General features: G+C 66.6%; 54 protein-coding genes (1 of these 54 cut by a window edge). 32 read left to right on the top strand and 22 right to left on the bottom strand.

What is annotated here, in order from left to right; translation table 11 throughout:
- From V5F68_RS03185 to V5F68_RS03145, 9 genes are all read left to right on the top strand, one after another.
- Nucleotides 1–352, top strand: partial view of an FAD binding domain-containing protein gene (locus V5F68_RS03185; RefSeq protein ID WP_394014497.1) — the 3' portion only. 512 nt of this gene lie to the left of the window's left edge; the window shows 352 of its 864 coding nt (coding positions 513–864); its start codon lies beyond the left edge, outside the window; it ends in the stop codon at nt 350–352.
- Nucleotides 349–840, top strand: a complete 492-nt coding sequence (locus tag V5F68_RS03180; RefSeq protein WP_348847079.1) for a (2Fe-2S)-binding protein — start codon at nt 349–351, stop codon at nt 838–840. Before V5F68_RS03185 ends, V5F68_RS03180 begins: the two co-directional genes overlap by 4 nt.
- Nucleotides 837–3,209: a xanthine dehydrogenase family protein molybdopterin-binding subunit gene (locus tag V5F68_RS03175; RefSeq protein ID WP_394014498.1), complete on the top strand. Its 2,373-nt coding sequence runs from the start codon at nt 837–839 to the stop codon at nt 3,207–3,209. Before V5F68_RS03180 ends, V5F68_RS03175 begins: the two co-directional genes overlap by 4 nt.
- A 30-nt stretch (nt 3,210–3,239) precedes the next feature.
- Nucleotides 3,240–4,487 carry an ABC transporter substrate-binding protein gene (locus V5F68_RS03170; protein ID WP_394014499.1) on the top strand — a complete coding sequence of 416 codons (1,248 nt, stop codon included), beginning with the start codon at nt 3,240–3,242 and terminating at the stop codon, nt 4,485–4,487.
- A 141-nt stretch (nt 4,488–4,628) separates the two neighbouring features.
- A complete protein-coding gene (locus V5F68_RS03165) occupies nt 4,629–5,501 on the top strand; it encodes a branched-chain amino acid ABC transporter permease (RefSeq protein WP_394014500.1) in 873 nt (290 codons plus the stop codon).
- A 14-nt stretch (nt 5,502–5,515) separates the two neighbouring features.
- Entirely contained in the window at nt 5,516–6,523 is a 1,008-nt protein-coding gene (locus V5F68_RS03160) for a branched-chain amino acid ABC transporter permease (RefSeq protein ID WP_394014501.1), read from the top strand.
- On the top strand, nt 6,520–7,275 hold the full coding sequence (locus V5F68_RS03155) for an ABC transporter ATP-binding protein (RefSeq protein WP_394014502.1): 756 nt from the start codon (nt 6,520–6,522) through the stop codon (nt 7,273–7,275). The genes V5F68_RS03160 and V5F68_RS03155 overlap by 4 nt, the downstream gene beginning before the upstream one ends.
- Nucleotides 7,268–7,972, top strand: a complete 705-nt coding sequence (locus tag V5F68_RS03150) for an ABC transporter ATP-binding protein (RefSeq protein ID WP_394014503.1) — start codon at nt 7,268–7,270, stop codon at nt 7,970–7,972. Before V5F68_RS03155 ends, V5F68_RS03150 begins: the two co-directional genes overlap by 8 nt.
- Nucleotides 7,973–7,993: 21 nt before the next feature.
- Nucleotides 7,994–8,461 (top strand): SRPBCC family protein, encoded by a 468-nt coding sequence (locus tag V5F68_RS03145; protein ID WP_394014504.1) that lies wholly within the window; start codon nt 7,994–7,996, stop codon nt 8,459–8,461.
- A gap of 9 nt (nt 8,462–8,470) precedes the next feature.
- On the opposite strand, the gene V5F68_RS03140 is transcribed toward V5F68_RS03145, so the two are convergent.
- A complete protein-coding gene (locus V5F68_RS03140; protein WP_394014505.1) occupies nt 8,471–9,367 on the bottom strand; it encodes a LysR family transcriptional regulator in 897 nt (298 codons plus the stop codon).
- Between the two features lie 116 nt (nt 9,368–9,483).
- Between V5F68_RS03140 and V5F68_RS03135 the strand changes: the two genes are divergently transcribed.
- From V5F68_RS03135 to V5F68_RS03125, 3 genes are all read left to right on the top strand, one after another.
- Nucleotides 9,484–10,974 (top strand): CoA-acylating methylmalonate-semialdehyde dehydrogenase, encoded by a 1,491-nt coding sequence (locus tag V5F68_RS03135; protein ID WP_394014506.1) that lies wholly within the window; start codon nt 9,484–9,486, stop codon nt 10,972–10,974.
- Between the two features lie 261 nt (nt 10,975–11,235).
- Nucleotides 11,236–12,465: a hypothetical protein gene (locus tag V5F68_RS03130; RefSeq protein ID WP_394104112.1), complete on the top strand. Its 1,230-nt coding sequence runs from the start codon at nt 11,236–11,238 to the stop codon at nt 12,463–12,465.
- Nucleotides 12,466–12,752: 287 nt separating this feature from the next.
- Nucleotides 12,753–13,979: an MFS transporter gene (locus V5F68_RS03125; RefSeq protein ID WP_394014508.1), complete on the top strand. Its 1,227-nt coding sequence runs from the start codon at nt 12,753–12,755 to the stop codon at nt 13,977–13,979.
- A 19-nt stretch (nt 13,980–13,998) separates the two neighbouring features.
- Here V5F68_RS03125 and V5F68_RS03120 read toward each other — a convergent pair whose 3' ends face one another.
- The 5 genes from V5F68_RS03120 to dapF form a co-directional block, all read right to left on the bottom strand.
- Nucleotides 13,999–14,571, bottom strand: coding sequence for an adenine phosphoribosyltransferase (locus V5F68_RS03120; RefSeq protein ID WP_394014509.1), 573 nt, complete (start codon nt 14,569–14,571; stop codon nt 13,999–14,001).
- Nucleotides 14,572–14,709: 138 nt separating this feature from the next.
- Nucleotides 14,710–15,453, bottom strand: a complete 744-nt coding sequence (locus tag V5F68_RS03115) for a hypothetical protein (RefSeq protein ID WP_394014510.1) — start codon at nt 15,451–15,453, stop codon at nt 14,710–14,712.
- 94 nt (nt 15,454–15,547) lie between these two features.
- Nucleotides 15,548–16,867 carry a signal recognition particle-docking protein FtsY gene (ftsY, locus tag V5F68_RS03110; protein WP_394014511.1) on the bottom strand — a complete coding sequence of 440 codons (1,320 nt, stop codon included), beginning with the start codon at nt 16,865–16,867 and terminating at the stop codon, nt 15,548–15,550.
- A 4-nt stretch (nt 16,868–16,871) separates the two neighbouring features.
- On the bottom strand, nt 16,872–18,158 hold the full coding sequence (mtaB, locus tag V5F68_RS03105) for a tRNA (N(6)-L-threonylcarbamoyladenosine(37)-C(2))-methylthiotransferase MtaB (protein ID WP_394014512.1): 1,287 nt from the start codon (nt 18,156–18,158) through the stop codon (nt 16,872–16,874).
- Nucleotides 18,155–19,012 carry a diaminopimelate epimerase gene (gene dapF, locus V5F68_RS03100; RefSeq protein WP_394014513.1) on the bottom strand — a complete coding sequence of 286 codons (858 nt, stop codon included), beginning with the start codon at nt 19,010–19,012 and terminating at the stop codon, nt 18,155–18,157. Before dapF ends, mtaB begins: the two co-directional genes overlap by 4 nt.
- Nucleotides 19,013–19,428: 416 nt before the next feature.
- Here dapF and V5F68_RS03095 point away from each other — a divergent pair, with 416 nt between their 5' ends.
- The 3 genes from V5F68_RS03095 (at nt 19,429) to V5F68_RS03085 (ending at nt 21,325) form a co-directional block, all read left to right on the top strand.
- Nucleotides 19,429–20,187: a GyrI-like domain-containing protein gene (locus V5F68_RS03095; protein WP_394014514.1), complete on the top strand. Its 759-nt coding sequence runs from the start codon at nt 19,429–19,431 to the stop codon at nt 20,185–20,187.
- Nucleotides 20,188–20,291: 104 nt separating this feature from the next.
- Nucleotides 20,292–20,876, top strand: a complete 585-nt coding sequence (thpR, locus tag V5F68_RS03090) for an RNA 2',3'-cyclic phosphodiesterase (RefSeq protein WP_394014515.1) — start codon at nt 20,292–20,294, stop codon at nt 20,874–20,876.
- Nucleotides 20,873–21,325 carry a YkvA family protein gene (locus tag V5F68_RS03085; protein ID WP_394014516.1) on the top strand — a complete coding sequence of 151 codons (453 nt, stop codon included), beginning with the start codon at nt 20,873–20,875 and terminating at the stop codon, nt 21,323–21,325. Before thpR ends, V5F68_RS03085 begins: the two co-directional genes overlap by 4 nt.
- A gap of 120 nt (nt 21,326–21,445) precedes the next feature.
- Here the strand turns inward: V5F68_RS03085 and V5F68_RS03080 are convergent, their stop codons facing one another.
- Nucleotides 21,446–22,432: an NADPH:quinone oxidoreductase family protein gene (locus tag V5F68_RS03080; RefSeq protein WP_394014517.1), complete on the bottom strand. Its 987-nt coding sequence runs from the start codon at nt 22,430–22,432 to the stop codon at nt 21,446–21,448.
- A 270-nt stretch (nt 22,433–22,702) separates the two neighbouring features.
- Between V5F68_RS03080 and V5F68_RS03075 the strand changes: the two genes are divergently transcribed.
- The 3 genes from V5F68_RS03075 (at nt 22,703) to V5F68_RS03065 (ending at nt 25,121) form a co-directional block, all read left to right on the top strand.
- Nucleotides 22,703–23,224 carry an invasion associated locus B family protein gene (locus V5F68_RS03075; RefSeq protein ID WP_394014518.1) on the top strand — a complete coding sequence of 174 codons (522 nt, stop codon included), beginning with the start codon at nt 22,703–22,705 and terminating at the stop codon, nt 23,222–23,224.
- A 133-nt stretch (nt 23,225–23,357) separates the two neighbouring features.
- A complete protein-coding gene (gene rlmN / locus V5F68_RS03070; RefSeq protein ID WP_394014519.1) occupies nt 23,358–24,572 on the top strand; it encodes a dual-specificity RNA methyltransferase RlmN in 1,215 nt (404 codons plus the stop codon).
- A gap of 33 nt (nt 24,573–24,605) precedes the next feature.
- The gene (locus V5F68_RS03065; RefSeq protein WP_394014520.1) at nt 24,606–25,121 is read left to right on the top strand and encodes a hypothetical protein; all 516 of its coding nucleotides are present in this window, start codon (nt 24,606–24,608) and stop codon (nt 25,119–25,121) included.
- A gap of 12 nt (nt 25,122–25,133) precedes the next feature.
- On the opposite strand, the gene V5F68_RS03060 is transcribed toward V5F68_RS03065, so the two are convergent.
- Nucleotides 25,134–25,763, bottom strand: a complete 630-nt coding sequence (locus tag V5F68_RS03060) for a 2-hydroxychromene-2-carboxylate isomerase (protein WP_394014521.1) — start codon at nt 25,761–25,763, stop codon at nt 25,134–25,136.
- 145 nt (nt 25,764–25,908) lie between these two features.
- On the opposite strand from V5F68_RS03060, the gene V5F68_RS03055 reads away from it, so the two are divergent.
- From V5F68_RS03055 to V5F68_RS03045, 3 genes are all read left to right on the top strand, one after another.
- Entirely contained in the window at nt 25,909–26,730 is an 822-nt protein-coding gene (locus V5F68_RS03055; protein ID WP_394014799.1) for a phosphatase PAP2 family protein, read from the top strand.
- A gap of 39 nt (nt 26,731–26,769) precedes the next feature.
- Nucleotides 26,770–27,996: an argininosuccinate synthase gene (locus V5F68_RS03050; protein WP_394014522.1), complete on the top strand. Its 1,227-nt coding sequence runs from the start codon at nt 26,770–26,772 to the stop codon at nt 27,994–27,996.
- A gap of 65 nt (nt 27,997–28,061) precedes the next feature.
- Nucleotides 28,062–28,700 carry an MBL fold metallo-hydrolase gene (locus tag V5F68_RS03045; RefSeq protein WP_394014523.1) on the top strand — a complete coding sequence of 213 codons (639 nt, stop codon included), beginning with the start codon at nt 28,062–28,064 and terminating at the stop codon, nt 28,698–28,700.
- Between the two features lie 18 nt (nt 28,701–28,718).
- On the opposite strand, the gene V5F68_RS03040 is transcribed toward V5F68_RS03045, so the two are convergent.
- On the bottom strand, nt 28,719–30,419 hold the full coding sequence (locus V5F68_RS03040; RefSeq protein ID WP_394014524.1) for a sensor domain-containing diguanylate cyclase: 1,701 nt from the start codon (nt 30,417–30,419) through the stop codon (nt 28,719–28,721).
- Between the two features lie 169 nt (nt 30,420–30,588).
- Between V5F68_RS03040 and V5F68_RS03035 the strand changes: the two genes are divergently transcribed.
- Together V5F68_RS03035 and V5F68_RS03030 are read left to right on the top strand one after the other, a co-directional pair.
- Nucleotides 30,589–31,035 (top strand): MarR family winged helix-turn-helix transcriptional regulator, encoded by a 447-nt coding sequence (locus V5F68_RS03035; RefSeq protein WP_394014525.1) that lies wholly within the window; start codon nt 30,589–30,591, stop codon nt 31,033–31,035.
- Complete coding sequence (locus tag V5F68_RS03030; protein ID WP_394014526.1) at nt 31,032–32,342, top strand: multidrug effflux MFS transporter; 1,311 nt, start codon at nt 31,032–31,034, stop codon at nt 32,340–32,342. Before V5F68_RS03035 ends, V5F68_RS03030 begins: the two co-directional genes overlap by 4 nt.
- Nucleotides 32,343–32,382: 40 nt before the next feature.
- Here V5F68_RS03030 and V5F68_RS03025 read toward each other — a convergent pair whose 3' ends face one another.
- Complete coding sequence (locus tag V5F68_RS03025) at nt 32,383–33,717, bottom strand: DUF3422 family protein (RefSeq protein ID WP_394014527.1); 1,335 nt, start codon at nt 33,715–33,717, stop codon at nt 32,383–32,385.
- A 377-nt stretch (nt 33,718–34,094) separates the two neighbouring features.
- Between V5F68_RS03025 and V5F68_RS03020 the strand changes: the two genes are divergently transcribed.
- Nucleotides 34,095–34,916 (top strand): sulfotransferase family protein, encoded by an 822-nt coding sequence (locus V5F68_RS03020; protein ID WP_394014528.1) that lies wholly within the window; start codon nt 34,095–34,097, stop codon nt 34,914–34,916.
- Nucleotides 34,917–35,031: 115 nt separating this feature from the next.
- On the opposite strand, the gene V5F68_RS03015 is transcribed toward V5F68_RS03020, so the two are convergent.
- The 6 genes from V5F68_RS03015 to V5F68_RS02990 form a co-directional block, all read right to left on the bottom strand.
- Nucleotides 35,032–36,939: a hypothetical protein gene (locus V5F68_RS03015; protein ID WP_394014529.1), complete on the bottom strand. Its 1,908-nt coding sequence runs from the start codon at nt 36,937–36,939 to the stop codon at nt 35,032–35,034.
- Nucleotides 36,940–37,168: 229 nt separating this feature from the next.
- Nucleotides 37,169–37,537 (bottom strand): DUF2019 domain-containing protein, encoded by a 369-nt coding sequence (locus tag V5F68_RS03010; RefSeq protein ID WP_394014530.1) that lies wholly within the window; start codon nt 37,535–37,537, stop codon nt 37,169–37,171.
- Nucleotides 37,538–37,788: 251 nt separating this feature from the next.
- Complete coding sequence (locus tag V5F68_RS03005; RefSeq protein WP_394014531.1) at nt 37,789–38,136, bottom strand: DUF2019 domain-containing protein; 348 nt, start codon at nt 38,134–38,136, stop codon at nt 37,789–37,791.
- Between the two features lie 146 nt (nt 38,137–38,282).
- Nucleotides 38,283–39,008: a hypothetical protein gene (locus tag V5F68_RS03000; protein ID WP_394014532.1), complete on the bottom strand. Its 726-nt coding sequence runs from the start codon at nt 39,006–39,008 to the stop codon at nt 38,283–38,285.
- Between the two features lie 217 nt (nt 39,009–39,225).
- Nucleotides 39,226–41,775 carry an ABC transporter permease gene (locus tag V5F68_RS02995; RefSeq protein ID WP_394014533.1) on the bottom strand — a complete coding sequence of 850 codons (2,550 nt, stop codon included), beginning with the start codon at nt 41,773–41,775 and terminating at the stop codon, nt 39,226–39,228.
- Between the two features lie 8 nt (nt 41,776–41,783).
- Complete coding sequence (locus V5F68_RS02990; RefSeq protein ID WP_394014534.1) at nt 41,784–42,497, bottom strand: ABC transporter ATP-binding protein; 714 nt, start codon at nt 42,495–42,497, stop codon at nt 41,784–41,786.
- 145 nt (nt 42,498–42,642) lie between these two features.
- Here V5F68_RS02990 and V5F68_RS02985 point away from each other — a divergent pair, with 145 nt between their 5' ends.
- Nucleotides 42,643–43,290, top strand: a complete 648-nt coding sequence (locus V5F68_RS02985; RefSeq protein ID WP_394014535.1) for an arylesterase — start codon at nt 42,643–42,645, stop codon at nt 43,288–43,290.
- Here V5F68_RS02985 and V5F68_RS02980 read toward each other — a convergent pair.
- On the bottom strand, nt 43,284–44,111 hold the full coding sequence (locus tag V5F68_RS02980) for a hypothetical protein (RefSeq protein WP_394014536.1): 828 nt from the start codon (nt 44,109–44,111) through the stop codon (nt 43,284–43,286). The genes V5F68_RS02985 and V5F68_RS02980 overlap by 7 nt on opposite strands.
- A gap of 223 nt (nt 44,112–44,334) precedes the next feature.
- Between V5F68_RS02980 and V5F68_RS02975 the strand changes: the two genes are divergently transcribed.
- Nucleotides 44,335–45,123, top strand: a complete 789-nt coding sequence (locus V5F68_RS02975) for a Bax inhibitor-1/YccA family protein (RefSeq protein WP_394014537.1) — start codon at nt 44,335–44,337, stop codon at nt 45,121–45,123.
- Between the two features lie 85 nt (nt 45,124–45,208).
- Here V5F68_RS02975 and V5F68_RS02970 read toward each other — a convergent pair whose 3' ends face one another.
- Nucleotides 45,209–46,552, bottom strand: coding sequence for an APC family permease (locus tag V5F68_RS02970; RefSeq protein WP_394014538.1), 1,344 nt, complete (start codon nt 46,550–46,552; stop codon nt 45,209–45,211).
- 190 nt (nt 46,553–46,742) lie between these two features.
- Here V5F68_RS02970 and V5F68_RS02965 point away from each other — a divergent pair, with 190 nt between their 5' ends.
- A complete protein-coding gene (locus V5F68_RS02965; protein WP_394014800.1) occupies nt 46,743–47,282 on the top strand; it encodes a GNAT family N-acetyltransferase in 540 nt (179 codons plus the stop codon).
- A gap of 157 nt (nt 47,283–47,439) precedes the next feature.
- Here V5F68_RS02965 and V5F68_RS02960 read toward each other — a convergent pair whose 3' ends face one another.
- The 3 genes from V5F68_RS02960 to V5F68_RS02950 are packed head-to-tail and all read right to left on the bottom strand — an operon-like array spanning nt 47,440 to nt 48,907.
- The gene (locus tag V5F68_RS02960) at nt 47,440–47,802 is read right to left on the bottom strand and encodes a lysozyme inhibitor LprI family protein (protein WP_394014539.1); all 363 of its coding nucleotides are present in this window, start codon (nt 47,800–47,802) and stop codon (nt 47,440–47,442) included.
- 26 nt (nt 47,803–47,828) lie between these two features.
- Nucleotides 47,829–48,581, bottom strand: a complete 753-nt coding sequence (gene queC, locus V5F68_RS02955) for a 7-cyano-7-deazaguanine synthase QueC (protein ID WP_394014540.1) — start codon at nt 48,579–48,581, stop codon at nt 47,829–47,831.
- Nucleotides 48,582–48,583: 2 nt separating this feature from the next.
- The gene (locus tag V5F68_RS02950; RefSeq protein ID WP_394014541.1) at nt 48,584–48,907 is read right to left on the bottom strand and encodes a BolA family protein; all 324 of its coding nucleotides are present in this window, start codon (nt 48,905–48,907) and stop codon (nt 48,584–48,586) included.
- 233 nt (nt 48,908–49,140) lie between these two features.
- On the opposite strand from V5F68_RS02950, the gene V5F68_RS02945 reads away from it, so the two are divergent.
- From V5F68_RS02945 to V5F68_RS02930, 4 genes are all read left to right on the top strand, one after another.
- Nucleotides 49,141–49,734 (top strand): J domain-containing protein, encoded by a 594-nt coding sequence (locus V5F68_RS02945; protein WP_394014542.1) that lies wholly within the window; start codon nt 49,141–49,143, stop codon nt 49,732–49,734.
- A 133-nt stretch (nt 49,735–49,867) separates the two neighbouring features.
- Nucleotides 49,868–50,851, top strand: a complete 984-nt coding sequence (gene cobS, locus V5F68_RS02940; RefSeq protein ID WP_348847127.1) for a cobaltochelatase subunit CobS — start codon at nt 49,868–49,870, stop codon at nt 50,849–50,851.
- A gap of 158 nt (nt 50,852–51,009) precedes the next feature.
- Nucleotides 51,010–52,908, top strand: a complete 1,899-nt coding sequence (gene cobT / locus V5F68_RS02935) for a cobaltochelatase subunit CobT (protein WP_394014543.1) — start codon at nt 51,010–51,012, stop codon at nt 52,906–52,908.
- 28 nt (nt 52,909–52,936) lie between these two features.
- A complete protein-coding gene (locus tag V5F68_RS02930) occupies nt 52,937–53,983 on the top strand; it encodes an esterase-like activity of phytase family protein (protein ID WP_394014544.1) in 1,047 nt (348 codons plus the stop codon).
- 27 nt (nt 53,984–54,010) lie between these two features.
- Here the strand turns inward: V5F68_RS02930 and V5F68_RS02925 are convergent, their stop codons facing one another.
- Nucleotides 54,011–55,606, bottom strand: coding sequence for a gamma-glutamyltransferase family protein (locus V5F68_RS02925; protein ID WP_394014545.1), 1,596 nt, complete (start codon nt 55,604–55,606; stop codon nt 54,011–54,013).
- Between the two features lie 215 nt (nt 55,607–55,821).
- Between V5F68_RS02925 and V5F68_RS02920 the strand changes: the two genes are divergently transcribed.
- Nucleotides 55,822–56,055: a hypothetical protein gene (locus V5F68_RS02920; RefSeq protein WP_394014546.1), complete on the top strand. Its 234-nt coding sequence runs from the start codon at nt 55,822–55,824 to the stop codon at nt 56,053–56,055.
- Nucleotides 56,056–56,088: the final 33 nt, after the last annotated feature.

The following is a 56,088-nucleotide window of genomic DNA, read 5'->3' as shown; positions in this document are numbered from 1 at the left end:
TGTGCCGAGCGTCGGCCCGCGCCATCGCTGGGCGTTCGACGAATTGACCCGCCGCCGGGGCGACTACGCCATGGTCGGCGCCGGCATCCAGGGCACGTTCGAGGAGGATGGACGCGTCGGCGACATCCGCATCGCCTTCTTCTCCGTCGCCGCGACGCCGGTGCGGGTTAAAAGCGTGGAAGCCGCGCTCGCCGGACAGGTCATCGACGCGCCGCTGATCGCCCAGGTCCAGGGCCTGATCGAAGCCGAGCTGGACCCCGCCGAGGACGAGCACCTGCCCCCCGCCATGCGGCTTCATCTGGCGCGCGTGCTGCTGGGCCGGCTGCTGCAAACCGTGAGTTCCCCCACATGAGCGCCCCCGTTCCCCTCGCTCTCACCGTCAATGGCGTAGAGGTGGCGCGCGCCGTCGCGCCGCGCACCACGCTCGCCGATTTCCTGCGGCTGGATCTCGAACTCACCGGCACCCATACGGGCTGTGAGATGGGCGCGTGCGGCGCCTGCCTGGTGATGATGGACGGCGTTCCCGTGCATTCCTGCCTCGTCCTCGCCGTGCAGGCCGAGGGCGCGGTGATCGAGACGGTGGAAGGCCTGTCCGAGCGCGGCGCCATCGCCGAGCTGCAGCAGGCCTTCCACCAGCGCAACGCCCTGCAATGCGGCTTCTGCACGCCCGGCGTTCTGGTGAATGCCCATGCCCTGCTGGAACAGGGCGGGATCCCCACGCGGGAGGAAATCCGCGACGCCCTTTCCGGCAATTATTGCCGCTGCACCGGCTATGAGGCGATCGTCGACGCCATCGAGACCACCGCGCGCCGCTGCGCCGCCGGCGAGGTGCGCCCATGAACGCGCCGACCAAGACGTTCGACCGGCCCGCCCATGTGGGCCAGCCCCTGTCGCGGCCCAATGCCAAGCGCCTGCTGGCGGGGCGCGGGCGCTATGTCACCGACATTACCCTGCCGCGCATGCTGCATGCCGCCTTCGTGCGCAGCCCCTATGCCCATGCCCGCATCGTGGATGTGGACATCGCCGCAGCGCAGGCCATGCCGGGCGTGCGCCTCGTCGCCACCGGCGCGGACCTCGCCCGCCTTTGCACGCCGTGGGTGGGAACGCTCGACCATTTCAAGGGCATGAAATCCCCGCCCCAATTGCCGCTGCCTTTGGAGCGCGCCGTGTGGGCCGGGCAGGCGGTGGTGGCCGTGGTGGCTGACACCCGCGCGCTCGCCGAGGATGCGGCGGAAATGGTCGCCATCACCTTCGAGGAACTGCCGCCGGTCACCGACCTCGACATGGCGCAGGCCGAGGGCGCGCCGCGCGTCTCCCCCGAGCTTGCCGACAATATGTGTTTTCGCGCCGGCCTCGACACCGGCGGCGTGGACGACATCTTCGCCACCGCCGCCCATGTGGTGGAAGGCGAATTCCGCTTCGGCCGCCACACCGGCGTGACGCTGGAGCCGCGCGCCATCATCGCCGATTACGATCCGAGCGAGGAGCGCCTGACCGTCCATCACGCGACGCAGACGCCCTATCAGTTCCAGGATCTCTACGCCCGCCATTACGGCATCGCCGAATCCCGCGTGCGGGTGATCGCGCCGGATGTGGGCGGCTCGTTCGGCGTGAAGCTGCATGTCTATCACGAGGACATGGCGGTGGTCGGGCTCTCCATGATGCTCGGACGGCCGGTGAAGTTCGTCGCCGACCGCACGGAAGCCTTCGTCTCCGACATCCACGCCCGCGACCACCGGGTGAAGGCGCGCGCCGCCGTGGCGGCGGACGGCACCATCCTCGCCATGGATGTGGAGGACGAGACCGCCGTCGGCGCTTTCTCCACCTATCCCCGCACCAGCGCGGTGGAGGGCAACCAGGTGATCCGCCTGATCGGCGCGCCCTATACGCTCGCCGGCTATCGCGCGGACCTCAAAGTGCTGTTCCAGAACAAGGTGCAGACCAGCCAGTATCGCGCGGTCGGCCATCCCATCGCCTGCGCGGTCACCGAGCGGCTGGTGGATCTGGCCGGGCAGAAGGCCGGGCTCGATCCCTTCGCGGTCCGCGCCCGGAACATGATCGCGGACGACGCCTATCCCTGCGCCTCGGCCACCGGCTACAAGTTCGAGGCGCTCTCCCACCAGGCCTGCCTCGCCAAGCTGCATACGCTGATGGAGTACGAGCGCCTGCGCGCCGATCAGGCCGAGGCCCGCGCGCGCGGCATCCATCGCGGCATCGGCATCGCCGCCTTCGTGGAAATCACCAATCCGAGCCCGGCCTTCTACGGCATCGGCGGCGCGCGCATCTCGGCGCAGGACGGCGCCATCGTGAAGATCACGCCCTCCGGCGAGGTGCGCTGCCTGATTTCGGTGACCGAGCAAGGCCAGGGCACCGAAACCATCATGGGCCAGATCGTCGCCGATCATCTCGGCGTCTCGCGCGACATCGTGCGGGTGATCACCGGCGATACCGAGGTGACGCCCCATGGCGGGGCCACCTGGGCCTGCCGGGGTGCCGGCATCGGCGGGGAAACCGCGCTGCAGGCGGCGCGCAAGCTCAAGGGCAATGTGCTCGCCGTCGCCGCCGCCATTCTCCAGGCCCAGCCCGACGCGCTGGACCTCGTGAACGGCGAGATCGTCGAGCGCGCCACCGGGCAGGCGCGCATCAGCCTCGCGGAGGTGGCGCGCATCGCCTATTTCCGCTCCGATACGCTGCCCGCCGGCACCAATGCCCAGCTCTCGGCGGTCCATCATTACGCGCCGCAGGGCTATCCCTTCGCCTTCACCAACGGCATCCACGGCTGCCATGTGGAGGTGGATGTCGAGACCGGCCTCGTGAAGATCCTCAAGCATTTCGTGGTGGAGGATTGCGGCCGCATCATCAATCCGCTGTTGGTGGAAGAGCAGGTGCGCGGCGGCGTGGTGCAAGGGCTGGGCGCGGCCTTCTACGAGGAATGCCTCTATGACGAGAGCGGCCAGCTCACCAATGGCTCGCTGGCCGATTACCTCGTGCCCATGTCGTGCGAGATGCCCGACATTCTGATCGACCACATGGAAACACCCACCAAGGACACCGAGCTCGGCGCCAAGGGCTGCGGTGAAGCCGGCACGGCGGCGGCCTCCGCCGCGGCGCTGAATGCGGTGAACGACGCCATCGCCCCGTTCAACGCCACGATCTCGCAGATTCCCATGACCCCCGCGCGGCTGCTGAAGGCGCTCGGGACCTACTGACTCATAAAAAACGACCCCTGGGAGGGACCTATGGCCAATTTTCTAAATCCGCCGATATCCGGCGTATCGCGCCGCGCCGTCCTGGCGGGCATGGGCGCCGGCATCGGCCTCATGGCGGCGCCCGCGATCCTGCGGGCGCAGACCGAGACCATCCGCATCGGCTTTCCCACCCCGCTCACCGGCCCGTTCGGCGCCGAGGCGAAGGACCAGGTGAAGAGCGCCGAGCTGGCGGTCAAGCTGGTCAATGACAAGGGCGGCATCGGCGGCCGCAAGGTCGAATTGCTGGTGCGCGACGACAAGCTGAATGCCGGCGAGGCCGCCACCCGCACCCTCGAACTGATCGAGAAGGACAAGGTGCACGCGATCGTCGGCGCGCTCTCCAGCGCCGTCCAGCTGGCGGTGAACGAAGTGACCCGTGCGCGCGGCGTGCTCTATGTTTCGATCAGCCAGTCCGACACCATCAACGAGGTGAAGGACTTCTCGCGCTTCACCTTCCATGAGGCGCTGAACCCGCACATGACCACCGCCGCGGTGGCGCGGAAGACTTTCAAGAAGGGCTCGAAGATCGCCTATCTCGTGGCGGACTACGCTTACGGCCATGAGATGCTGCGCGGCTTCAAGCGCGCCGCCGCCGCCATCGGCGCGGAGAATGTGGGCGAGATCCTGCACCCGTTCGGCGCCGCCGATTATTCGACCCTGATGCCGCGCATCCGCTCCATGAAGCCGGACATCCTGGCGATCTGCAACTTCGGCCGCGACCAGGCGAATTCCATCAAGCAGGCCAATGATTTCGGCCTGAAGCAGCAGATGCAGATCGTGGTTCCGGTGCTGCTCCACAACCAGCGGCTCGCGGTCGGCCCCGACGTGTTCGCGGGCGTGATCGGCGGCGCCAACTATTACTGGGGCCTGGAGAGCACCGTCCCCACGGCAAAGACGTTCAACGATGCCTTCAAGGCGGCCAATAACGGGGCCTACCCCACCGACTACGGCGCCTATGGCTTCACCGGCGTCGCCTCGCTCCTGCTCGCCATCGAGAAGGCGGGCAGCACCGACACGGACAAGATGGTCGAGGCGCTGCAGAACCTGAAATACGACGTCGCCAAGGGTCCGCAGCATTATCGCGCCTGCGACCACCAATCGGTGCAGGCGGTGCTGGTGCTGGAATCCAAGAAGAAGGCGGACATGGCGAACGAGCAGGATCTGTTCGCCATCATCGCCAACGATCCCGGCTCGGAAGACATGCTGCGCTCCTGCGCGGAGCTGGGCTTCCCGACCTGAGCTGCCGCTCACCCCAACCCTCTCCCCGACGGGGGGAGGGGGCGCACCCGGATTTCTCCCTTGAGGGGAGAGGGAAAGCGAAAGTTCACCTCACCTGACAGGGGGAGGAGACGACACAGAAAGCCGGAGCCGGACACCGACATGGATCTCGAACTCATCCTCATGCAGCTGTTTTCCGGCGTCGCGCTGGGCGCGGTGCTGATCATGGCGGCGCTCGGCCTCACCATCATCTTCGGCATGCTGGGCATCGTGAACTTCGCCCATGGGGCGCTGTTCATGGTGGGTGCCTATGCCGGCGTGTGGGTGGCCGAGCAGACCGGCAATTTCTGGTGGGCGCTGCTGCTCGCGCCGTTGGCGGTGGGCGCGTTCGGCATGCTGATCGAGCGCTTCCTCATCCGCCCGCTCTACAAGCGCTCGGTGGATGATCCGCTGCTGCTCACCTTCGGCCTCGGCTATGTGCTGGTGGAAGCGGTGCGCATCGTGTTCGGCACCGATGGCGTGCCGTTCGCCACCCCCGAGGCGCTGACCGGCGTGGTGGATCTCGGCGTCGGTTATTTCCCGCTCTACCGCCTGTTCGTGGTCGGCCTCGTGGCGGTGGTGCTGCTGGCGCTCTGGTTCGCGCTGGAGAAAACCAGGTTCGGCCTGATCGTGCGGGCCGGCGCCAAGGACCCGCTGATGATGCGGGTGCTCGGGGTGGATATCAGCGCTTTGTGGCTGGCGGTCTTCGGCCTCGGCGTGGCGCTCACCGCGCTCGGCGGCGTGCTGGCCGCGCCCATGCGCAACGTGACGCCGGAAATGGGCACGCTGGTGCTGGCCGAAGCGTTCGTCGTCACGGTCATCGGCGGCATGGGGTCCCTGCTCGGCGCCGTGATCGCCGGGCTGGTGGTGGGCGTGGCGGTCTCCATGACCGCCCTGTTCGCCCCGGAGATGGCGACCATCGTCATGTTCGCGCTGATGGCGCTCGTCCTTCTGTTCCGCCCGCAAGGCCTGTTCGGCCAAAGCGCGCGCGCATGAGCGGAGATCCTTCCATGCCCCCTTCCCCGGCTTCCGCCGCCGCCCCGCCGCTGGCCGCGCGGACGGGCGTGAAAACCACCGGCCTCGCCGCCGCGCTCCAGCGCTGGCGGGTCGCGCTGTCGATCCTCGCCCTCTGCCTGCTGCCCTGGGTGCTGCCCTCGCAGGCGCTGGCGGTGAACGTGCTGGTCTTCGGCCTGTTCGCGGTCGGCTACAATCTGCTGTTCGGCTACACCGGCCTGCTCTCCTTCGGGCACGCGGCGTTCTTCGGCGGCGGCGCCTATCTCACCGGCATCGCCATCGCCCATTTCGGCCTCGGCTGGTTTCCCGCCATGCTGGTGGGCGTGCTGGGCGCGGGGGTGCTCGCCGCGATCATGGGCGCGCTGTCGATCCGCACCCGCGGCATCTATTTCTCCATGGTGACGCTGGCGCTCTCCCAACTCGTCTATTACGTGGCGCTCCAGGCGAGTTCCTGGACCGGCGGCGAGAACGGCCTGCGCGGCTTCACCGTCTCGACCATCAATCTGTTCGGCTTCACCGTGGATTTCCTCGACCCGGTGAAGAAATACTATGTGCTGATGGTATTCGCGGCGCTGGCGCTGTGGTTCGTCTCGCGGCTGCTGAATTCGCCCTTCGGCGCAGTGATCGAGGCGATCCGCGAGAACGAGACGCGGGCGCGCGCCTGCGGCTATGACGTGGAGCGCACCAAGCTCATCGTCTTCATCCTCTCCGGCCTTATCTGCGGGCTCGCGGGATCGCTCTCCGCCCTGCATCTCGCCATCGTGCCGCTGGATACGCTGCACTACCAGACCTCGGGCCTGGTGGTGATGATGACCCTGCTCGGCGGCGCCGGCAGCTTCTTCGGGCCGTTCGTGGGCGCCCTGGTGTTCCTGCTGATTGAGGACGTGGCCTCGCTCTGGACCTCCCACTGGCAGCTCATCGTCGGGCTGATCTTCATCGTCTTCGTGCTGTTCCTGCCGAAGGGCATCTGGGGCACCCTCATTTCCCGGAGGTCGCAGGGATGACGACGCCGCTTCTCTCCGTCGAGAACATCGGCCGCAGCTTCGGCGGGTTCGTCGCGCTCGCCGATATCAGCGCCAGCTTCGCGCCGCGCAAGGTCACCGCCATCATCGGCCCGAACGGTGCCGGCAAGAGCACCTTCTTCAACGTGCTGTCCGGCGTGCTGCCGCCCTCCACCGGGGCGATCCGTTTCAAGGGCAAGGATCTGACCGGGCTGCGCCAGCACAAGTTCGTACACCTCGGCATCGCCCGCTCCTACCAGATCACCAACATCTTCCCCGAGCTGACGGTGCACGAGAACGTGCGCGTGGCGGCGCAGGCCTTCGTCGCGCGTTACGACGTCTTCTCCAATCGCGACCGCTACGGGGAACTCGACGAGAAGGCCCACGCGGCGCTCGCCGCCGTCGGGCTTCACGCCAAGGCGCATCGCACCGCCAAGGCGCTCGCCCATGGCGAGCAACGGGCGCTGGAGATCGCCATCGCGCTCGCAGCCGATCCTGAGCTGCTGCTGCTCGACGAGCCAACCGCCGGCATGGGCCCGGAGGAGACCAAGGAGATGGTCGCGCTCATCGAAAAGCTCGCCGCCGAGCGCACGATCCTGCTCGTCGAGCACAAGATGAAGATGATCCTCGGCCTCAGCGATCGCATCCTGGTGCTGCATCACGGCCGGCTGATCGCCGACGGCACGCCCCAATCCATCCAGACGGACAAGGAAGTCCGTCGCGTCTATCTGGGTCAGAACGATGGCTATGCTTGAGATCGAAGGCCTGGATGCCTGGTACGGCGCAAGCCACATTCTCCACAAGGTGAGCCTGAAGGTGGAGAAAGGCGAGATCGTCGCCCTGGTCGGCCGCAACGGCGCGGGCAAGACCTCCACCTTGCGCGCGGTGATGGGGCTGATGCCGCGCGCCACCGGGCGGGTGCGCTTCGACGGCACCGAGCTTCTGCCGCGCGCCGCGCATGAGCGCTTCAAGCTCGGCCTCGCCTATGTGCCGGAGGAACGGCGCATCGTGCAGGGGCTGACCGTGCGGGAAAACCTGCAGCTCGGCCTCGTCGCGTCGGCCAAGAAGATCGACGAGCGCACGGCCATCGACGAGATCGCCGAGAGCTTCCCGCGCCTGAAGGAGCGCCTGCACCAGCAGGGCACCACCATGTCGGGCGGCGAGCAGCAGATGCTGGCCATCGCCCGCGCCATGATCGCGAAACCCTCCATGATCCTGCTGGACGAACCCTCCGAGGGCATCATGCCGGTGCTGGTGGAGGAGATGGGCGTGCTGTTCCGCAAGATGCGCGACCAGGGCATGACCCTGGTGCTGGTGGAGCAGAATGTCGAATGGGCATTGAAGCTGGCGGACCGGGCGGTCATCATCGACCAGGGTGAAATCGTCCACGAAAGCAGCGCCGCCGCGCTTCTGGCCGACAAGGACATTCAGGATCGCTATTGCGCCGTGTGAGCGCTCGAAAGGACTTTCGTCATGGAAATCGTCGGCGAATATCGCATCGCCGCGCCGCGCGAGACGGTGTGGAAGGCCATCCTCGATCCGCAAATGCTGCGCGCCTGCATCCCCGGCTGCCAGGAGTTGACCGAAACCGGCCCCAACGCCTTCGCCGCCAAGGTGCAGATCAAGGTGGGCCCGGTCTCCGCCAATTTCGCCGGCACGGTGGAATTACAGGACATCACGCCCCCGGAAGGCTGCCGCATCGTCGGCCAGGGCAGCGGCGGGGTGGCCGGCTTCGCGAAGGGCGATGCCGTGGTGACGCTGGCCGAGGACGGTGAGGAAACCGTGCTCACCTACAAGGCCGACGCGCAGATCGGCGGCAAGCTCGCCTCCCTCGGCGGCCGGCTGATCCAGGCCACGGCGCGCAAGCTGGCGGACCAATTCTTCTCCACCTTCACCAAGGCGCTGAACGGCGAGGGCGAGGCGGAGAAGGCGGCGTCCTAGCGCGCCGTCTCAACGTCCCGACCCCACCACGAACGCGCCTCGGCTGGCGCGCACCTCGTCGACGATGAAGCGCTCGGTCTCGGCGATGCGGCGCAGGTCGCGCAAATCCGCGTGCACCACCAGCCAATAGGTGCGCGAGAAGGTGACGGCGGGGAGGATGCGCACCAGCTCCGGGCAGGCGGCGGCGGCATAATCGTGCAGGATGCCGAGCCCCGCCCCGGCCCGGATCGCCTCCAGCTGGCCCACCACGCTCGCGCATTCGAACCGCCGCGCGGTCAGCTCGATCAGCGCGCCCATATAGTCGAGGCCCGAGCTGTAGGTGAGATCCTGCACATAGGTCACGAGCGTGCGGTCGGCGAGGTTCGCCTCATGCTCCACCGGCCCGGTCCGGTCGAGATAGGACCGGGCGGCATAGACCCCGAGCGAATAGTCCGTGAGCTTGCGCCCGAACAGCCGCCCTTCCTGCGGCCGCTCCAGGATGATGGCGATGTCCGCCTCGCGCTTGGAGAGCGAAAACGTGCGCGGCAGCGGCACCAATTGCACCACCAGGTCGGGATGCTGACCGGCGAACCGCGCCAGCCGGGAGGCGAGGAAATAGGTGCCGAACCCATCCGGCGCGCCGATGCGCACCGTGCCTTCCAGCTTGAGATCGGCATTGCCCAGCAGGGCGCGGGCGCGCAGCATCTCGCTTTCCACCCGCTCGGCCATGGGCAGGAATTGCTCGCCGATGGCGGTGAGCGTGCAGCCGCTCGGCCGGCGCTCGAACACCTTCGCCCCGAGATCGGCCTCCAAGGCGGTGAGCCGGCGCGTGACGGTGGCGTGGTCCAGCCCGAGCTTGCGGGCGGCGGAGAGCATCTGCCCGGCGCGCGCCACGGCCAGAAACACGCGGGCATGGTCCCAATTCATCGCGGAGAAATCCCGGCATACGCCAAAAAACGCGGAATGAGTCCGAGATCTTAGGCGTTGCTCCGCGCGGATACCAGAGATCAAGTGCGGCAGGATTTCGCGCGGGAGCACACCTCATGCACACCATCGGCCATTACATTCACGGGCGCCATATCACGGGCGAGGACCGCTCGGCCCCCACCTTCGAGCCTGCAACGGGCGAGCAGATCGGCACCGTGCTGCTGGCCTCCACCGCGCGCGTCGACGAGGCCGTGCAAGCAGCGGCTGCCGCCCTGCCGGCCTGGGCGACGCTGCCGGCGCCGGCCCGCGCCCGCGTCATGTTTCGCTTCAAGGACCTTTTGGAGCGCAATATCGACGATCTCGCCGCCCTCATCAGCCGCGAGCACGGCAAGACGGTGGAAGACGCCAAGGGCGAGCTGGTGCGCGGCATCGAGGTGGTGGAATTCGCCTGCGGCATCCCGCATTTGCTGAAGGGCGAATTCTCCGATCAGGTCGGGCGCGGCATCGATACTTTCTCTCAGCGCCACCCGGTCGGCGTGTGCGCGGGCATCACCCCGTTCAACTTCCCGGCCATGGTGCCCATGTGGATGTTCCCGGTGGCGATTGCCTGCGGCAACACCTTCGTGCTCAAGCCCTCCGAGAAGGACCCGAGCCTCTCCCTGCGCCTTGCCGATCTGCTGGCCGAATCCGGCCTCCCGGCCGGCGTGTTCAACGTGGTCAACGGCGACAAGGAGGCGGTGGACGCGCTGCTGAGCCATCCCAAGGTGGCGGCGGTGAGCTTCGTCGGCTCCACGGCGGTGGGCGAATATGTCTATAAGACCGCCGCCGCCAACGGAAAGCGCGCCCAGGCCCTGTGCGGCGCCAAGAACCATCTGGTGGTGATGCCCGACGCCGACCTGGACAAGACCGTCGATGCCCTCATGGGCGCCGGCTACGGCTCGGCCGGCGAGCGCTGCATGGCCGTCTCGGTTGCGGTGGCGGTGGGTGGCGTCGGCGACGCGCTCATGGAGCGGCTGGAGCCGCGCGTACGCGCGCTGAAGGTCGGTCCGGGCAATGATCCGGCGAGCGAGATGGGGCCCCTCGTCACCAAGGAGCATCTCGCCAAGGTGCGCGGCTATGTGGACCTCGGCGTTTCCGAGGGCGCGAAGCTGACGGTGGACGGGCGCGGCCTCAAGCTGCAGGGCTATGAGAACGGCTATTACATCGGCGGCTGCCTGTTCGACGACGTCACCCCCGACATGCGCATCTACAAGGAGGAGATCTTCGGCCCCGTGCTCTCCGTGGTGCGCGTGCCGAGCTTCGACGAGGCGCTTCAGCTCGTGAACGACCACGAATACGGCAATGGCGCCGCCATTTTCACCCGCGACGGCGATGCCGCCCGCGCGTTCGACTATGGCGTGCTGGCCGGCATGGTGGGCATCAACGTGCCGATCCCGGTTCCCATCGCCTATCACTCCTTCGGCGGCTGGAAGCGGTCGATCTTCGGGGATCGCAACGTCTATGGCCTGGAGGGCGTGGGCTTCTACACCCGCCTGAAGACCACCACCTCGCGCTGGCCGGCGGGCATCCGCACCGGCGCCGAGTTCGTCATGCCCGTTCTGGGCTGAGCGCGGTTGCGCATTGGCCGGGATTGCGCCCTCCCCAGGCGGGGACAGGGACGATCCCGGCCGCAGCCGTCTGGCGCAGCCGGTTCATGTCCGGTTGAGGCAGCACTCTACCGTGTGCACGTGCGTATTCGCGAAAATACACCCTCACGACCTGCATAAATAAACGCAGGCTCCGCATAAGTTGTATTTGTCGCGGTTGTAATAATTTCATGACGAACCGGGCTCTATGGTCAAGGTGACGCTGACCTGGAGCTTCGACCCATGCCCGAACTTCCCCCAAACTGGGAATCCGATGCGAGATTTCGCTATCGGACCGTCGACGGCACGCTGAACCTCCCGCAAATGTCGGATGCGGAATGCACGGTTCTGATCTGGAACACGGGCCGCAATCCCCTGAGCCACCCCGGCCATGCAGCGGTGCTGATGCGGCGCCAACGCGCCGAGGATTACACCACCGCGATCTGGGAGAACGCGGACCTGACGCGCTATTTCAGTTTCTGGCCCGGGGCGAACGCGGAGAAGGGCAATAAAGATTCCAACGGCATGGTCGCTGGGCATTTCATGAACAACTTTGCGCATGACCTCATTGCCGAGACCCCAAGCTCGACCAACGATCTTCTAGCCGACAAGCCCCATCTGGCCCGGCCGAACCAGAAGATGATCATGTTGAACCGGGTTCACGCAATAGAAAAGCCGCAGTCCAGCGACCCATCGCGAAAGTCATACGATCTCAAGGAAATTCCGAACGCGGGACGCTGGTCCAATTTCCCGGAAGATTATTATCACATCCCGGCCCTTCGGCATGATAACCCGAAGCGTCTCGGCCTCGACCTGGAGCGCATCGCCCACTGGACGGAAACCATAACCAAAGACGAAAATTTCAAGTACAAATTGATTTCAAAGAAAAGCAATTGCGCAGGCGCCGCCATGCGAGCCATCGACGAAGGCGGCGCGAAGGCTTTCGCCAAAGCCCTGAACGACACGTACGACGTGTATTCTCCCAATGCCCAGATCGCCTACATGACGCCGAGCGATTGCAAGTCCTATGTTAATCTCGTCTGCTCGGGCATCTTCATAACCAACAACATGCTTCAGGAAATCGAGAATTACGTCGCGCGCCAAAACGCCGAGGCGCTTATGAGGGACCGCATGACGGCGGATATTTTCACCTTGGCGGACTGGAACACGGTGAGCCATCGCAAAGGCTTCTTCAGCGGCATGCGCGGCTTCACCTTGCGCGCGCTCGACAAGCAGATCGAGCGGTACCACAAGTATGATTGGGGCATGAACTACAACAATAAACTGGCCGCCTTCATCGGCATCATCAAGGCCACCCATACGCACAATCTGAAAAGCACGAGCGGGCAGCGCGACATGGCGTTCACGCTGCTGAGCGTGCAGATCCTGCGGGTGTGCGAACACCTGGCGAGCGGGCAGACGGTGTTCAAGGTGCCAAGCTCGGTCGCCCTCGACGCCCCATTCTACGTCTAGCCTTCTACGTCTGGCCCTGCCCCGTCGGCGCCCCGCGTTCAGAAGGAAGGGCAAGGCCGCTCTGCACCTCCCGCATGGCACCGGCGGCAGCTCTGCCGCCAGGGCCTTGACGCTCCTAGGGAACATCCGTCTCCTTGGCGCGCCGGCGCCGCGAGCGAAGGCGTCCTGGATTCGCCGATGGTCATGCCTTGCCCACGTGTCCCGCGCCCCGCGCGGTGCCCTTGCCCCTCCCTTGCGTCCAACCGTGGCCTCTTTCGCGGCGGGCCCGGCGCGCGGCGGAGGAGGCCGTGAACGCCGAACCCGGCTCCCGCCCGCAGGCCGCGGAACCGCACATCGGCCTCTTGCCCCTGCTCGCCGAGACGATCTCTGTGCAGGCGCTGGGCACCATGGCGGTGCTGATGGTGCCGGCCCTGGCCCCGGCCATCGCGCGCGACCTCGGCGTGCCGACCGCGAGCGTGGGCTATCAGATTTCCCTGGTCTATTTCGCCGCCATGAGCGCATCGCTCATCGCCGGCACGCTCGTCGCCTGGTACGGCCCGTGCCGCACCGGGCAGAGCGCCATGCTGCTGCATGCCTGCGGCTGCTTGCTGGCGAGCATCCCCACCCTTCCCACCATGGCGCTCGGCGCCTTCGTGACCGGGCTCGGCTATGGCCTTATCAATCCGGCGGCCTCCGAACTGCTGATGCGCCACGCGCCGGCGAACCGCCGCAACCTGATCTTCTCCCTGAAACAGACGGGTGTGCCGCTGGGCGGCATGGCGGCCGGCCTGTTCGGGCCGCAGATCGCGCTGACGCTGGGCTGGCACGCGGCGCTGATCTGCGTCGCCGGCCTGTGCGTGCTGGTGGCCGCCCTCTCCCAGCTCGGCCGGGCCGAACTCGACCGGCACCGCAGCCGCGCGGGCAGCAGCCGGCTGCTGTCGTTCACGGCCATCAAGCTGGTCCTGCGGGAACCCCGCCTGCGCTGGCTCGCGCTCTCCTCCTTCTGCTTCTCGGCGGTGCAGCTGTGCCTCATCACCTTCCTGGTGGCGCTGCTGGTGGAGGATCTTGGCTTCTCCCTGGTCCAGGCGGGCGCGATCCTGGCGGCGGTTCAGGTCTCGGGGGCGGTCGGCCGCGTGCTGTGGGGCCAGGTGGCGGACATGGCCCATGATGGCCTGGGCGTGTTGGTGTTCCTCGCTTTGCTCATGGGCGGCGCCGCGGCGCTGGTCATGATCGCCGCGCCGGACTGGCCGCTGCCGGCCATCGTCGCCCTGCTGCTGACGCTTGGCGTTTCCGCCGTGGGCTGGAACGGCGTCTATCTCTCGGAAGTGGCGCGCAACAGCCCGGCGCGGGCGGTGGGCACCACCACCGGCGCGGCCATGTTCTTCACCTTCACCGGCGTGGTGTTCGGGCCCGTGATCTTCTCGCAGATCCATGACCGGGTGGGCAGCTACATGGGCAGTTACGGCCTGCTGGTGGCGCTTTCAGCGGCCGGCGGCGCGATGATCCTCGCCGCCCGCCTGCGCGGCGCCCGCTGAGGCGTGCGACCGGCGCTGCTCAGTGCCCGTCGAAGGCCATGAGCGTGCGCACCGGCACGCCCATGGCGCGCAGCTTGGCCGCGCCGCCGAGGTCCGGCAGATCGATGATGAAGCAGGCGGCCTCCACCTGCACGCCCATGTTGCGCAACAGCTTCACCGCGCCCTCGGCAGTGCCGCCGGTGGCGATGAGATCGTCCACCAGCACCACCTTCTCGCCGGCGCTCACCGCGTCCACGTGCATCTCCATCTCGTCCTGGCCATATTCCAGGGCATAGGCCATGCGCACGGTCTGATGGGGCAGCTTGCCCTTCTTGCGGATCGGCACGAAGCCGGCGCACAGCTGGTGCGCCACCGCCCCGCCGATGATGAAGCCGCGCGCCTCGATGCCCGCCACCTTGTCGATCTTCGCGCCGGCCCAAGGCTGCACCAGTTCGTCCACCGCGCGGCGGAACGCACGGGCATTGCCGAGCAAGGTGGTGATGTCGCGGAACAGGATGCCGGGCTTGGGATAATCCACGATGGTGCGGATCGCGGCGCGCAGGTCGGTCGCCTCGGCGGGCGCGGACGGCAGGGGAGAGGTGGCGATCGTCATGGGACACCCTGGTTCGGCCGGCGGGGCGCAGCATGGCCCGCTCCGCACGTGAGGATTTTGCCGGGCTTAACACTGTTGCCGGCCCATTGTCTGCCCGCAAGCGGCCGCACACCTCGGTGTGAAGACGCCCGGCGCGTCTCAGTCGGCGCCCTCGCATTCCAGCTTCTGGCGCGGAAAGGCTTCGGCGAGCGATTGAATCAGCACCGCGCGCGCCGCTTCGCCTGCGGGATCGTTCACCTTGAGCGTGGGCACGGCGCAGTTGTTCCAGGCGTGGGTGATGAGATAGAGCCGCATCCAGCCGGCGGAATCCGGCACCGCGGCGTGGCGCAGCTCGCGCGCGGCGCAGGCCTGGGGATTGACGTTCTTGGTGCAGGAGGCGGCGATGCTCTCGCGCCACACGGCGGAAAGGTCGCCCTTGCCTTCCAGCGCATCCACATAGACGCCGCAGGCCGCGGGCGCGGGGGTGAAATCGCGCAGCGCGGCGGGGGTGGTGAATGCCTTCAGCTTGGCGATGTTGAAGCTGCAGAAATCGGCAACGGCCGCCTTGACCTTGGCGTGGAAATCCTGCGCCCCCGGCAGATCCAGCGGCTTTAGCGCGGCGGCGGCCGCCTCGATGCGCGCGCACTTGGCGGCATAGGCGGCGGCGTTCACGCGCCCCATGTCGGCCGGCTTGTTCGGAAAGCTGGGCGAGGGCGCGGCGGAGAGCGTGTAGTCATAGACCAGGGCCAGGGTATCGCGCAGGCCCTTTTCGTCGGTCTTGGCGGGGTCGAACCACACCCGCCCGGAACAGGCGCCGTCCGCGAAGGACACGGACTTCTGCGCCGCGCCGGCCGCCCCGCTCCACAGGCAGGCCAAGAGAACAATCCACACCCGCGACGCCATCGCATGCCCCCATCGGCCGCACCCGGCCGTCATGGAAAAGCATAGCCATGCCCCGCGCAAGAATCTGCATCCCCCACGCGCCCGACGCGCGATTTTAGCGCGCGTCCGTCTCGATGCCGGCGATGGCGCGGGCGAAATCGGCGGCTGCGAAGGGCTGGAGGTCCTCCGCCCCCTCCCCGACGCCGATCAGATGCACCGGCAGGGCGAACTTCGCGGCGATGGCCACAAGGATGCCGCCGCGCGCGGTGCCGTCCAGCTTGGTCATGACAAGCCCGGTGACACCGGCGATCTTGGTGAACACCTCCACCTGGGAGAGCGCGTTCTGGCCGACGGTGGCATCCAGCACCAGCAGCACCGCATGCGGCGCCCCAGGCTCCAGCTTCTTCACCACGCGCACCACCTTTTCCAGCTCGGCCATCAGTTCGGTGCGGTTCTGCAGGCGCCCGGCGGTGTCGATGAGCAGGATGTCGGCGCCCTCGGCGCGTGCCTGGGTGATGGCGTCATGGGCGACGCCGGCCGCGTCCGCCCCCGGCTCGCGGGCGACCACGCTGGCGCCGGTGCGCGCGCCCCACACCTTCAATTGCTCGATGGCGGCAGCGCGGAAGGTATCGCCCGCCGCCAGCATCACCTTGCGGCCTTCGCTCTTCCATTGCGCGGCGAGCTTGCCGATGGTGGTGGTCTTGCCCGAGCCGTTCACCCCCACCATGAGGATGATGAAGGGCTTTTGCGCCGTGTCGATCACCAGCGGCCGGGCGACCGGGGCGAGGATGGATTCCACCTCGGCGGCGATCAGGCCCTTCACCTCGTCGGCGCCGATCATCTTGTCATGCCGCCCGCGTCCGACCTCGGTGACGATGCGCGCGGCCGTTGCCGTGCCGAGATCGGCGCGGATCAGGATATCCTCCAGCTCCTCCAAGGTCTCGGCATCGAGCTTGCGCTTGGAGACAAGGTCGGTGATGCCCTGGGTGAGGCTGGAGGCGGTGCGCGCCAGCCCGCTGGTGAGGCGACGCCAGAAGCTGGTCTTCGCACCCTCGGCATCGGTGGCGGCCGGCGTCTCGGCCGGGACGGACTCCACGGGCTCTATTTCGGCAGGCGCGATCGCCGGTACGGCCGGCTCCTGAACCGGGGGCTCCTCGACGGCGGCCTCGGAAACGGCCTCCTGTGCCAGTGCCGCTTCCACCTCGGCAACGTCCTGGACAGGTGCGGCCGAGGCTTCTTCGTGCGCCTGCACGTCCGCATCCGTCTCGGCCGCGGGCGCGACGCCCTCCGGCGCTGCGGGCGCAAGCGGCTCCGGCTCGGCGACCGGGGCCTCGGGCGCGGGCGTTTCGGGCTCGTTGCCCCAGCCTCCGGTCAGGCGGCTCCAGAGGCCTTTCTTCTTGGGGGCCGGCGGGGGACCGTTCTCGGTGTCGCTCATCACATCAGGCCGCGATTAGCCGCGCGCCGTCGTGACCGGCGATGCGCAGGGGGAGGATGGTGCCGCGTGGCGCGGGATGGGAAACACGCACCGGCGTGAAATGCTCCGTGCGGCCGAGGCCGCCGCTTTCCATCAGCACGCTGCGCTGCGCGCCCACGGCCAAGGAGAGATGGCGATGCAGGGCCATGTCGCCCTTCTCCCGCAGCCGCCGCGCGCGCGCCTTCACCTGGTCCGGTGCGACCTGCGGCATGCGGGCGGCGGGGGTGCCGGGGCGCGGCGAATAGGGAAACACATGCAGGAAGGAGAGGCCGCAGGCGTCCACGATGTCGAGCGTGTTGCGGAACTGCGCCTCGGTCTCGGTCGGAAAGCCGGCGATGAGATCGGCGCCGAACACCAGATCCGGCCGCAGACGCCGCATCTCGCTGACGAGGCGGATCGCCTCGGCGCGCGAATGCCGGCGCTTCATGCGCTTGAGGATGAGATCGTCACCCGATTGCAGCGAGAGATGCAGGTGGGGCATGAGCCGTTCTTCCTCGGCCAGCGCGCGCAGCAGGTCCGCGTCCGCCTCCACCGTATCGATGGAGGAGAGGCGCAGCCGCTTCAGCTCTGGCACATGGGTGAGAATGGCGCGCACCAGCTTGCCGAGCGTCGGCGTGCCGGGAAGCCCGGTGCCGTAGGAGGTGAGGTCCACCCCGGTGAGCACCACTTCGCCATGGCCGGTTTCCACCAGGGTGCGCACCTGCGCCACCACCTCGCCCATGGGCACGGAGCGCGAATTTCCTCGGCCATAGGGGATGATGCAGAAGGTGCACCGATGGTCGCAGCCGTTCTGCACCTGCACGAAGGCGCGGGTGTGCCGGTCGAGCCCGTCCACCATGTGAAGCGCGGTTTCCCGCACCGACATGATGTCGTCCACCACCACCTTCTCCTCGCCTGCGAGGCCGAAATCGAGCGCGGCGCGCGCCGCTGCCCAGGTTTCCGGCGCGCTCTTGGCGCCGTTGCCGATCACCCGGTCCACCTCGGCCATGGCGGCGAAGGTTTCCGGCTCGGTCTGCGCCGCGCAGCCGGTGACGACCACGCGCATGTCGGGATGCGCGCGCTTCAGGCGGCGAATGGTCTGGCGCGCCTGGCGCACCGCCTCGCCCGTGACGGCGCAGGAATTGACGATGAAGGTGCGCTCCAGCCCGGCCGCCAACGCGGCGCGGCGCATCTGCTCGGAATCCAGAGTATTCAGCCGGCAGCCGAACGTGACGACCTCGACACCCCGCGCGGGGACGGGCGCCGCGCTCACGCCGCCTCCGCCAACATGGCCGGGGTGAGCACGCCGGAAAACTCGTAAGCCACCGGCCCGGTCATCAGCACATGGCCGTCCGCCTGCCGCCAGGAGATGGTGAGATCGCCGCCGGGCAGCGTCACGCGCACGTCGCGACCCGACCGGCCGGTGCGCACCGCGGCGACCGCGGTGGCACAGGCGGCGGTGCCGCAGGCGCGGGTGCGGCCGGCGCCGCGCTCCCATACATGCAGCAGGATATGGTCGGGCGAGAGCATCTGCGCGAAGGAGATGTTGGCGCGCTCGGGAAACAGCGGGTCGTGCTCCAGCGCGAATCCCAGCGTCTCCACCTCCACCGCGTCCGCGTCGGACACGAAGAACACGGCGTGGGGATTGCCCATGGAGACGAGGTTCGCCGGGCCCAGCGCCTCATAGCCCGCCATGACATGGGCGGAGGTGTCGGCAACCGCGTGCGCCAGGGGAATGTGCTTCCAGTCGAGATGCGGGACGCCCATGTCCACGGTCACGCTGCCGTCGGGCAGGATCTCGCAATTCAGCAGGCCGGCGGCGCTCTCGAACAGCACGTGGCGCGCGCCGGTGCGGCGGGCCTCAAGAGCGGCGATGCAGCGCGTGCCGTTGCCGCAGGCGCCCGATTCAGACCCGTCGGAATTGAGGATGCGCACGAACCCCATGGAGCCGGACGCGCGCGGGGGATAAAGCACCATCGCTTGATCGAACGGCAGCGCATCGGCACGGGCGAGCGCACGCGCGGCGGCAGGCGACACCTCCACGGGATTGGCGCGCAGGTCCAGCACGAGAATCTCGTTTCCGAGGCCGTTCATCTTCACAAAGGGGCGGTTGGCGAGGTTCGTCATGGGTCCACACACGCATCGGGAGATGCGGGTCTTATATGGCCTCAGACGGGGGATGCGCCACCCCGTTGCGGAATAGGACGGCTTTTGTGGGGCGAAACGGCCGCGATGCGCCGCCGAGGCCATCGGCGGGGTTTTGCAAGGCGCCCTATCGAGGTGGATCCTGACCTTGGGACAGGCGACCGGAGCCCGCGCGGCGGCATCCGGCCGGCGTGCATGGGGAGGTTCGCGCTCGCGCCAAAACGCGCCGCCCGCCAGCCCGCCGGCCCCCTTCGGCGGCGCCCGATGCGCCCGTGTCATCTGCCGTTGCGGCCACCTAGGCGACCCGCCCGAACATGATAAAAGAGTTCCGGCGGCATCCGCCTTTGGCCCGAATCGGGTGGTAAAGGCAGCACATGTCGGCAAGGAGATTTCAGGCGATGGGCGGTGTTGACGTGGTTCGTGGAACACGGGCGGCGTTGCTGGCCATGGGCGTGGCAAGCGGCCTTTTCGCGCTGGGCGCGCCCCTCTTGAGCGTTGCCGCGCAGGCGCAGGGCGCGGCGCCATCGGGTCCGGCAGCAAAGCCCGCCCAGGGCCAAAATGCGGCGCCGGATGCGGGAGCGCCCTCCACCACCCAGGCGCTGCCGGGCCCCGCCTCCCCCATGTCGCCGCCGGCGGGCGTCGATCCCCGTTCGGTCCAGACGCAGCCGCTGACCGCCCCTTCGGTTCCCGCCTTCACCGGCGAGGAAACGCAGCTCGCGACCATTCCCGTTTTGACCAAGAGCGGCAGCGCGAGCTGGGATACCGGCTTCGACACCATCGTCGCGACCCTCAAGGACATCACCGCCGAGATGAACCGCATGGGCCTCAAGCGGGCCGGCGACGTGTTCATCGTCTACAATGCCAGCGACGACGCCGGTTTCGAGTTCGAGGCCCAGGTGCCGTTCACCGGCGCCACCACGCAGAAGCCGCAGGGCGAGGTGAAGCTTGGCGCCTCGTTCGCCGGCAAGGCCTTCAAATTCACCCATCGGGGATCGTTCGCGGATATGGACGACACCTATGAGGCGATCGCCAATTTCCTCGACGCCAAGAACGTGGCCGCGCAGGACCTCTACATCGAACAGTACCGCACGGACCCGCAATCAACGGCGCCGGATTCGCTGGTTGTGGACATCTTCGTGCCGGTTCGTGGAAGCTGACCCTTCCCAGCGGTCCGCGAATCCTTTTCACTAGAGGAAGTTGTGTTGTCTTTCGGTGAACCGCCGATCGCGGCGGCGCCGAGGTGACGATGAGGAGGCGCCCCATGCCCCGGCTCTTCACCGCGCTCGAAATTCCGAGCCAGATTGGAGACGGCCTGTCCCTGATGCGGGGGGGCCTCTCCGGCGCCCGATGGATGGACCCCGAAAACTACCACGTCACCTTGCGCTTCATCGGCGACGTGGACGACGCGAAAGCCCGCGACATCGCCCTCATGCTCGGGCAGGTGCGCCGCCGCGCGTTCGAGATGAGCCTCGGCGGGCTCGATCAGTTCGGCGGCCACAAGCCACGCGTCATCTATGCCAGCGTGCGGCCAAACCCGGCCCTGCTGGAGCTTCAGGCCGAGCACGAGCGCATCATGCAGCGCCTCGGCCTGCCGGCGGAACGCAATTACAAGCCGCACGTCACCCTGGCGCGGCTGCGCGACACGTCGAGCCGGCAGGTCGCCGATTATCTGGCCACGCGCGGCTTCTTTCGCAGCGAAAGCTTTCTCGCCAGCCGGTTCGTGCTGTTTTCCTCGCGCGACTCCGTCGGCGGCGGCCCCTATGTGGAGGAAGCCGCCTATCCCCTCGCGGGCGGGGCCGCCATGCGTATTGCGATGCCCGAAGGACATCCCATATCGTTTGCATGAGCAACACCGAACGCGCCCGCTTCCGCTTCGATTGGAGCGCACTGCCCTTCGCGGAACGGCTGAAGGCGGCGAAGGACGAGACCATCGTCAAGAAGGGCTTCTGGCAGAAGCTCCAGCGCACCGCCGCGCATGTGCCGTTCGCGGAAGATGCCATGGCGGGCTATTACGCCGCCTTCGATCATGAGACGCCGGTGCGCGTGCGTGCGACCCTTCTCGGCGCGCTCGCGTATTTCATCCTGCCGCTGGATGCCATTCCCGACATCCTCCCCGTGATCGGCTTTTCCGACGATGCGGCGGTGCTGTTTCTGGCCTTCCAGGCCCTGACCTCGCACATCACGCCGGCCCATAAGGCCGCCGCGAAGGAGACCATCTCGCGCCTGCGGACCGAGAGCGAGGCGGACGAGGCCCCGGCATCCCAGTCCGGCGCACCCGGGTCGAGCGGCGCCTGAGCGCATCGACGGCCCCGGAACATGCGGCTGAATCGCCTCGCCCGAACGTTCGCGCGAAAAGCGCCGAATTCCCGCGGTCATGTGCCGGCATCCCGCTTCACACCGGCTTGAAACCTCAATTCATCGGGCGGAATCGGTGGTGAGCACCACCTTGCCCTTCACCCGCCGGCCGGCAATCTCCCCGAGCGCGGCGGCGCAATCCGCCAGCGGGAACGTGGTGTCCACATGGGCCGAAATCTGGCCCGAGCGGGCATATCCGATCAGTTCCTCCACCGCCGCCCGAAGCCACGGCACATCGCGCCGCGCCTGCGCCCCAAAGGCCACGCCGCGCGCATCACAATTCTTCAGCAGCAACAGGTTGAGCGGCAATTTGGGGATCTCGCCGGCGGCGAATCCGATCACCAGAAGCCGCCCGCACCAGCCCAGCGCCCGCACCGCCTGCTCGGATTGCACGCCGCCCACGGGATCGAACACCACATCGACGCCCCGCTCCCCGCCGAGCGCCTTCAAAGTGACCTTAAGGTCTTGCTGCGTATAGTCTATTCCCTCATCCGCACCGTGCGCGCGGGCAAACTCGAGCTTGTCCGGCGCGGAGGCGCAGGCAATGACGCGGGCGCCCAGAATCTTGCCCAGTTCTACCGCCGCCAGACCCACGCCGCCCGCCGCGCCGAGCACCGCAAGTGTCTCGCCCGCCTTCAATTCTCCGCGATCCCGCAGGGCATAAAGCGCGGTGCCATAGGTGACGATGAGGCCCGCCGCGCGCACCAGGTCCAGGTCGTCCGGCACTGGGGCGAGGGTTTGCGCCGGCACCACCACCCGCTCGCGGGCGGCGCCGCTGGTCATGTAGCCGGCCACGCGGTCGCCGATCCGCAAGCCCTCCACGCCTTCGCCCAAAGCACTGACATGCCCTGAGAATTCGGCGCCGGGCGAAAACGGCAAGGGCGGCTTGTGCTGGTAAAGGTCGCGGATGATCAGGGTGTCGAAGAAGTCCAGGCCCACTGCCGCCACATCCACCACCACCTGGCCGGGACCGGGAACCGGATCGCCCAGATCCTGGACCACCAACTGCTCCGCCGGCCCGTGGCGCACGCACATGACAGCCTTCATGACCCCATCCCCATCATCCTCGCCCCAGGACGCAGAACGGCCCGCCGCAGCCTTGCCGAAACTGGCGGAGCCGCGCGATTCTTCCCACGAAACCGGGGATGGCGCCCATGGCGCCTTGTCAACTCACGGCTCTGGCCGCAAAGGATGCCAGAGCGTTAAGGAAGCAAAAGCAGTCTGTGTGCCATTTTTTTGTCGGCGTCCACATTTAGGGGCATTGAAGAAGCCCGCTGCGCTGCCTTTCCTGCACCGCGTTCAGATCTAGGAGAAGTCATGGCTCCGTTCCGCACACGCCTTGCCGTCCTTGGCGGCCTCGTCGCCGCTTTGGTCGCAGGTCCAGCGTTCGCCCAGCAGGCGCAGCCCAAGCCGGTTGCGCAGTTCGGCGATTGGAGCGTTTACGTCAGCGCCACGCCCAACGCCAAGGTTTGCTACACCATCTCCCAGCCGAAGGACCGCCAGCCCGCCGGGCTGAAGCGCGACCCGGCGTATTTCTTCATCTCCACCCGCCCGGCTGAGAATGTGAAGAACGAGATCAGCCTCACCATGGGCTTCGCGCTCAAGGAGGCGAGCGAAGCCAAGCTGACCATCGGCACCCAGACCTTCGCGCTCTACACCAAGGCGGAGGGCGCTTGGGTGCGCAATGTCGCGGACGAGGGCAAGATGGTCGAGGCCCTGCGCAAGGGCAAGGACGTGACCGTGGTGAGCCTGTCAGCGCGCGGCAATCCCACCACCGACAAATACGGGCTCGCGGGCATTGCCCAGGCGCTCGATCGCGTCGCGCAGGAATGCAAATAGCAGCGCGGACCTTGCGGAAAGCGGAGCCGTTGCCCGAACGGCGCCGCAATCCTTGCATCTAAAGCACCCGAAGATCGGATCGCGTCCGTCGTGCGGCTGGCATGGCGGGCGCGAAACCATTATGTGTGACCCAATGACGCTCGTGCTCGACACCACCCCCGCCGCCGCGCCGGCCCCTGCCCCCGTTTCGCTCCCCTCCCTCGTGGGGCTGGACCGGGAGAAGCTGGGCCGTGCGCTCGCTGCCGTGGGCGTGGCGGAGCGCGACCTGCGCATGCGCGTCAACCAGCTTTGGCACTGGATCTATCTGCGCGGCGCCCTCGATTTCGACGAGATGACCAACGTCTCCAAGCATCTGCGGGCGACCCTCGCGCAGGCCTATTCGCTGGCCCGGCCGGTGATCGTAGTGGAGCAGGTGTCGCAGGACGGCACCCGCAAATGGCTGCTGCGCCTGCCGGCCGACACGCCCGGCGAGAAGCCGCACGAGGTCGAGTGCGTCTATATTCCGGAGAGCGATCGCGGCACGCTCTGTGTCTCCAGCCAGGTGGGCTGCACGCTCAATTGCTCGTTCTGCCATACCGGGACCCAGCGCCTGGTGCGCAACCTTTCCGCCGCCGAGATCGTCGCCCAGGTGATGGTGGCGCGGGACCGGCTCGGCGATTATCCGGGCCGCGATCGCGCCGTCGGGCCGGGCCTGCCGACCGAGGGGGACCGGCTCGTCACCAACATCGTCTTCATGGGCATGGGCGAGCCGCTCTATGCCTATGATTCCGTGGCCGAATCCATTGAGATTCTGTCTGACGGCGACGGACTTGGCCTCGGCAAGCGGCGCATTACCGTCTCCACGTCCGGGGTGGTGCCGGAGATCGAGCGGCTCGGCCGCGAGGTGGCGCCGATGCTTGCCATCTCACTCCATGCCGTGCGCGACGACTTGCGCGACGTGCTGGTGCCGATCAACAAGAAATATCCGCTGGCGCAATTGCTTGAGGCATGCCGCACCTATCCGGCCGCCTCCAACGCCAAGCGCATCACTTTCGAATATGTGATGCTGAAGGGCGTCAACGACAGCCCGGCCGACGCCAGGGCTCTCGTGCGGCTGCTGGAAGGCATCCCGGCCAAGATCAACCTGATCCCGTTCAATCCCTGGCCCGGCACCCGATATGAGTGCTCCGACTGGGAGACGATCGAGAAATTCTCAGACATCGTGTTCCGCGCCGGCTATGCGAGCCCGGTGCGCACGCCACGAGGGCGCGATATTCTCGCCGCCTGCGGCCAGCTCAAGAGCGAGACGGAAAAGCTCTCCGCCCGCGAGCGTCTGGCCCTGCGCGCTATGGCGGCGTCCGCCGAATAATCGATCCGCACCCGGCGCAAGGCGACCGACGCCATGGATTCCGTCTTCCGTCTTCTGCTGCGGCTCATCCTCATTCCGGCGGGCTATGTGGTGGCCATCTGCGCCGGTACGGCAGTGATCCTGTTCGGCCAATGGCGCATCGGCACGCTGTTTGCGGCTGCTCCGGAGAGTCCCGACACACTGGTGATGCTGGTGGACGCGCTGTTCACCGCCGGATTTCTGGTGGTGTTCCTGGTCTCCACCATGTGGCTTGTGGCGGCCATCGGCGTGCTGTTCTCGGAACTGTTCGCCGTGCGCTCCTGGATGTTTCATGTGGCCAACGGAGCGGTTTCCGCTTTTGTGGGAGCCCAGCTCTATCCCGGCCTCAGCGGCGAGCGCGTGCCGGTCGCCGACCCGTTCTACATCCTCGCGGCGGGGCTGGCCGGTGGCCTTGCCTATTGGCTGGTGGCGGGATGGAGCGCGGGCTTCTGGAAGCCCATGCTGCTCTCCTCCGGCCGGGGCCGGCTTCCCCCGCCCCCGCCACCCGCCGGCCCGCCGCCGGCGGCCTGACCCCGCAGCGGGTTATTGGGCGGCAGCCTGCGGCGCGTGAGCGATTTGCACGGCATGTTCCAGCGCCATTTCCAGCCGGTCGTTGCCCCAGAACAATTCCTTGTCCGCCGTGACGCAGGTGGGCGCACCGAATATGCCGAGCGCCTGGGCTTCCTCCACCGTCGCGCGCAGCTTGTCCTTGTTCGCCTGGGTTTCCGCCTGGTCGATCACCTCGTCGCAGAAATGGCCGAGGCCCGCGAGCACCTGCCGCACCACCGTGCGATCGGAAATGTCGCGCCCTTCCGCGAACGCCGCGCGGAACAGGGCACGCGAGAAGGCCGGGCGGGAGGCGTCGTTGAGCCGCGTCGCGACGCGGGCACCGAGCAAGCCGTTGACCGGAAACGGCTCCGGCCGGGTTACCGGAGGCAGGCCATAGCGATCCGCGAGGCGCGCCAGGTCGCGCCACATATGCGCGCCCTTCAGCGGATACACATTGAACGGCGAGGAGGAATAGCCCTGGGCTGCGAAGATCGGTCCAAGCAGGAAGGGCCTCCATTCCACATGCACGCCCGCAGCTTCCGCCAGCGGCCCGAGGCGGCTCGCGGCCAGATAGGAATAGGGCGAGGCGAACTCGTAGTAGAAATCAAGCGTGGCCCTGGTCATCGGCCCCTCCTCAGGCTAAATCGGCCGGAGTGTGCTGCCGGTCCGCGCATCCCCGCAAGGGGTTGGATCAAACCGGACCGGGAAATGGGTGCATGGGCACCGCGCGCCAGAGGCAAGGGGAAGCACAGGTGATCCGTTGAAGCTGGTGCTCTTCTTCGCCCTCGTGACCGGCGCCGCGGTCGCGATCCTCTTCACGGTGTTTCCGCGATGGGATCTCGCGATCACCGGTCTGTTCTGGGACGCGGGCTCACGCAGTTTCCAGGTGGCCGCCTCGCCCATCGGGAAGATGTTGCGCAGCGCCGGCAACATCATTCCCTGGCTGTTCGCCGGCCCGGCCTTTGTGGCGATCATCCTGAAGCTGCTGTTTCCCGGCGCGCCCATGTTCATGCCGGCGCGGGCGGCGCTGTTCCTGGCGCTTTCCATGGCGCTTGCGCCCGGCCTGCTGGTGAACGGGGTGCTGAAGGAACATTGGGGCCGTCCCAGGCCGGTGCATGTGGAGACGTTCGGCGGCAAGGACGTGTTCAGCCCCTGGTATTCCACCGACGGCACCTGCCCGGGAAACTGCTCCTTCGTCTCCGGCGAAGGGTCGCTCGGCTTCTGGATGCTCGCGCCGGCGAGCCTTGCCCCGGCCCCGCTGCGGCCGGCGGCGATCGGCGCGGCGCTGGCGTTCGGCGCGGCAGCCGGCGGCCTGCGCATCGCCTTCGGCGGGCATTTCTTCACGGACACCGTCTTCTCGGCGGTACTGACCATCCTGGTCATCGTCGCGCTGCGTTGGCTCATCTACGATCGCAGGCGCGCCCTCTCCAATGCGGCGCTGGAGGGCGGCATCGGCCGGCTCGGCTTCGCGCTGAACGCGCTGATGGGAGCGCTGGTGCGCGCGCTCTGGTGGGTTTCGCGCACCGCCATGCGCAAGATCACCCGTGCCCTGCGCGCCCTCCCCTTGCCATGGCGACGCTCCGGCCTATAGTCCGCGCGCTCTTCAAGGCCCTGTAGTTCGAGAGATGAGATGGCGCGCGACGTGAAGAAGGTGGTCCTGGCTTATTCCGGCGGCCTGGATACCTCGGTGATCCTGAAATGGCTCCAGACCACCTATGGCTGCGAGGTGGTGACCTTCACCGCCGACCTCGGCCAGGGCGAGGAGCTTGCCCCCGCGCGCGAAAAGGCTCTGCTGCTGGGCATCAAGCCGGAGCACATCTTCATCGAGGACGTGCGCGAGGAATTCGTGCGCGACTACGTGTTCCCCATGTTCCGCGCCAATGCGGTCTATGAGGGACAATATCTGCTGGGCACCTCCATCGCCCGCCCGCTGATCGCCAAGAAGCAGATCGAGATCGCCCGCAAGGTCGGTGCCGACGCGGTCTCCCACGGCGCCACCGGCAAGGGCAACGACCAGGTGCGGTTCGAGCTGGCCTATTACGCTCTGGAACCGGACATCACCGTCATCGCGCCCTGGCGCGAATGGGACCTCACCTCCCGCACGCGCCTCCTTGAATTCGCCGAGAGCCACCAGATTCCGATCGCCAAGGACAAGCGCGGCGAAGCGCCATTCTCTGTGGACGCGAACCTGCTGCACTCCTCTTCCGAGGGCAAGGTGCTGGAAGACCCCGCCGACGACGCGCCGGAATATGTCTACCAGCGCACCATTTCCCCCGAGGACGCGCCCGACAAGGCCACCCTCATCACGGTGGATTTCGAGAAGGGCGACCCGGTCGCCATCGACGGCGAGAAGCTCTCGCCCGCCAGCCTGCTGGCCAAGCTGAACGAACTCGGCAAGGCCAACGGCATCGGCCGGCTGGATCTGGTGGAGAACCGCTTCGTCGGCATGAAGTCGCGCGGCGTGTACGAGACCCCCGGCGGCACCATCCTCTTGGTGGCCCATCGCGGCATTGAGAGCATCACGCTCGACCGCGGCGCGGCCCATCTGAAGGACGAGCTGATGCCCCGCTATGCGGAGCTGATCTACAACGGCTTCTGGTTCGCCCCCGAGCGCGAGATGCTCCAGGCCGCCATCGACCATTCCCAGGCCTATGTCACCGGCCGCGTCACGCTGAAGCTCTATAAGGGCAATGTGAGCGTGGTCGGCCGCGAGAGCCCCTATTCGCTCTACAACCAGGACCTCGTGACCTTCGAGGAAGGCGCCGTGGCCTACGATCACCGCGACGCTGCCGGCTTCATCAAGCTGAACGCCCTGCGCCTGCGCACCCTCGGCAGCCGCGCGCGCAAGACCTCCTGATCCCGCGCGCGCCGGCCCTTGCGCCGGCGCGCCGATCCCTCCCGGCCCCATCCCAGGAGCCTGTCATGCAGCCGATCCAGATCGCGGTGGTGCCGGTCACCCCGTTCCAGCAGAATTGCTCCATCCTGTGGTGCACCGCCACCAACAAGGCGGCGGTCATCGATCCGGGCGGCGACCTGCCGCGGATCCGCGAGGCGCTGGCGGAAACCGGGGTGGAGGTGGAGAAAATCCTGCTCACCCACGGCCATTTCGACCATGCGGCCGGCGCGGCGGAACTGGCGGAGAGCCTCGGCGTGCCCGTCGAGGGGCCGAATGAAGCCGACCAGTTCCTGTTGGATGCAGTGCCCGAGACGGCGGCGAAATATGATTTCGAGGGCCGCGCCGTGACCCCGGATCGCTATCTCTCCGAGGGCGAGACGGTGCGGGTTGGCGATCTCACCCTGGATGTGTTGCAAGTGCCGGGGCACACGCCTGGGCATGTGGTGTTCGTGCATGCCCCCTCGAACATCGCCATCGTCGGCGATACGCTGTTCAAGGGCTCCGTCGGCCGCACCGATTTCTCCTACGGCAATGCCGAGCAGCTGATCCAGGGTATCGTCACAAAGCTGCTGCCGCTGGGCGATGGCGTCGTGTGCCTGCCCGGCCACGGCGCCGTCACCAGCATCGGCGACGAGCGGGCGACCAACCCTTTCCTCCCGCGCTGATCCCGCTGGAAGCTGCGCTCAGGCGGCGCGGGGATTGGGCTTTCGATCCGCGATCGCGATACGATTGCGGCCCGAGTTCTTGGCTTCGTACAGCGCCAGATCGGCCCGCTCGATCACCTCGTCCACGTCCCGGTCGCCGGGCTGTGCCAGGGCCGCGCCGAAGCTGACCGTGACGGCGATCTCCTGGCCGTCAATGGTGACCCGGTTCGAGCCAATGGAACTGCGCATCCGTTCCGCGAGCGCCATCATGCCGGCGCGATCCACGTTCAGGAGCAGGACGACAAACTCCTCGCCACCGAAACGGGCCACGCGATCGTGCTGGCGCAGGGCCGCGCCGATGGACGCCGCGACGCTGCGGATCACCGCGTCGCCGGCCGGATGCCCATAAAGGTCGTTGACCCTTTTGAAATGGTCGATATCGGCCATCAAGATGCCGAGCCCGTCGCTGGTCCGCGTGCCGTTGAGCGCCGCATCGGCGACGCTCAGGAACGAGCGGCGGTTGAGCAGGCCGGTGAGTGGGTCGGTGTCGGCAAGCTGCCGCAACTCTTCCATATCCTGCTGATATTGCTCGGCCGTCCGCACGATCTGCGCTTCCACCGAGCTGAGCCGCCGCAGCAGGGCGCGAAGCGCACCGGACAGTTGTAGCACTTCCAGGCTGCCGCGCTGGTGCGGCAGGTTGGTGGCGTGGGGATCGCGCCCGATGTGCGCGGCCGCCTGCGTGAGCGTCACCAAGGGCCGCGCAATCTTCCGCGCGAACCAATAGGCGCCCAGAAATGTCACCGGAAGGGCCAGCAGGCCGATGCCGAGAATGGTGAGGGCGAGGCGCGTCGCGTCGGCGAAGGCGACGGCCGCGTCCTGCCGCGTCACCACAATCCAGCCAAGGCCTGGGTAATCGCCGTTGCGTCCCGTGACGGCAAAGCCGGTGAGCACCCGGTGCCCCTCGCTCTTATCGACAAAGGCGCCGCTGCGCTCATCCATCATGGAGGCGATGACCTCGTCCGAGAACGGCTGCGGGTTCGGCGAATTGCCCAGCAGCACCCGGCCATCGCGCCCGATGATCCACACCTTGGTCGCGCCTTCCTTTGGCGCGATATCGGTGAGCATCCTCGCCCAGTTGACGCTCAAATGCGCCCCGATGGTGCCCAGCAGTCGATTTTCAGGGGAATAGACAGGCAGGGATACGTCCACGAACCGGGTCATCGTGTCGACCTGAGGCAAAGCCAGCAGGTGAGCGAGAAGCTCACCTTCCTCGGTATCCCCGACCGAGGGCACGTTCAGCCCATTGCGAAACCAGTCGCGCGCGAGGACAGAGGTGCCTTCCAACACGCGGCCGGTGGAGGCCAGGACGATGCCGTCGGGATTGGCAAAGCCGATCCAGACATATCGCGGTCGCGACACCTTCAATTGCTCGATGACGTCGCGCACCTCGTCCGGGCTGTCTTGCCAGATTCGGTTCAAGGGACGCATTTCGGCGATCTGAAGAATGTCGCGATAGCGCTCGGACAGGTCCAGATCCAGGCGGTCCGCGAGGGAGACCGCCTTCTCTGCCATTTCTGCCTTCAGATGCGCGATGAGCCCACGCCTGCTCACGCCCGCGCTGGTGAGCGCGACGCCGGCCAAAGTGACGAGACCGATGCACGCCATGGCAAACGCCATCTGCTGGCCCACCGTCATGCGGTCCTGCAAATGGTGCAAGCGCAGGCGCAACCGATGAAACACGCCACTTATCCTTTATCCGACCCGCACAAAGCTCGCGCGATCGGTTTCTGAATGAGCCTCAAGGCTTTCCTGAGGCTCGCACAGCTCGCGCGGCCGCTAGGGAAAGTCCAGGGCCTTCAGTCAACAACCCCTAGATTGTAAGGCTGACTTATATTATGTAACCCATATCATGACCGAAACACCTCTCGGCTTCCTGCTGGTGGATGCCGCCCGCCTCTATCGCGCGAGCATCGACCGCGCATTTGAACAGACCGGCCTCGGGCTGACCGCCGGCGAGGCGCGCACCCTGGTCTATGCCAATCTGCACCCGGGCCTGCGCCAGACCGCACTGGCGGTGCGCATGAACGTGGAGCCCATGACGCTCGTGGGATTTCTCGACAAGCTCGAAGCGCAGGGGCTGATCTCCCGCACCCCGGACCCGAACGATCGCCGGGCCAAAACCGTCAATCTCACCCCCGCGGCGGACGCCATTCTCTCTTCGGTGCTTGCCGCCGCCGCTGGGGTGCGCATGAGCGCGCTCGAAGGCCTGTCCGAAAGCGAGAAGGACACCTTCCGCAAAGCGCTCGAGCAGATCCGCACCAATCTCTGCCTTTCCGCCAAGGATGACGCGCAATGACCCCCGTCATGTCGCAGAACCGCACCGCCATCATCGGCGCGCTGATCGTCGTGATCGGCCCGCTGTCGATGTCGCTCTATACGCCGGCCCTGCCGGCGCTGGTGCATGCATTCAACTCGACTCCGTCCGCTATGAAGCTGACCTTGAGCGTCTATTTCTGCGGCTTCGCCTTCTCGCAATTGCTGTGCGGTCCGCTCTCCGATGCGTTCGGCCGCCGGCCCGCGGCGCTCGGCTTCTTCACCGTCTATGTGGCGGGAAGCCTGGTCGCCGCCTTCGCGCCGGACATGCTGTGGCTGGTGGTGGGGCGCGGCCTCCAGGGCGTCGGCGTGGCCGCCGGCCCGGCCATTTCGCGTGCCATCGTGCGCGATCAGTTCACCGGGCAGGCCTCGGCCCGCATCCTGAACCTCATTGGCACCATGCTCGCCATCGGGCCCGCGCTGGCTCCCACCGTGGGCGGCGCCATCCTGGTGACGCTCGGCTGGCATCCGATTTTCTTCGTCATGGTGGCCTACGGCGTGCTGGTGCTGGCGCTGCTGGCCTTCGCCGTGCCGGAGACCAACCACCGGCCCGATCCGGGCCAGGCGCGGCCGGCGCGGGTGTTCGCCAATTACCGCACCTTGCTCATGGACCGCAGCTTCATGCGGATGAGCCTGCTGATCGGCTTCACGCTGGGCGGCATCTATACGCTCGCCGCCATCCTGCCGTTCGTGCTGATCGAGAAGATCGGCCTGTCGCCGACCCAGTTCGGCTTCGCCATGATCTGCCAGACCGGCTCCTACATGCTGGGCACCATCGTCGCCGGGCGGATGATGAAGAAGATCGACGCCGTGCACCTCATTCCCATCGGGCTTGGCTGTGCGATGGTCGCGGCAGTAGGGCTCGTGGTGGTGCCGCCCCTGTTCCCCCACGCCTTTCTCGGCGTGATGGGGCCGGTGGCCCTGTGGGCGTTCGGCGTGGCGATGCTCTTGCCAGGCTCCACCACCCTCGGCCTCGCGGGCTTTCCCACCATGGCCGGCTCCGCGGCCGCGCTGATGGGCTTCATGCAGATCGGCGGCGGGTTCGTCGGCTCGCTTGTGGCGAGCACTTTCGGCGATCCGGCGGCGGCCTTGATGCTGGTGGTGCCGGGCATGGCGACCATTGCCCTGCTCTGCTTCGTGCTGCTGCGCCCGCGCCACGGGAAGACCGAACGGGAAGTTTCGCCCGGCATGGTGGACGAAGGGGATCTTGAAATCGCGACCGATCCCGCCGGCCTCGTCGGCGCCTCCGGCGACGAGATTGAGACCCACATCTTCCGCAAATCGGCCTAAACCTCAGACCGGGCGCGGCCACCCGGCCTGCCTTCCCCCTTCAGTCGTGATCGCCGTGAGACAGGCGGATGCGGCGCACCAGCGACCACACCGCCAGCACCGCCACCGGCACCGCCAATGCGGTCACGAGGCCCGGCTCCAGCTCGAGGCCCACGACAGCATCGAGATGCCCGTCATGGATGCCTTCCGCCAGCAAATGGACGAGGCTGACCACGTAATAGGAGATCGCAGCCACCGAGAGCCCTTCCACCGTGCGCTGCAGGCGCAATTGCAGGCGGGTGCGCTCGTTCATGGAGGTGAGCAGGTCGCGATTCTGCTGCTCCAATTCCACGTCCACCCGGGTGCGCAGCAGATCGGCGGCGCGGGCGAGCTTTGCGGAGATGTTGGACTGACGCTCCTCCACCGACAGGCAGGTGCGCATGGCCGGGGCCATTCGCCGTTCCAGGAATTGCTGCCAGGTGGGAAAGCCGGCGACCTGTTCCTCGTGGATGGTGGCAAGGCGCAGCCGCACGATCTCATAATAGGCGCGGCTGGCGCCGAAGCGGAACAGCGAGGCCGTGGCACCGGCCTCCAGTTCGGCGGCGAGCGCCACCAGTTCGTCCAGCAAGGTGTTGTTGGCCGCGAGCCCCTCGGAATGGCGCATCTCGTCCGTCGCCTGGGCGAGGCGCGCCTCGATCTTGCCAATCTGCGGCGCCAGGCGCTGGGCTTCCGGCAGGCCCAGCAGGGCGAGCAGGCGATAGGTCTCGATTTCCAGCACCCGCTGCACCAGCGCGCCGGCGCCTTCCGCCCCGAGCCCCCGGTCGCGCACCAGAATGCGCACGAAACCGGACGGGTCCGGCTTGAAATCGGTGACGATCTCCGCCGCATTGTTCACCACGTCCGAGCGGGCAAGGCTCGCGCGGTCGAAGACGGAGTCGAGTTGAAGATCCTCCGCCGTATCGGTCGCAAGATGCAGATCCACCGCCACCAGCAGCGGCCCGGGCGCCGGGATCTGCGTCAGCGGTCCGGAAAGGGCGAGTGCGGGCGGGTGGAAGGGCAGCACGCCGGGGCCCAGCTCGGTGGAGGGGAAATCCCAGGTATAGGTGGAGAACTCCGCGTGGCTCTCCCACCGCAGAGTCGCACCGCCGAAGGAAACACGATGATGCTTGGCGCCGGGCGGCGGCCCCTGCACGCCACGCGCGGTGCACAGATCGTTCACCGCGGCGCGTGCGGCCTGCGCATTCGCGGGATCGGTGAGGAACGCCACATGCAGGAAACGGCGCGGCGTTTCCACCGGAAAGAAGGGGCGGGCATGGAGTTCCCCGAGCACCGCCGCGCGCAGCGGATGTGCCTCCAAGATCTTCCCCTCGCCGATGCCGAGATCCGCTGTCCCCATGCGCCTGTCCCGCTTTTTATTCGATGTCCGGGCGGCCGAGCCCCCCAACGCCTGACCAGCCTCCTCGTGCTCGCATGGCGGAGACACGGTTTCAAGCAGGGGCAATCGTAAGGCGGGTCGCCATTTGCCGAAATGGCAGGCGCAGCAGCATTCTACGCCGGAAAACCCCTGTCCGCGACCAACAATCGCATCCCTGCATCTTCGCCCTGGGCCCTCTCTTCGATCTCCTCGAGCCGCGCGGGTCCGCAGCCACGGCGAGGCAGACGACGCTCGCCGCATTTTGCCGGCTTGCATATTCGGAGGGTGCGACGGCACCATGCGACTCGCGTGGCGACGCAATCACAATCAGGCGCCGACCTCTTCGAAAGACTTGATCCATGACAGACAACACCGTTTGCGTCGGATGCATTGGCGGCAGCGGGTCACGAGTCGTCGCAAAAATACTTCAGTCTTTCGGATATTTCATCGGGGACGATTTAAATCAAGAAATGGACAATCTATCGTTTACACTATTATTTAAAAGACCATCTGTTTTGATTGAAAGTTTTGAATCAATAAATTTCTTATACCTTAATTTTCATCATAGGATGAAATACGGAAATTTGAAATTTGATGAAATCAAAGATGTCCTTATAAGACTTTCCCACCGCGACAGAATCATCCACGGCGCCGCGTGGCTGACGGCACGCATGGACTCCTTCGTTCATGAGCGCCAATATGCAGTCGATAAGATGGCATGGAAGGAGCCAAACACCCACGTTGTGGTTGAGCACTTCCTCAATATAGATCCGAACCTTCGTTATATTCACATAACGCGCAGCGGCTTGGACATGGCGTACAGCGCCAATCTAACCCAGCTCCGGCTTTGGGGGTCGATTTTCCTGGACCGGCCGGTGGAGCTTGGGCCCAGAGACGCCTTATCATACTGGGCCGCAGTGGAACGACGGATGAGAAACCTGAAGAAAATCCATCCTGACCGCATACTGATCATCAATTACGAGGATCTTGCCTTACGCCCCCACGAGGTCATCTCCAAAATCCGCCATTTTTGCGGGGAAAGCGATACATTACCGGCGATGGATATCGCCGAGATCGTGGTCCCCGCCGACAGTATCGGACGCCACAAGTCTCAAGACTTGAGTGTTCTCCTGAAACAAGATGTCGAGTACGCCAGAGCCATTTCGGCCGGAGACGCGTGACGAGGCATCCCGCGCCGCTTCGAACCTGTCCGTATCTCGGCCTTTATCGCCGCCGTGGAGGAGGTCCTCGAAAGCGCTCGGCAGCGACATCATCCTATAACACGGCTAAAAAGCTTCAATTCGCCGGAAAAGTCAGTTGATACAGTCGCATGCGATAAAGCGGCTGCCACAGCCAGCTGGCAGGCCCTTCCGAGCGGATGCTTATGGAAACCGGGCGGGGAGCATCCGGCGTGCCCTTAGGTAGCGCGGCGAAATCCGATGCACCGCCGACAATCGGCGAGATAACGAATCCGGTTTCGCCCATCCGGTAGATGTATCGAAACTCGCGCTCCGTCCCGTCAGGAAAATAATAGGTGATGAAAAGACGCGGCGATTTATACAGTATTCCCCAGAACCTGCCGATCAGCGATGGGCTAATATCGACCTGCGCCCAAATCACCGCATTTGGCCCCCGCGGCAGATCCACCCGCTGCCCAAAACCGTAGCTTTCCGCGCTCAGTGGCGCCAGATCGAAGCTGCCCGGCGTGGCGCGGCGTTGCAAAATCACCGCATCTACCCCGTAGGGCGCGAGATGCACGAATTGGACGGGGTGATAGAGGCTCAGCAGCAGGGGCCAGCTATTCCCGTCATCCAACATCGGAAGTCGGCCATCAATTGGTTGAATGGAGAAGATGATATTGTGCGGCGCCTGCGGCCCGGTCAGGTGATCTGCATCCCTCTGCAGCAACTCCGGGGTATAGGCCGAATAGCTTTGCAGCACCGGACGGGGGCGCCATTCCAGTCCCGCGGCAAGCAGGGCCGCTTGCGTGAAGGAATAGACGTCCGTTGGTCCTTTCAGAGCGGGGAGCGGGGCAGCGGCCCGGATTTTTCCGATGCTGTCCAAGTATTGCGCATCCAGATAACCCGCGTGCGCAAGCCGGACATACAAACCCTCGCCCGCGCGAAAGAAGGGACGCAAGATCTCCGTGGCAGGTTTCCATGCCAGCGTGATCGCCAGCCAGCAGACGAACGTCACACCAAGACCGAGCCGTGCCCGACGGGGCCCGCCCAGCAACATCCCAGCCCAGCCGACCAGGAGGGCGATGCCGGCCGCCGCCGATGGATGGCGCCCCCCCTGCCGCACGAACCCTTCCTTGAAACCCAGGAAGAGGAGCAGGGCCAAGCCCAGCAACAGCAGCTTGCCTGTGCCCCCTCCCTTGAGATGCCGCAACTGGAAGATGTAAAGAAATGCGCCCGCCAACAATAATATGACCATTTGCCAGTATGGACCTGGCAAAGACATGGCATCGGGATAGCCGGAGATGATGTACCACTCAGAAATAAAGTAAGAAGGTAAGGCCGAAATTTCTTGGTAGCTAACGATCCAGAATATCGGGATGCAAACCGTAAAAATTGCCAAGCAGCCCAGTGCGAGGCGCCGCCTCCCCGCCCATGCCAACATCGTAGCGGCAAGAAGAACCGTCGAAACCGCCGCGATAGCGGACGTGCCCTTCACCAGCACCAGCATCGCGAGCGCCGGCATCATCAGCGGAAAGATCATTTTCCGCCAATTTTGCCCGGGCATCGCGGGGATCGGGGAGGAGAGCCGATAGGCGAGCAGAAGGGCGAGCAGCGGCACCGCCATCAGCTGCGGATCCTTGTCCACCAACGACAGGAACAGCGCGAATCCCACCGCGGGCAGCCATGCGCCCGGACCGACCAACGCCAGCAGCGCGCCGATGGCCGTCGCCGCCAACAGCACGCCTCCAAAGATCGCCAGCCCGTCGGTTTCCGGCAGATACAGTGCGCTGTATATCGAGGCGAAAGGCCCAAAAGTGAAGGTTAACGGCCGGCCGACGAGCCCTTGGCTCGTCGCCGCGTTCATCCCGAGCTGCCATCCACTTCCCAGGGTTGCAATCGGAAAGATCGGCGCCAAGGGGACTAATGCGGAAATGCAGCCCCACACCATGGCAAGGATGGCGCAAATCTTTAAAAATCCGTCCAGCGGACGCGTTTCGTTTTCAACCACGGTGACAATAGCCAATTGATTCTGGAAGGATCGGAAGATATTTCCCGCCCGCAGACTATGTGACCCCATGGGTCAGGTAAACCGGCAAGACCTGGAGAGGCTCAATTCCGCTCTGACGCACAGCGCAACTCCCAATGCTTCAGCCTTGAGATCCGCACCAGATTTTCCCGCCCATCGATCATCGCCCGGGGATAGCCCGCTGCGGCTGCGGCCGTCGCGACAAGGGCGAGCTACCCTGCTCGGCCTATGTCGGCTTGAACGTTCCATCGTCGAGGTTCCTCAATCGCGATCCTGCTTCGTAACACTGCGGCACCCAATAAGACGCACGGATGTCCTCAAGCAATCGGCGCGCAGCCTCCGGCGCAACGGCAAGGGTCGCAGTCGCCGCGTTCAGGCGGACCTGCATGTTCGGGTAGTCGTACAGCGCCATCAGCGCACGCCGCTGATCGCCGCGGCGCGTCTTCAACTCGGCTTCTATTGCCCGTTTTTCTAAAAACGAACGGTTGTATTTACGTATTTCGTCGTAATCCAAATTATATTGAAAAATTCCAATCTGAACATAGGCCTCGACGAGCTCATCCGTCGACATTTCCCTCAGCTTTGCCTTCTTCATGGCTTTGGAACTCCATGATCTATCAGTGCTTTTATACCCACCCGCTGGCGCTCAGGCCAATCCCTATACTTCAGGTATTCGCGCGGCGAGACACCTCCGTAATCATCATTTCCTTTTTGATACCACCCGCTGATCTCCCAATGCTTCAACCGGGAAATCCGCACCAGATTTTCCGGCCCATCGATCATCGCCCGGGGATAGCCCGCTGCGGCTGCGGCCGTCGCGACAAGGGCGAGCTACCGGGGCTCGGTCTATGTCGGTTTAAAAGTTCCATCGTCGAGCCCTCTGACCAGCGATCCCGCTTGGTAACACTGCGGCGGCCAGCCAGATGCGTGAATGTCCTGAAGCAATCGGCGTGCCGCCTCTGGCGCAACGGCAAGCGTCGCCGTCGCCGCGTTCAGACGGACCTGCATGTTCGGGTAATCGTACAGCGCCATCAGCGCACGCCGCTGATCACCGGGGCGCGCCTTCAACTCTTCCTCTATGTCTCTCTTTTCATCGTAAAGACGATTATATTTACCTACTCTGCCATCATCCAAAGCGGAATATTGCAACATACCGATCTGGGCATAAGCATGGACAAGCTCATTCGTCTGCATTCCCTTTAGTATCCGCTTCTTCATGGCTTTAGAACCCCATGATCAAAGAGAGCTTGGAGGCCAACCCTCTGTCGCTCAGCCCAACTTTTATCCTTCAGGTATTCGCGCGGTGAAAGGCCTTCATATTGCCCATTTTTACTTTGATACTACACCGTTATCTCCCAATGCTTCAGCCTTGAAATCCGCACCAGATTTTCCCGACCATCGATCATCGCCTGGGGATAGCCCGCTGCGGCTGCGGCCGTCTGCTCGACAATATGATGCACATCGGTCCCCGCTGCAGGCACATCCACCGCCGCCTGGAGTTCGGCTAAGGTCTTCGGCGGCTCCAGATACGCCGTGATGTGAGGAATAAAGAGATCAGCAATCCAGACTGTCGCCTCCACAGCCGCCGCAAACAGCTTCGCCTGCGGGCCGGGGCCGTAACGCATTGCGCGGAGCAGCCAGCCGGCGGCGCGCCGCACCACGCGCATGCGGTCTTGCGCGGTGGGCGGTGCCTCGCGTGGAATGATCGGCGGGTCTTCGAGAGGCGGGCCGCCATTGTGCCCGATCTCCGGGGTCCGCGGGGTGATGATGATGCGCGGCGGGTCTCCCTCGCCCCGGGGCGGGAGTTGCGGACCGGCAGGTGGCGGCGTGACGGGCTTGGAGCCCGACGGGGCTGTTCCGGCGCCACCTGGGCCGGCCCATCGTCCCCCGTGCGGGTTGTTCCTTGGAATGCGCGGCTGGTTCGGGTTGAAACCCGCCTTGCGGATCGCCTCGCGCAGTTGCAGGAGCTTGACGTGAAAACTCAGCTCCACCAGCGCGGCGCGGATGTCCAGAAGCTCCTGAACATCTGGCTCGGACGCCGGGGTGTTAGATTGCCACCGATACATGGGTCAGCCTCTCTCCTTTGCTTCAGGATGAGGCCGTTTCGGGCGATAGGAATAAATTCAGGACGGCGTTTGGCCGTCTGAAAATCACTTAGGGAAAGCGGAGGTGAATTTTTAGGTTTATTTTCCTAGTGTTACCCGTCCGGCTTCGAGACAAAATAAATCTGCCCGCAGCGCAAAACGCGAAAATCTTTTCCCGTTCGCGCGGCCGGGTCCGGCCTCACAGATGCCGCAGCACCCGCACCGGCTTTTCGCTCAGCGCCCGCCATGTGCCGAGCAGGCCAAAGCCGAGGGTAAACACCAGGGCCAGCCCCATCGCGCCAGCCGCAGCAGCGGGGGCGAAGGCAAAGCCGATCTCCATCACCCGCGTCACCACTCCATAGGCGGCGAGCGAGCCGGCGGCGATGGCGAACAGCGCGGTCACCAAGCCGAGCCCGGCATATTCCAGGCCATAGGCGAGGATCAGGCGGCCCCGCGTCGCGCCGAGCGTCTTCAGGATCACCGCGTCATAAACGCGATGCTGATGGCCCGCCGCCAATGCACCGGCCAGCACCAGGATGGAGGTGAGCAACGTCACCAGCGAGGCGATGCGGATGCCGAAGGCGAGGTCGCCCACCATCTTGTTGGCCTGCTCCAGCGCCTCCTTCACCCGAATGGTGGTGATGGCGGGATAAGCGCGCGCCATCTCCCGCAGCAAGGGGATTTCACGTGCGGCGTCGGCGCCCTCGGGAAAGGTCAGGGTGGCGAGCAAGGTATGGGGCGCGCCGGCGAAGGTCGCGGGCGAGAACACCATCACGAAATTGATGCCCAGCCGCTCCCATTTGATCTCGCGCAGGTTGGAGATGCGGGCGGTGATCGCCCGGCCGAGCACGCTCACCGTCACCGAATCACCGAGCTTCAGCCCGAGCCCTTGCGCGAGCTTCTTGTCGAACGAGACCAGCGGCTCGGTCTCGTCCGGGGCCCACCATGTGCCCTCCACCACCTTGGAGCCTTCCGGCACCTCGGCGGCGGTGGAGATGCCCCGGTCGCTCTGCAGCACCCAGGCGGCATCGGCCGAGGGCTTCACCTGCTCGGCCGGCACGTCGTTGAGGGCGAGGATGCGCCCGCGCAGCATCGGCACGGCGCGATAGGTGGCGCCCGGCGCATGCGTGGCGATGAAGCCGGCAAATTCCTGCGCGTCAGCGCTCGGCACGTCCACGAAGAAGAAGCTCGGCGCCTTCTCCGCCAGCGCGCTGGAAATCTCCTGCGTCAGGCTGCGGTCGATCAAAGCGATGGCGGTCAGCAGCGAGAGGCCGAGCCCGAGCGACAGCACCACTGTGGGGGTGAGCGCGCCGGGCCGGTGGATATTGGCGAGCGCGAGGCGCGCCATGGTGTTGCGCGGGCGCGGCAGGCGGGCGGCGAGCGCCATGATGCCCATGGCCACGAGACGAAGCAGGCCAAACACGCCGGCCGCCGCGCCAATGAAGATGAGAGCCGCGCGCTTATCCTCCGCCGTGAGAACGGCAAGCGCCGCGAGCGCCACCATGGCCAGCGCGCACAGGCCGGCATAGAGCCACGGCGGCTGGCGACGCTCCTGCCCCAGCGCATCGCGGAACAAGGTGGAGACCGGCGCCTCTTGCGCCCGCGCCAGCGGCCATAAGGTGAAGGCGAGCGTGACCAGCGCGCCATAGAGCGCAGCCATCGCCAGCGCCAGCCCATCTACATGGGGCGCCAGCGGAAAGGGGATGAGGCTCTCGATGGCATAAGCGGCGACGAACGGCAGCGCGGCGCCGAGCGCCAGGCCGATGGCGATGCCGATTGCCGCGAGGATCGCCACCTCGAACAAATAGGTACCGAAAATCGTGGCGCGGGTGGCGCCGAGCGCCTTCAGGGTGGCGATCACGGTGCGCTTGGTGGCGAGGTGGCTGGCCACGGCATTGGCCACGCCCACCCCGCCCACCAGCAAAGCGGTGAGCCCGACCAGCGTCAGATATTGGCTGATGCGCCGGACATTGCGCTCCAATTGCGGGGATGCGGCATCGCGCGTGCGCACTTCGAACCCGGCCTCGGGCGCACCCTCGCGGACGCTTTTGGTATAGGCCTCCAGAGCGCCGGCCGATGGATCGTTCAGCAGCACGCGATAGCTCCAGCGCACCAGGCTGCCGGGCTGGATGAGGCGGGTGGCGGGAAGGGCCTGCGCCGAGACCAGCAGGCGCGGGCCGAAGCCGACACCGGCGGAAAGCCGGTCGGGCTCGGCGACCAGCAAGGCGCGGATCTCAAACTTCGCCTCGCCCACGGTGAGCCGGTCGCCGACCTTGAGCGAGAGGCGGGACATGAGCGTCTCGTCCGCGAGCGCGCCGAATGCGCCGTCGCGCTCCGCCAGAAGCTCGGCCAGCGGTTCGGCGGGTGTGGTCTCCACTTCGCCGACCATGGGATAGGTGGCGTCCACCGCCTTGAGTTCCACTAGGGTGGCGTCGCCCTCCCCGGTGCGGGCCATGGCGCGCAGGAAAGCCACCTGCCCCACCTTGCCGCCGGCGGTCATCAGGGCCTGTTCCTGCGGGCTCGCCTCGCGCTGGATCAAGGTGAAGCCCGCATCCCCGCCCAGGATGGCGCGCCCTTCGCGGGCCAGCCCGTCGGTCAAGGCCCCCGCGAATGAACCGATTCCGGCAATGGCCATGACGCCGAGCGCCAAGCAGCCGAGAAAAATGCCGAACCCGCGCCGCGCGCCGCGCAATTCGCGCAGCGCCAGCCGCAGGCTCACGGGAAGCCGGGAGATCGCGGGCGCCGGCATCCCGGCGCTCACGCCGTCACCTGCGCGATCGCGCTGTCGGCCTCGATGCGCCCGGAGCGCAACCGCACGGTCCGCCCACAGCGCGCCGCAAGCGAGGGATCGTGGGTCACGAGCACCAAGGTGGTGCCGCGCGCCAGATGGGCGGCGAACAACAGGTCCATGATCTGGCGCCCCGTGCCCTCGTCGAGATTTCCGGTCGGCTCGTCCGCCACGAGAATGGAAGGATGGGGCGCCAGCGCGCGGGCCACCGCGACGCGCTGCTGCTCGCCGCCGGACAATTGGGAGGGATAATGCGAGAGCCGTCCGCCGAGCCCCACCGCCTCAAGTTCCGCCGCCGCGCGGGCAAACGCATCGCCCCGGCCGGCGAGCTCGAGGGGGATGGCGACATTTTCCAGCGCCGTCATGGTGGGGATGAGGTGGAAGGATTGGAACACGATCCCCACATGGGCACCACGGAAGCGCGCAAGCGCATCCTCACCCAAACCTGTCAGCACCTCGCCGGCGACCCGCACTTCCCCACCGTCCACCTTTTCAAGGCCCGCCATCACCATGAGCAAAGTCGATTTGCCAGAGCCCGACGGCCCGACCAGCCCCACGGTCTCGCCCGCGCCGATGGCAAGCGATACGCTCTTCAGCACATGCACCCGCGCCGCCCCGCTGCCGAGCGAGAGATCCACATCGGTCAGCCGAATGGCGGGCGCGGCAGAGGAGTGAGTATCCATGCGGTCTCAGGTTGGTTCGCACGTCGCGCGGCAGCAGGCAGAGCGGTTCACATGGCTCCGCATGGCGCGCGCGGCGGCGCTGGGATGGGCGCGTCGGGGACGCGAGGCCGGACGTCCGGCGCTCGGGGCATATGGAACTTCATTCATGTTCAGGAAAGGGCTGATCGCGCTTATGGTCGCATTCACGTTTGCGTCAGCACCCGCCGCCGCGAAGACGGTGAAGCTGGTGGCCTTCGGCGACAGCCTGACCGCCGGCTACAACCTGCCCCGCACCGACAGCTTCGCCGCCCAGCTCGAGGCCGCCTTGAGGGCCAAGGGCTATGACGTGAGCATCGCCAATGCCGGCGTTTCCGGCGACACCGCGAGCGGCGGCCTTGCCCGGCTGGACTGGAGCGTCCCCCAGGGCACCGACGGGGTGATCCTGGAACTCGGCGCCAACGACATGCTGCGCGGGCTCAATCCTGACATTCCGCGCAAGGCGCTGGGCGAGATCATCATGCGCCTCAAGGCGCGCAACATTCCCGTGCTGCTGGCAGGCATGCGCGCCTCCACCAATATGGACGCGGCGTATCGGCGCGAGTTCGATTCCATCTATCCCGACCTCGCCAGCCAGTATGGGGTGCCGCTGTATCCCTTCTTTCTCGACGGCATCGTCGGCGACCGCAGTTTGAACCTGCCGGACGGCCTCCACCCGACGGCAAGGGGCGTGGCGCGGATCGTCTCCGGCATCCTGCCGCAGGTGGAGGCATTCCTCGCCCAGATCGGGGCCTCGAAACCGGCGGGCGCTCAGTAGCGGTACAGGGCGGCGAGCACGAGCCCGTTCTCCTGCAAGGCGTTGCGCGCGAAATAAGTAGTCACGAGGCTGGCCTGGACCGCGAAGCTTTCTGACACGTCGTACATCACGCCCATCTGCAGCTTGTAATACTCATAGGAGGCATCGAAATAGGGCGCCTCCCCCGCCCCTTCGGACATCACATTGAAGGATTGGGCGAGCACCAGCCAGCGCGGCGCGATGCGCACGCCGAGGGTCGCATCCAGCCGCCATTCGTTGGGCGGTGCGCCGAAGCGCAGGCGCTGGGCCAGTTCGAGATCGAAAAACGACGGCAAACCCCACAGCACGAAGTTGAAGCCGGCAAGCGCCCGCAGATCCAGCTCGCCGTTCACATAGCCGATGACCGCGGGTCCCTCGCTCGGCTTGGCGCCTGGAAAGCGCGCCACCGCCTGGAGCGACACCACGAAGCCGTCGCCCTCCGCGATTTTCACCCGGCCGCCCAGATCGGTGTAGCCGGGACCGAGATAGGACGTATCGGCCGGACTGCCGAGGGAGATGGAGAGCAGTTCGGGCGCCAGAATTAAGGTGAGGCTGTCGGTCGCTCCCACCTCCATGAACAATTGGGTGGAGACCTTGTCATAGGTCTGCGCCGCATAAAGATTGGACGAGCCGTCGAAGGCATGGTCGGCGCGCGTCATGGTCGATTGAAGATAGGCCTGAAAGCCGGATTCCTTCAGCGTCCAGGCGCCCGCGCAGGCGCGCTGGGGCGTCGACGCCAGCCCACAGGCCGCCAGCACGGCGCAAATGGCCGAGCCTATGGAAAGACGCCCCCCAGCGCCCATGAATTTGACCTCCGCGCGGGGCATTTGTGCCCCCGACCGCTCCGCTCATGCTATCATGTAAACGTTCCGGGAGCGGGATGGCAGGCGCAGGTGACGTTGCGGAAATTTCATGAAACGGTCTCTTGCCGCCACATTTTGAACCCACCATATTGAACGTGAACCGTTGGGGCGGCTCGGCCGAAAGGTCGTGCCCATGATCCCACGGTCGAAGTGGAGAATGACGATGTCCGATTATGATCGCAACGTCGCCGGGCGTTACGGAACGACGGTGACGCGCTCGGAGGCCGCGATCGACCAGGGCCTCCGCAGCTATATGCTGAGCGTCTACAATTACATGACCCTCGGCCTCGCCATCACCGGCCTGGCCGCCCTGGGCGTGTTCATGCTGTCCGTCACCACCGATCCCAGCCAGGCGGCGGGCCAGGTGGCCGGCGGCATCATGCTGACCAAGTTCGGCTATGCCCTGTTCGTGAGCCCGCTGAAGTGGGTGGTGATGCTCGCCCCCCTCGCGGCGGTGTTCTTCCTCAGCTTCCGCATCCAGAACATGAGCGTGGGCGCCGCCCAGGCCACCTTCTGGGTCTATGCGGGCCTGGTGGGCGTATCGCTCGCGACGATCTTCCTCGTGTACACGCACGAGAGCATCGTGCGGGTGTTCTTCATCACCGCTGCCACGTTCGGTGCGCTGAGCCTCTACGGCTACACCACCAAGCGTGACCTGTCGGCGATGGGCTCGTTCCTGATCATGGGCCTGTTCGGCATCATCATCGCCTCGGTGGTCAACATCTTCCTCGGTTCCACGATGCTTCAGTTCATCGTGTCCGTGGTCGGTGTCCTGGTGTTCGCGGGCCTCACCGCCTACGACACCCAGCGCATCAAGGAGATGTATTTCGCCGGCGACGATACTGCCGTCATGGGCAAGAAGGCCATCATGGGCGCGCTCGCCCTGTACCTGGACTTCATCAACCTGTTCATGATGCTGCTTCAGCTGTTCGGCAACCGCAACAGCAACTGATCGCCCCCTTCCGGCGGGCACATATGAAGAAGGCCCCGGCTCGCGCCGGGGCCTTTTTTCATGCCGAACCGCTATGCAGGGCCCCTCAGTCCTTCGACAAGCCAAGGCCCGGACGCAGCCGCAGGATCACTACGCCGATCAGGATGAAGCCGATGACGACATAAGGCCAGAGGTTGCCGGGAAAAGGCGGCACCGGGAAAAGCGAATTGCGGAACGGCCATATCATGGCCACCGTCCCCGCCGCCCCGACCACGCCATAGAGGAAGCGCGACCGCACGCCGACCACCGCCATCGACACGGTGACCGCCAGATAGACCAGGATCACGCACAAGGTGGCGATGGTGGCCACATCGCCGAAATAATCGCCGGCACCCAGGAACGGACCGATCACGACCAGGCCCAGCACCATCAGCGCGCTCATCATCAGCACGGCCCGCGCCGGTGTGCCGTGAAGCGGATGCGCCACGCCCAGAGCCGGGGCGAGGCCGGCGCGTCCGAGGGCAAACAGCATGCGCCCGCCGGCGCTCACCGCGCCCAGGACGGCGGAGAAGGCCGAGATCGCGGCCGCCGCATCCAGCAGCGTCGCGAAGGCCCGCGAGCCATACTTCAGCGCCAGTGTATTAAGCGGCGCCTCGTCCGCCGCCAGCGCCTTCATCTCATTGAGGCCGAACCCAACCACCTGGAAATAAGAAGCGAACACGAAGAACACCCCGGCCACCACCACCGTACCCAGCACCGCGATCGGGATCGACCGGCGCGGCACGCTCATTTCCTCGCTCAGGGTAGTGGCCGCCTCGAAGCCGACGAAGGACAGCACGGCGAACACCATGCCATGGGCAATTCCGGACCAGCCGAACGCCGGATCCGGCACGAAGGGCGACAGCGGCAGCCCGCTCTCCGCGCCGACCCGCACCAGCACCAGGATGCCGAGCACGATGATGGCCAGCACCGCCGCCGCCTCGAACGCCAGCATCAGGCGCGCCGCCACCCGCATGTCGCGATAGGCCAGGAGCGTGGCGACCACGATCGCCGCGAGCCCGACCATCATCCACAAGCCGGGAATGGCGATGCCGTAATTGGCGAGGGCGGCGCGCACGAAATCTCCCATGAGCGCGGCGACGCCGCTGCCCGACAGCAGATAGGTCAGCATCAGGAGCCAGCCGACCAGGAAGCCGGCGCGAGGGCCGAACGCCTCGGACACATAGGCATAGGCCGAACCGGCATCGGCCACGCGCCGCGAGAAGTAGACGAAGGACAGGCCGACCACGCACAGCGCCACGGTGCCGACCACGAAGGAAAGTGGCGCCGCCCGGCCCGCGGCGCCGGCGGCGAGCGTCACGTTGAAGGCCATGGCCACCGTGGGCGCGATGATCGAAATGGAAAGCCCGACGGCCTCCAGCGACGACAGGTTGCGGCGCAGTCCTCCCACTCCATCCTCCCCACTCTGCGAGACGAAAGCTTTGCTATCGCGGGTGCGGGGGTGCCGCCAACGGCACTTTATGACCGTTTCGCCGCGCGGTTTCCCCAGACGGACGCAGGTGGAGCCGGGGTTCAAAAGTCTCGGCGAGGTGGCTATGAGCCGGGACATCTCGTTTCACCGCGCCAGGACCAGCCCCCTCATGCCCCACGACCCGGTCCACGTTCGCCTCGCCACCCATTCCGATTTGCCCGCCATCACCGCCATCTATGACGCAGCCGTGTGCACCGGCACCGCTTCCTTCGAGCTGGAGCCGCCGGACCTTGCCGAGATGACCCGCCGCTTCGAGGCGCTGGTCGCCGGCGGCTATCCCTATTTCACCGCGCTCGATGCCGACGGCACGGTGCTCGGTTATGCCTATGCCGGCGCCTTCCGGCCGCGCGTCGCCTATCGCTGGACGGTGGAGAATTCGGTCTATGTGTCCGAGCTTGCGCAAAAGCGAGGCATCGGACGGGCGCTCATGAACATGCTGATTGCCGAAAGCGAGGCACGCGGCTTTCGCCAGATGGTGGCGGTGATCGGCGACAGCGCCAATTCCGGTTCCATCGCCCTGCACCGCGCCTGCGGGTTCGAGGACATCGGCGTGCTGCGCAATACCGGGCTCAAGTTCGGCCGCTGGCTCGATACCGTTCTGATGCAACGCCCGCTGGGGGATGCGGAAAACAATGTACCGTCCGCCTGAGGCCGCTCCGACCAAAATGTTTCACGTGAAACAATGGCTTACCGCAGACGAAGGTTGGTTTACTGCGCCTTCGCCGCGTCCTTTCGGCCCTTAAAACCGCGATTTCGGGCGCATATCGCGGCACGGATGAATCCAGGCCGCACGGAGGCGGGCGGCGTCAAAACGGCCCGCGCGCGACCACCCCGTCCACCACGCCCTCGAACACCGCGATGCGCTTCTGGTACGCCTTGGCGATGCAAGCGACAGTGCCGCCGCATGCCGCGCGCTCCTTCAGGAAGGCACGCTGCTGATCCTGCAGGTCGCCGCGCTGTCCCATGCCGACGAGGCGGATGACGATGGCGTATTGCGTCGCCATCTTCACATCGAGATCGTTCAGGCTGCGCGTGGCGCAGATGGCCTTCTCGTCCGGCGCCTTGGCGGCGGAGCAATCGAAGCTCGCCGCGCCCGCAGGCAGCGCCGGGGCGAGAAGGGCTGCGACGAGCAGGCTGCGGGCGAGCAGACCGGCCGCGACGTTAGACATGGAGCGTTTCATCCCGGCGTCTCCCTTCAGCTTCGCGTGGCGGCGAAGCGGTAATAACCCTGCGCCCGCAATTCGCAGGCCGGGCAAGTGCCGCAGCCATGGCCCCAATCGTGGCGCGCCCCGCGCGTGCCGAGATAGCAGGTGTGGGTCTCTTCCACGATCAGATCCACCAGCGCCGGCCCGCCCAATTGCGCGGCCAGCGCCCAGGTCTGCGCCTTGTCGATCCACATCAAAGGGGTGTGGAGCACGAACCGGCTGTCCATGCCGAGGTTCAGCGCCACCTGGATGGCCTTGATGGTGTCGTCGCGGCAATCGGGATAGCCGGAGAAATCGGTCTCGCACATGCCGCCGACGATGTGGCGCAGGCCGCGCCGATAGGCGAGCGCGGCGGCAAACGTGAGGAACACGATGTTGCGGCCGGGCACGAAGGTGTTGGGCAGGCCATTCGCGCCCATGGAAATCTCCACATCGCGCGTCAGGGCGGTGTCGGAGACGGCGGCGAGCGCGTCGAGGGAAAGGGTGTGGTCTTCCTGAAGCCGCTCCGCCCAGGCCGGATTCAGCGCGGAAAGCGCCGGCCGCAGCTTCTGCCGCGCGTCGAGCTCCACCCGGTGGCGCTGGCCGTAATCGAAGCCGAGGGTTTCCACGCGCGCGAAGCGCTCTAGCGCCCAGGCGAGACACGTGGTGGAATCCTGCCCGCCGGAAAACAGCACCAGCGCGCCGTCCGGGGTGATCCCTTCTCCCGTCGCCGGGGACGCGGCGGAGGAGACGGAAGCGTCCATGCCTATGCGCCCGGCGCCGCTTCCGCAGGCGCCACTTCCGCAGGTGCTTTGGCGTCGATGGCGATGGCGTGCAGGCCCTCGGCGATTTTCTGGGCCAGCAGCGTGTTCACAAGGCGGTGACGTTCCACCCGGCTCTTGCCGGCAAAGGCCTGAGCCACCACGCGCACCCGCAGATGGGTAATGCCGCCGTCGGCGCGCCGGGTGGCGCCGCCATGGCCTGCGTGCAAGGCGCTTTCGTCCACCACGTCGAGGCCCGCGGGAGACAGCCCCGCCTGAAGCGTGGCGCGGATGCGCGCAAGATGCGTGGTCGCGTTCGAAGGTTCCATGGCCCAAGAGGTAACGCCCGCATCGGCGCGGCGTCAATGCGGCTGAAGGCGCGGCTGCGATGCACAGGATTGGATCATTGCGCCATGGCGCAAACGCGCCGGCGATCCTATATCTGGCGCCACGCCCGGTGCGCCATCGCGTCGTGGCCGCGTCCCGGCACCGCCTCAGGCGGCTTTCCTGTTTTCATTCGCTTAGCTTGCCGCACTGCGGCGCGACGGCCATAATCAAATCCATGAAGATCGACTCCCCCTTCTTTGACCGCATTCGGGTGAAGCCCAGTGCCGATCGCCTGCGCAGGCCCACCTGCGCCGCGTGCGACTGGCCCGGCTGCAGCCGCGACGGCACGCATCGCGCGCCCAAGGGGCGGGCGGCGGAAGGGGAATATTGGACCTACTGCATCGACCACGTGAAGCAGTACAACCAATCTTACAATTATTTCGCCGGCATGAGCGACGATGCCGTGTTCGCCTATCAGAAGGACGCCATCACCGGCCATCGGCCGACCTGGAAAATGGGAACGCGCGGCGCGGACCCGGCCACCGCAGGCGCCCATCGCGACCCGTTCGGCTTCACCCAGGAGATGGGCGGCACCGCCGGCTTCGAGGCGCCCCAGCCGGAAGGCCGCATCGTCCGCACCCTGGAGCGGCAGGCGCTGGAAGTACTTGGCCTGGAGATTTCCGCCACCGGCGTCGAGATCAAGGCGCGCTTCAAGGAACTGGTGAAGCGCCATCATCCCGACGTGAACGGCGGCGACCGTTCGGCCGAGGATCGCTTGCGCAATGTCATTCAGGCGTACAACACCTTGAAACAGGCCGGTTTTTGTTGAACACGCGGACGGCGGGCCGCGACGAGACGCCCCGCCGAGAGAATTTTTGCAGCAGCGGAAAACCCTTTAAGGTGCCGCACGGATCAACAAGCAAGACGACGCGCGCAAACCTACAAGCGCATACGGAGGCGTTATGAGCGGCACCGAGACCATTGCCCCGACCCCGGACATGAAGGTGTCGGTGCGCCAGGTGTTCGGCATCGACATCGACATGGAAGTGCCGGCCTTTTCCGAGGCCGAAAGTCATGTTCCGGATCTCGACCCTGACTATCTGTTCGACCGTCCCACCACCCTCGCCATCCTCGCCGGCTTCGCGCACAACCGGCGCGTGATGGTGACGGGCTATCACGGCACCGGCAAATCCACCCATATCGAGCAAGTGGCGGCGCGCCTCAACTGGCCCTGCATCCGCATCAACCTCGACAGCCACATCAGCCGTATCGACCTGATCGGCAAGGATGCGATCGTGGTGAAGGACGGCCTGCAGGTCACCGAATTCCGCGACGGCATCCTGCCCTGGGCGCTGCAGAACAACATCGCGCTGGTGTTCGACGAATATGACGCCGGCCGCCCGGACGTGATGTTCGTGATCCAGCGCGTGCTGGAAGTTTCCGGCCGCCTGACCCTGCTGGACCAGAACCGGGTCATCCGCCCGCATCCCTCGTTCCGCCTGTTCGCCACCGCCAACACGGTGGGCCTCGGCGACACGACCGGGCTCTATCACGGCACGCAGCAGATCAACCAGGGCCAGATGGACCGCTGGTCCATCGTCACCACCCTGAACTATCTCGCCCATGACAAGGAGGTCGAGATCGTGCTCGCCAAGGCGAAGCACTATCAGACCCCCGAGGGGCGCGACATCGTCAACCGCATGGTGCGCCTGGCGGATCTGACCCGCAGCGCGTTCATCAACGGCGATTTGTCCACCGTCATGAGCCCGCGCACGGTCATCACCTGGGCCGAGAATGCGGACATCTTCAAGGATCTCGCCTTCGCCTTGCGCGTGACCTTCCTCAACAAGTGCGACGAACTGGAGCGCGCGCTGGTGGCGGAGCTGTACCAGCGCTGCTTCGGCGTCGAATTGACCGAGAGCACGGTCAACGTCGCCCTCGCCTGAGGCCCGCGGCGCGGTGTCCCCCTCAGGACCCGCGCTTTCCTCCGCAGTGGAGGAGTGAGGAGGGAGAAGGCCCGCACGGCCCGCCCCCTCCCTGCCGCCCCGGCGGCGGCACCATGTTGTGACCGGCGCGCAGCGCGCCAAACCCAGGGCCAGCGGCGATGCCTCCCTCCAACAAGACCGTGAAGACCGCCCCCAAGGAAGCGCCCGCCGAACCCTTCAAGCGCGCGGTGACCGGCTGCTTCAAGGCGATTGCCGGGGTGAGCGAATTCGACGTGACGTTCGCCAATGAGCGTCCGTCCCTCACCACCGAGCGCGTGCGCCTGCCCGAGCCGCCGCGCCGCTTCTCCGCCCAGGACGCGGCGGTGCTGCGCGGCCATGCGGACTCCATGGCGCTGCGCCTCGCCTGCCACGACCAAAGCGTCCATCGCAAGATGCTGCCCACCGGCGACACCGCCCGCGCCGTGTTCGAGGCCGTGGAGCAGGCCCGCGTCGAGGCGCTGGGCGGTAACCGCATGACCGGCGTCCAGCGCAATATCAACGCCATGCTGAACGACCGCTACCATCGCGGCCCGTTCGCCGACATCACCGAGCGCGCCGACGCGCCGATCGAGGATGCGATTGCGCTGATCGTGCGCGAGCGCCTCACCGGGCAGGCCCCGCCGCCCGCCGCCCGCAAGATCGTCGACCTGTGGCGCGACTATATCGAGAGCCGCGCCGAAGGCGATCTGGCGCGTTTCGCCGACCTGATCGAGGACCAGAAGAAGTTCGGCGAGATCACGCGCGAACTGCTCTCCTCCCTGGAAATGGGCGAGGACAGCGGGCTGGAGAGCGACAAGGAAAGCGAAGAGGACGACGACCCCGCCGGCCGCGAGGAGCAAGGCGGCGAGGAGGGCGAAGCCAGCGAGGACGACAGCCAGCAGGGCGCGACCGAGGTGGAAGCCGAGCTCGCCCAGGAAGAGCTGCCCGACAGCGCCGTGGAGAGCGAGGCCGGGCCGCCGGCCGAGAGCCCGGACGACGCCGACATGGGCGACGGCGAGGAGGCCGCCGAGCCCTGGCAGCCCCGCGCGCCGCAGTCGGCCGACACCAAGGGCCCGGAATATCACGCCTACACCACCAAATTCGACGAGGAGGTGCACGCCGAGGAGCTGTGCGACACCGAGGAATTGACCCGCCTGCGCTCCTATCTGGACAAGCAGCTGAGCAATCTCCAGGGCGTCGTCTCGCGCCTCGCGAACCGCCTGCAGCGCCGCCTGCTGGCGCAGCAGAACCGCGCCTGGGAATTCGACCTGGAGGAGGGCATCCTCGATCCCGCGCGGCTGTCCCGCGTGGTGACCGACCCCGGCGCGGCGCTCTCCTTCAAGCGCGAACGCGACACCGAGTTCCGCGACACGGTGGTGACGCTGCTGATCGACAATTCCGGCTCCATGCGCGGGCGCCCCATAACCGTGGCCGCCACCTGCGCGGACATTCTCGCCCGCACGCTGGAGCGCTGCGGCGTGAAGGTGGAGGTGCTCGGCTTCACCACCCGCGCCTGGAAAGGTGGGCAATCGCGCGAAGCCTGGCTCGCCGGCGGCAAGCCCGCCAATCCCGGCCGCCTCAACGATCTGCGGCACATCATCTATAAATCGGCCGACGCGCCCTGGCGCCGGGCCCGGCGCAATCTCGGGCTGATGATGCGCGAGGGGCTGCTGAAGGAGAATATCGACGGCGAGGCGCTCGACTGGGCGCACCAGCGCCTGCTTGGCCGGTCCGAGGCGCGCAAGATCCTGATGATGATCTCCGATGGCGCGCCGGTGGACGATTCCACCCTCTCGGTGAACGCCGGCAATTATCTGGAGCGCCATCTGCGCCACATCATCTGGCAGGTGGAGAACCGCTCGCCGGTGGAGCTGATCGCCATCGGCATCGGCCATGACGTGACGCGCTATTACAAGCGCGCCGTCACCATCGTGGACGCCGAGGAGCTGGGCGGCGTGATGACGGAGAAGCTGGCCGAGCTGTTCTCCGAAAATCCGCCCGCACCCGCCAAGACCAGCGGGCGCAAGCGGCTGCATTGATCCGCGGGGAAGCGGGGGAATGGCTGTCATGAACCCTGATCGCGCGGCGGGGCGCGTGCGGCGCGCCGGCCTGTTCGCCGTCCTGGCGCTCGCCGCCGGCGCGGCTTTCGGGCTCGCCGGCCATGCGTTTTCCAAGCCCTCCAGCCTGCCGGTGGAGCCGGTGGCGATCGAGGTGCAGGCGACGCCGCTGCCGACCTTCCACCCGCGCAAGGACGACACCCGCTTCGGCGCCCTGATCTATCGCGGCGGCCTGCGGCTCACCTCTCCCTTTCCCGGATTCGGCGGCATATCGGCGTTCCGCCTCGATGCCGACGGCGCGCATTTCCTCGCCGTCACCGATGCCGGCGTGTTCCTGCGCGGGCGGCTCGTCACCGAGGGCGACCGGCCGACCGGACTTGCCGACGTCACGGCGGCGGCCATGCTGGACCAGAGCGGCGCCCCGCTCGCCGACACCAAGCGGGGCGATGCGGAATCCCTCGCCATCGGCCCGCAGAATGTCTTCGTCGGCCTGGAGGACGTGAACGAGATCTGGTCCTTTCCCGGCCTCGACCCGCTGGGGAAGAAGGGCAAGCCGATTCCGGTGCCGCCGGGGGTGAAGGCGCTGCGCGACAATCTCGGGCTCGAAAGCCTCGTCTATGTGCCCTCCGGCCCGCTCGCCGGCGCGCTGCTCGGCATCGGCGAAGTGGGCGCGACCAAGGAGGCGGATCTGCCGGGCTTCATCATCGGCGGGCCGAAGCCGGGCACCTTCACCATTCCGAAGAGCGGCGTGTTCAGCGCCACCGACGCCGCGCTGGGGCCGGACGGCGAACTGTTCCTGCTGGAGCGCCATTATGCCATCACCACCGGCGTCTCCATGCAGATCCGCCGCTTCCAGCTGAAGGATGTGGCGCCCGGCGCGGTGCTGAGCGGCGATATCCTGTTCACCGCCGACATGGGCTATGAGATCGACAATATGGAGGGCCTCGCCGTGACCGTGAACGCGGCGGGCGAGACCCTGCTGACGCTGGTCTCCGACGACAATTTCAGCCCGATCCAGCGCACCATCCTGCTGCGCTTCGCGCTGGCGAAGGACTGAGCCGGCAGCCCTCCGCCCGCAGCCCCGCTAGATCCCGGCGGCCCCGCCGTCGGCGCGCGGATCGTGGGCACCCTCCACATCGCCGCGCGGATTGAGGATGACGGCGCCGGCATGGCCCATGGTGTCGCTATAGGCCTCGGGCAGCACCTCCAGCACATGGCCGGCCCGCTCCAGGTCGCGCACCAGATCGGGATCGAAGCGCGATTCCAGCCGCAGGCTGGTGGTGACCGAGCCCCAGGTGCGCCCCAGCAGCCAGCGCGGCGCAGCAATCGCATCGCCCAGCGCTTCGCCGAACAGCACATGGCGGGTGAACACCGCCGCCTGGGTCTGCGGCTGGCCTTCCCCGCCCATGGTGCCGTAGGCCATCACCCGCCCGTCGCGCAGCACCGCCAGCGCCGGATTGAGCGTGTGGAACGGCCGGCGCCCCGGCTGCAGCGGGTTCACCGCCTTGGGGTTCAGCGAGAAGCTGGCGCCGCGATTCTGCATCAGCACGCCGGTCGCCGGCAGCACGCAGCCGGAGCCGAACTCGAAGAAGATCGACTGGATATAGGACACCACGAGGCCCGAGCTGTCCGCCGCGCCGAGCCAAATGGTGTCGCCGGGCTGCGCCGGCTGCGGCCAGGGCAAGGCGCGGTGCATGTCGATCTTCGCCGCGTCCGCATCGAGCGCGGTGGGGGAAAGCAGGGCCGTAAGATCGTGCTTCAGATGGTCGAAGTCGCACACCACCTTGTCGCGTACCAGGAACGCCCGCTTGGTGGCCTCCACCAGCCCGTGCACATGGGCAAAGCTCTCGCCCCGCGTCACGCCGAGCCGCTCGAACAGGCCGAGAATCAGCAGCGAGGCCAGCCCCTGGGTGGGCGGCGGCGCGTTGTAGAGCGTGCCGCACGCCAGTTGCAGGGACAGCGGCGCACGCACGATGGCGCGATAGGCCGCAAGGTCCGCCCGCGTCACCGGCGCACCGATGCGCTCCAGATCGGAGGCGATCTCGCGCCCCACGTCACCGCGGTAGAAATCGTCGAGCCCGGCGCGCGCCAGATGCTCCAGCGTATCGCCAAGCGTGCGCTGCGCCAGCACCTGCCCCAGCTCCGGCACCTTGCCGCCGGGCATGAAGGTTTCGGCAAAGCCGGGGGATGCGCCCATCTCCCCCTTCTTCTCGTCGGTGAGGCGCACCTGGGAAGCGGTGACCGGCACGCCGTTGCGGGCATGAAGGATCGCCGGCTCCAGCAGCCGGGCGAGGCTGAGCTTGCCGCCGAAGCTGCGCGCCGCCTCCAACGCCAGCTCCCAGCCACCGACCGCGCCCGGCACCGTGAGCGCGGAAAGCGGCCCGCGCTGCGGAATCGCCTCGCACTCCCGCTCGCGGTAGAAAGCCTGCGTCGCCTTCGCCCCCGCGAAGCCGCAAGCCTCGATATAGCGCACCCGTCCCGAAGGCTCGCGGATCAGCCAGAAGCCGTCGCCGCCGAGATGATTCATGTGGGGATAGACCACGGCAATGGCGGCGGCGGTGGCGATGGCCGCCTCGATGGCGTTGCCGCCTTCCCGCAAAATCTCCCGGCCGGCTTCCACCGCCAAAGCGTGCGGGGCGGCCACCATGCCGTGGCCGGCATGCGTGCTCTCATGGATCATCTTCATCCTCCAGCCGGCCGCCGGGGCCCCCGGGGCGGCACGGCGACCTCGCCGACGTTGCGTCTTGCGGCTGCGGGCAATAAAGCATGGGGGGATGGAGGCAACCGACATTTTCGCGCGCCGCCGGGGTTCTTTGCCGAACGACCGGACAGCGCGCGGCGGAAGCCGCACCGAGAGATGCCCGCGCCACGGCGCGGCATGCAGGAGATGGGTACATGCAGGAGAAGGTAAAGGGCCGCCACACGCTGACCGTGATGAGCGCGACCCTGTTCGTGGCCTGCCAGACCGTGGCTTCGGCGATCGCCGCGGGCTGGGCACTGGGCGGGCTCTTCAACCTCGGCAATATCGGCGAATATGTGCTGATGGCCCTGTTCACGATCCCGGCGCTCTATCTCACGCTGATCTACGCGCGCAAAGCCGCCCAGGCCGAGGCTGTCGCCCCTTACTGAGGGCCTCCCCGCCCGCGGCGGGGGACCAGCTTC

The organism is Roseixanthobacter pseudopolyaromaticivorans (assembly GCF_043195145.2).
Taxonomy (GTDB): Bacteria; Pseudomonadota; Alphaproteobacteria; order Rhizobiales; family Xanthobacteraceae; genus NCEH01.
Note: the sequence above shows the minus strand (reverse complement) of the source record. Positions and strands in the feature narration are given on the sequence as shown.

Coding starts and splice junctions, on each gene's coding strand:
- V5F68_RS03095 (WP_394014514.1), top strand. CDS start 19,429: ATGGGCGGTGTTGACGTGGTTCGTGGAACACGGGCGGCGTTGCTGGCC.
- V5F68_RS03165 (WP_394014500.1), top strand. CDS start 4,629: ATGGATCTCGAACTCATCCTCATGCAGCTGTTTTCCGGCGTCGCGCTG.
- V5F68_RS03120 (WP_394014509.1), bottom strand. CDS start 14,571: ATGACGATCGCCACCTCTCCCCTGCCGTCCGCGCCCGCCGAGGCGACC.
- V5F68_RS03160 (WP_394014501.1), top strand. CDS start 5,516: ATGCCCCCTTCCCCGGCTTCCGCCGCCGCCCCGCCGCTGGCCGCGCGG.
- V5F68_RS02920 (WP_394014546.1), top strand. CDS start 55,822: ATGCAGGAGAAGGTAAAGGGCCGCCACACGCTGACCGTGATGAGCGCG.
- cobT (WP_394014543.1), top strand. CDS start 51,010: ATGCCTCCCTCCAACAAGACCGTGAAGACCGCCCCCAAGGAAGCGCCC.
- V5F68_RS03000 (WP_394014532.1), bottom strand. CDS start 39,008: ATGTATCGGTGGCAATCTAACACCCCGGCGTCCGAGCCAGATGTTCAG.
- V5F68_RS03150 (WP_394014503.1), top strand. CDS start 7,268: ATGCTTGAGATCGAAGGCCTGGATGCCTGGTACGGCGCAAGCCACATT.
- V5F68_RS02945 (WP_394014542.1), top strand. CDS start 49,141: ATGAAGATCGACTCCCCCTTCTTTGACCGCATTCGGGTGAAGCCCAGT.
- queC (WP_394014540.1), bottom strand. CDS start 48,581: ATGGACGCTTCCGTCTCCTCCGCCGCGTCCCCGGCGACGGGAGAAGGG.
- V5F68_RS03020 (WP_394014528.1), top strand. CDS start 34,095: ATGACAGACAACACCGTTTGCGTCGGATGCATTGGCGGCAGCGGGTCA.
- V5F68_RS03170 (WP_394014499.1), top strand. CDS start 3,240: ATGGCCAATTTTCTAAATCCGCCGATATCCGGCGTATCGCGCCGCGCC.
- V5F68_RS03175 (WP_394014498.1), top strand. CDS start 837: ATGAACGCGCCGACCAAGACGTTCGACCGGCCCGCCCATGTGGGCCAG.
- V5F68_RS03035 (WP_394014525.1), top strand. CDS start 30,589: ATGACCGAAACACCTCTCGGCTTCCTGCTGGTGGATGCCGCCCGCCTC.
- V5F68_RS03005 (WP_394014531.1), bottom strand. CDS start 38,136: ATGCAGACGAATGAGCTTGTCCATGCTTATGCCCAGATCGGTATGTTG.
- V5F68_RS03050 (WP_394014522.1), top strand. CDS start 26,770: ATGGCGCGCGACGTGAAGAAGGTGGTCCTGGCTTATTCCGGCGGCCTG.
- V5F68_RS02965 (WP_394014800.1), top strand. CDS start 46,743: ATGCCCCACGACCCGGTCCACGTTCGCCTCGCCACCCATTCCGATTTG.
- V5F68_RS03135 (WP_394014506.1), top strand. CDS start 9,484: ATGCACACCATCGGCCATTACATTCACGGGCGCCATATCACGGGCGAG.
- V5F68_RS03140 (WP_394014505.1), bottom strand. CDS start 9,367: ATGAATTGGGACCATGCCCGCGTGTTTCTGGCCGTGGCGCGCGCCGGG.
- dapF (WP_394014513.1), bottom strand. CDS start 19,012: ATGACGAACCTCGCCAACCGCCCCTTTGTGAAGATGAACGGCCTCGGA.
- V5F68_RS03060 (WP_394014521.1), bottom strand. CDS start 25,763: ATGACCAGGGCCACGCTTGATTTCTACTACGAGTTCGCCTCGCCCTAT.
- V5F68_RS02960 (WP_394014539.1), bottom strand. CDS start 47,802: ATGTCTAACGTCGCGGCCGGTCTGCTCGCCCGCAGCCTGCTCGTCGCA.
- V5F68_RS03115 (WP_394014510.1), bottom strand. CDS start 15,453: ATGGCGTCGCGGGTGTGGATTGTTCTCTTGGCCTGCCTGTGGAGCGGG.
- V5F68_RS02990 (WP_394014534.1), bottom strand. CDS start 42,497: ATGGATACTCACTCCTCTGCCGCGCCCGCCATTCGGCTGACCGATGTG.
- V5F68_RS03130 (WP_394104112.1), top strand. CDS start 11,236: ATGCCCGAACTTCCCCCAAACTGGGAATCCGATGCGAGATTTCGCTAT.
- V5F68_RS03045 (WP_394014523.1), top strand. CDS start 28,062: ATGCAGCCGATCCAGATCGCGGTGGTGCCGGTCACCCCGTTCCAGCAG.
- V5F68_RS02950 (WP_394014541.1), bottom strand. CDS start 48,907: ATGGAACCTTCGAACGCGACCACGCATCTTGCGCGCATCCGCGCCACG.
- cobS (WP_348847127.1), top strand. CDS start 49,868: ATGAGCGGCACCGAGACCATTGCCCCGACCCCGGACATGAAGGTGTCG.
- V5F68_RS03085 (WP_394014516.1), top strand. CDS start 20,873: ATGAGCAACACCGAACGCGCCCGCTTCCGCTTCGATTGGAGCGCACTG.
- V5F68_RS03075 (WP_394014518.1), top strand. CDS start 22,703: ATGGCTCCGTTCCGCACACGCCTTGCCGTCCTTGGCGGCCTCGTCGCC.
- V5F68_RS02975 (WP_394014537.1), top strand. CDS start 44,335: ATGTCCGATTATGATCGCAACGTCGCCGGGCGTTACGGAACGACGGTG.
- V5F68_RS03025 (WP_394014527.1), bottom strand. CDS start 33,717: ATGGGGACAGCGGATCTCGGCATCGGCGAGGGGAAGATCTTGGAGGCA.
- ftsY (WP_394014511.1), bottom strand. CDS start 16,867: ATGAGCGACACCGAGAACGGTCCCCCGCCGGCCCCCAAGAAGAAAGGC.
- V5F68_RS03010 (WP_394014530.1), bottom strand. CDS start 37,537: ATGAAGAAGGCAAAGCTGAGGGAAATGTCGACGGATGAGCTCGTCGAG.
- V5F68_RS03145 (WP_394014504.1), top strand. CDS start 7,994: ATGGAAATCGTCGGCGAATATCGCATCGCCGCGCCGCGCGAGACGGTG.
- V5F68_RS02995 (WP_394014533.1), bottom strand. CDS start 41,775: ATGCCGGCGCCCGCGATCTCCCGGCTTCCCGTGAGCCTGCGGCTGGCG.
- V5F68_RS03080 (WP_394014517.1), bottom strand. CDS start 22,432: ATGAAGGCTGTCATGTGCGTGCGCCACGGGCCGGCGGAGCAGTTGGTG.
- V5F68_RS03155 (WP_394014502.1), top strand. CDS start 6,520: ATGACGACGCCGCTTCTCTCCGTCGAGAACATCGGCCGCAGCTTCGGC.
- V5F68_RS03030 (WP_394014526.1), top strand. CDS start 31,032: ATGACCCCCGTCATGTCGCAGAACCGCACCGCCATCATCGGCGCGCTG.
- V5F68_RS02985 (WP_394014535.1), top strand. CDS start 42,643: ATGTTCAGGAAAGGGCTGATCGCGCTTATGGTCGCATTCACGTTTGCG.
- V5F68_RS02980 (WP_394014536.1), bottom strand. CDS start 44,111: ATGGGCGCTGGGGGGCGTCTTTCCATAGGCTCGGCCATTTGCGCCGTG.
- V5F68_RS02925 (WP_394014545.1), bottom strand. CDS start 55,606: ATGATCCATGAGAGCACGCATGCCGGCCACGGCATGGTGGCCGCCCCG.
- V5F68_RS03180 (WP_348847079.1), top strand. CDS start 349: ATGAGCGCCCCCGTTCCCCTCGCTCTCACCGTCAATGGCGTAGAGGTG.
- thpR (WP_394014515.1), top strand. CDS start 20,292: ATGCCCCGGCTCTTCACCGCGCTCGAAATTCCGAGCCAGATTGGAGAC.
- V5F68_RS02930 (WP_394014544.1), top strand. CDS start 52,937: ATGAACCCTGATCGCGCGGCGGGGCGCGTGCGGCGCGCCGGCCTGTTC.
- rlmN (WP_394014519.1), top strand. CDS start 23,358: ATGACGCTCGTGCTCGACACCACCCCCGCCGCCGCGCCGGCCCCTGCC.
- V5F68_RS03065 (WP_394014520.1), top strand. CDS start 24,606: ATGGATTCCGTCTTCCGTCTTCTGCTGCGGCTCATCCTCATTCCGGCG.